This is a genomic window from Roseovarius sp. SK2 (assembly GCF_028807495.1).
Taxonomy (GTDB): Bacteria; Pseudomonadota; Alphaproteobacteria; order Rhodobacterales; family Rhodobacteraceae; genus Roseovarius; species Roseovarius confluentis.
Genome location: NZ_JARAMK010000001.1, coordinates 339,240 through 394,758, shown reverse-complemented (window position 1 = coordinate 394,758; position 55,519 = coordinate 339,240). Strand labels below are relative to the sequence as shown.

The 55,519-nt window shown below is 65.4% G+C and carries 53 protein-coding genes and 1 pseudogene (2 of these 54 only partly in view); 22 read left to right on the top strand and 32 right to left on the bottom strand.

Annotated features, from left to right (window positions below):
- The 4 genes from PVV74_RS01910 to PVV74_RS01895 form a co-directional block, all read right to left on the bottom strand.
- Window positions 1–964, bottom strand: partial view of a glycosyltransferase family 2 protein gene (locus tag PVV74_RS01910; protein ID WP_274592038.1) — the 5' portion only. 8 nt of this gene lie to the left of the window's left edge; 964 of the gene's 972 nt are visible here — the first part of the coding sequence; it begins with the start codon at window positions 962–964; its stop codon lies beyond the left edge, outside the window.
- Window positions 965–1,042: 78 nt separating this feature from the next.
- Entirely contained in the window at window positions 1,043–1,660 is a 618-nt protein-coding gene (locus PVV74_RS01905) for a hypothetical protein (protein ID WP_274592037.1), read from the bottom strand.
- Window positions 1,657–2,409 carry a hypothetical protein gene (locus PVV74_RS01900; protein ID WP_274592036.1) on the bottom strand — a complete coding sequence of 251 codons (753 nt, stop codon included), beginning with the start codon at window positions 2,407–2,409 and terminating at the stop codon, window positions 1,657–1,659. Before PVV74_RS01900 ends, PVV74_RS01905 begins: the two co-directional genes overlap by 4 nt.
- 27 nt (window positions 2,410–2,436) lie before the next feature.
- The gene (locus tag PVV74_RS01895) at window positions 2,437–4,044 is read right to left on the bottom strand and encodes a peptide chain release factor 3 (RefSeq protein WP_274592035.1); all 1,608 of its coding nucleotides are present in this window, start codon (window positions 4,042–4,044) and stop codon (window positions 2,437–2,439) included.
- A gap of 223 nt (window positions 4,045–4,267) precedes the next feature.
- Between PVV74_RS01895 and PVV74_RS01890 the strand changes: the two genes are divergently transcribed.
- The gene (locus PVV74_RS01890) at window positions 4,268–4,642 is read left to right on the top strand and encodes a nuclear transport factor 2 family protein (RefSeq protein WP_103761501.1); all 375 of its coding nucleotides are present in this window, start codon (window positions 4,268–4,270) and stop codon (window positions 4,640–4,642) included.
- 6 nt (window positions 4,643–4,648) lie between these two features.
- On the opposite strand, the gene PVV74_RS01885 is transcribed toward PVV74_RS01890, so the two are convergent.
- Window positions 4,649–5,665, bottom strand: a complete 1,017-nt coding sequence (locus tag PVV74_RS01885) for a Hint domain-containing protein (RefSeq protein ID WP_274592034.1) — start codon at window positions 5,663–5,665, stop codon at window positions 4,649–4,651.
- A gap of 173 nt (window positions 5,666–5,838) precedes the next feature.
- Here PVV74_RS01885 and PVV74_RS01880 point away from each other — a divergent pair, with 173 nt between their 5' ends.
- From PVV74_RS01880 to PVV74_RS01855, 6 genes are all read left to right on the top strand, one after another.
- On the top strand, window positions 5,839–6,618 hold the full coding sequence (locus PVV74_RS01880; protein WP_274592033.1) for an SDR family oxidoreductase: 780 nt from the start codon (window positions 5,839–5,841) through the stop codon (window positions 6,616–6,618).
- Window positions 6,619–6,728: 110 nt separating this feature from the next.
- Complete coding sequence (locus PVV74_RS01875) at window positions 6,729–8,099, top strand: sodium:solute symporter family transporter (protein WP_274592032.1); 1,371 nt, start codon at window positions 6,729–6,731, stop codon at window positions 8,097–8,099.
- A 176-nt stretch (window positions 8,100–8,275) separates the two neighbouring features.
- Window positions 8,276–8,506 (top strand): twin-arginine translocase TatA/TatE family subunit, encoded by a 231-nt coding sequence (locus PVV74_RS01870; protein WP_103761497.1) that lies wholly within the window; start codon window positions 8,276–8,278, stop codon window positions 8,504–8,506.
- 9 nt (window positions 8,507–8,515) lie between these two features.
- On the top strand, window positions 8,516–9,148 hold the full coding sequence (gene tatB, locus PVV74_RS01865) for a Sec-independent protein translocase protein TatB (RefSeq protein WP_274592031.1): 633 nt from the start codon (window positions 8,516–8,518) through the stop codon (window positions 9,146–9,148).
- Entirely contained in the window at window positions 9,145–10,158 is a 1,014-nt protein-coding gene (gene tatC / locus PVV74_RS01860) for a twin-arginine translocase subunit TatC (protein ID WP_103761495.1), read from the top strand. The genes tatB and tatC overlap by 4 nt, the downstream gene beginning before the upstream one ends.
- Complete coding sequence (locus PVV74_RS01855; RefSeq protein ID WP_274592030.1) at window positions 10,155–10,994, top strand: ATP-binding protein; 840 nt, start codon at window positions 10,155–10,157, stop codon at window positions 10,992–10,994. Before tatC ends, PVV74_RS01855 begins: the two co-directional genes overlap by 4 nt.
- A 175-nt stretch (window positions 10,995–11,169) precedes the next feature.
- Here PVV74_RS01855 and PVV74_RS01850 read toward each other — a convergent pair whose 3' ends face one another.
- The 5 genes from PVV74_RS01850 to PVV74_RS01830 all read right to left on the bottom strand — a co-directional run bounded on the left by PVV74_RS01850 (window position 11,170) and on the right by PVV74_RS01830 (window position 15,242).
- On the bottom strand, window positions 11,170–12,330 hold the full coding sequence (locus PVV74_RS01850) for a peptidoglycan DD-metalloendopeptidase family protein (RefSeq protein ID WP_274592029.1): 1,161 nt from the start codon (window positions 12,328–12,330) through the stop codon (window positions 11,170–11,172).
- 91 nt (window positions 12,331–12,421) lie between these two features.
- On the bottom strand, window positions 12,422–13,075 hold the full coding sequence (locus PVV74_RS01845; RefSeq protein ID WP_103761882.1) for a protein-L-isoaspartate(D-aspartate) O-methyltransferase: 654 nt from the start codon (window positions 13,073–13,075) through the stop codon (window positions 12,422–12,424).
- Window positions 13,076–13,080: 5 nt separating this feature from the next.
- Window positions 13,081–13,863, bottom strand: a complete 783-nt coding sequence (gene surE / locus PVV74_RS01840; protein WP_103761492.1) for a 5'/3'-nucleotidase SurE — start codon at window positions 13,861–13,863, stop codon at window positions 13,081–13,083.
- A gap of 349 nt (window positions 13,864–14,212) precedes the next feature.
- Window positions 14,213–14,338: a hypothetical protein gene (locus PVV74_RS01835; protein ID WP_274592028.1), complete on the bottom strand. Its 126-nt coding sequence runs from the start codon at window positions 14,336–14,338 to the stop codon at window positions 14,213–14,215.
- Window positions 14,339–14,588: 250 nt separating this feature from the next.
- The gene (locus PVV74_RS01830) at window positions 14,589–15,242 is read right to left on the bottom strand and encodes an SDR family NAD(P)-dependent oxidoreductase (protein WP_103761491.1); all 654 of its coding nucleotides are present in this window, start codon (window positions 15,240–15,242) and stop codon (window positions 14,589–14,591) included.
- A gap of 200 nt (window positions 15,243–15,442) precedes the next feature.
- Between PVV74_RS01830 and PVV74_RS01825 the strand changes: the two genes are divergently transcribed.
- A complete protein-coding gene (locus tag PVV74_RS01825) occupies window positions 15,443–16,012 on the top strand; it encodes a biotin transporter BioY (protein ID WP_103761490.1) in 570 nt (189 codons plus the stop codon).
- Window positions 16,013–16,146: 134 nt separating this feature from the next.
- On the opposite strand, the gene PVV74_RS01820 is transcribed toward PVV74_RS01825, so the two are convergent.
- The 15 genes from PVV74_RS01820 to PVV74_RS01750 all read right to left on the bottom strand — a co-directional run bounded on the left by PVV74_RS01820 (window position 16,147) and on the right by PVV74_RS01750 (window position 29,971).
- Window positions 16,147–16,605 (bottom strand): DUF1284 domain-containing protein, encoded by a 459-nt coding sequence (locus PVV74_RS01820; RefSeq protein ID WP_274592027.1) that lies wholly within the window; start codon window positions 16,603–16,605, stop codon window positions 16,147–16,149.
- A 3-nt stretch (window positions 16,606–16,608) separates the two neighbouring features.
- Entirely contained in the window at window positions 16,609–16,872 is a 264-nt protein-coding gene (locus PVV74_RS01815; protein ID WP_103761488.1) for a hypothetical protein, read from the bottom strand.
- A gap of 153 nt (window positions 16,873–17,025) precedes the next feature.
- Window positions 17,026–18,504 (bottom strand): amidophosphoribosyltransferase, encoded by a 1,479-nt coding sequence (gene purF, locus PVV74_RS01810; protein ID WP_103761487.1) that lies wholly within the window; start codon window positions 18,502–18,504, stop codon window positions 17,026–17,028.
- 218 nt (window positions 18,505–18,722) lie between these two features.
- Window positions 18,723–19,169 carry a DMT family transporter gene (locus tag PVV74_RS01805; protein WP_245890370.1) on the bottom strand — a complete coding sequence of 149 codons (447 nt, stop codon included), beginning with the start codon at window positions 19,167–19,169 and terminating at the stop codon, window positions 18,723–18,725.
- Window positions 19,170–19,176: 7 nt separating this feature from the next.
- Complete coding sequence (locus PVV74_RS01800; RefSeq protein ID WP_274592026.1) at window positions 19,177–19,773, bottom strand: CvpA family protein; 597 nt, start codon at window positions 19,771–19,773, stop codon at window positions 19,177–19,179.
- A gap of 33 nt (window positions 19,774–19,806) precedes the next feature.
- Window positions 19,807–21,171 (bottom strand): DNA repair protein RadA, encoded by a 1,365-nt coding sequence (gene radA, locus PVV74_RS01795; protein WP_103761485.1) that lies wholly within the window; start codon window positions 21,169–21,171, stop codon window positions 19,807–19,809.
- Window positions 21,172–21,237: 66 nt separating this feature from the next.
- Window positions 21,238–22,002 carry a DNA repair protein gene (locus PVV74_RS01790; protein WP_103761484.1) on the bottom strand — a complete coding sequence of 255 codons (765 nt, stop codon included), beginning with the start codon at window positions 22,000–22,002 and terminating at the stop codon, window positions 21,238–21,240.
- A gap of 113 nt (window positions 22,003–22,115) precedes the next feature.
- Window positions 22,116–22,589: a paraquat-inducible protein A gene (locus tag PVV74_RS01785; protein WP_274592025.1), complete on the bottom strand. Its 474-nt coding sequence runs from the start codon at window positions 22,587–22,589 to the stop codon at window positions 22,116–22,118.
- 164 nt (window positions 22,590–22,753) lie between these two features.
- A complete protein-coding gene (locus tag PVV74_RS01780; RefSeq protein WP_274592024.1) occupies window positions 22,754–23,500 on the bottom strand; it encodes an ABC transporter ATP-binding protein in 747 nt (248 codons plus the stop codon).
- A complete protein-coding gene (locus tag PVV74_RS01775) occupies window positions 23,497–24,282 on the bottom strand; it encodes an MlaE family ABC transporter permease (protein ID WP_211286102.1) in 786 nt (261 codons plus the stop codon). The genes PVV74_RS01780 and PVV74_RS01775 overlap by 4 nt, the downstream gene beginning before the upstream one ends.
- The gene (alr, locus tag PVV74_RS01770) at window positions 24,279–25,319 is read right to left on the bottom strand and encodes an alanine racemase (protein WP_274592023.1); all 1,041 of its coding nucleotides are present in this window, start codon (window positions 25,317–25,319) and stop codon (window positions 24,279–24,281) included. The genes PVV74_RS01775 and alr overlap by 4 nt, the downstream gene beginning before the upstream one ends.
- 61 nt (window positions 25,320–25,380) lie before the next feature.
- A complete protein-coding gene (locus PVV74_RS01765) occupies window positions 25,381–26,883 on the bottom strand; it encodes a replicative DNA helicase (protein WP_103761480.1) in 1,503 nt (500 codons plus the stop codon).
- A gap of 291 nt (window positions 26,884–27,174) precedes the next feature.
- The gene (locus PVV74_RS01760; RefSeq protein WP_103761479.1) at window positions 27,175–27,849 is read right to left on the bottom strand and encodes an orotate phosphoribosyltransferase; all 675 of its coding nucleotides are present in this window, start codon (window positions 27,847–27,849) and stop codon (window positions 27,175–27,177) included.
- 64 nt (window positions 27,850–27,913) lie between these two features.
- The gene (gene pyrC / locus PVV74_RS01755) at window positions 27,914–28,951 is read right to left on the bottom strand and encodes a dihydroorotase (protein WP_274592022.1); all 1,038 of its coding nucleotides are present in this window, start codon (window positions 28,949–28,951) and stop codon (window positions 27,914–27,916) included.
- 54 nt (window positions 28,952–29,005) lie between these two features.
- Window positions 29,006–29,971: a phosphoadenosine phosphosulfate reductase gene (locus tag PVV74_RS01750; protein WP_274592021.1), complete on the bottom strand. Its 966-nt coding sequence runs from the start codon at window positions 29,969–29,971 to the stop codon at window positions 29,006–29,008.
- Between the two features lie 190 nt (window positions 29,972–30,161).
- Here PVV74_RS01750 and PVV74_RS01745 point away from each other — a divergent pair, with 190 nt between their 5' ends.
- The 5 genes from PVV74_RS01745 to PVV74_RS01725 all read left to right on the top strand — a co-directional run bounded on the left by PVV74_RS01745 (window position 30,162) and on the right by PVV74_RS01725 (window position 36,988).
- The gene (locus tag PVV74_RS01745) at window positions 30,162–31,070 is read left to right on the top strand and encodes an AAA family ATPase (RefSeq protein ID WP_274592020.1); all 909 of its coding nucleotides are present in this window, start codon (window positions 30,162–30,164) and stop codon (window positions 31,068–31,070) included.
- A 91-nt stretch (window positions 31,071–31,161) separates the two neighbouring features.
- Window positions 31,162–32,415 carry a vWA domain-containing protein gene (locus tag PVV74_RS01740; RefSeq protein WP_425061875.1) on the top strand — a complete coding sequence of 418 codons (1,254 nt, stop codon included), beginning with the start codon at window positions 31,162–31,164 and terminating at the stop codon, window positions 32,413–32,415.
- A gap of 124 nt (window positions 32,416–32,539) precedes the next feature.
- Entirely contained in the window at window positions 32,540–34,867 is a 2,328-nt protein-coding gene (locus tag PVV74_RS01735; RefSeq protein WP_274592018.1) for an OmpA family protein, read from the top strand.
- A 160-nt stretch (window positions 34,868–35,027) separates the two neighbouring features.
- Window positions 35,028–35,996 carry an XdhC family protein gene (locus tag PVV74_RS01730; RefSeq protein WP_274592017.1) on the top strand — a complete coding sequence of 323 codons (969 nt, stop codon included), beginning with the start codon at window positions 35,028–35,030 and terminating at the stop codon, window positions 35,994–35,996.
- A complete protein-coding gene (locus tag PVV74_RS01725) occupies window positions 35,993–36,988 on the top strand; it encodes a molybdopterin-binding protein (RefSeq protein WP_274592016.1) in 996 nt (331 codons plus the stop codon). Before PVV74_RS01730 ends, PVV74_RS01725 begins: the two co-directional genes overlap by 4 nt.
- A gap of 39 nt (window positions 36,989–37,027) precedes the next feature.
- Here the strand turns inward: PVV74_RS01725 and PVV74_RS01720 are convergent, their stop codons facing one another.
- Both PVV74_RS01720 and PVV74_RS01715 read right to left on the bottom strand, forming a co-directional pair.
- The gene (locus tag PVV74_RS01720) at window positions 37,028–37,459 is read right to left on the bottom strand and encodes an SRPBCC family protein (protein WP_274592015.1); all 432 of its coding nucleotides are present in this window, start codon (window positions 37,457–37,459) and stop codon (window positions 37,028–37,030) included.
- Window positions 37,456–37,797 carry an ArsR/SmtB family transcription factor gene (locus tag PVV74_RS01715; protein WP_103761471.1) on the bottom strand — a complete coding sequence of 114 codons (342 nt, stop codon included), beginning with the start codon at window positions 37,795–37,797 and terminating at the stop codon, window positions 37,456–37,458. The genes PVV74_RS01720 and PVV74_RS01715 overlap by 4 nt, the downstream gene beginning before the upstream one ends.
- A gap of 201 nt (window positions 37,798–37,998) precedes the next feature.
- Here PVV74_RS01715 and PVV74_RS01710 point away from each other — a divergent pair, with 201 nt between their 5' ends.
- From PVV74_RS01710 to PVV74_RS01680, 7 genes are all read left to right on the top strand, one after another.
- Entirely contained in the window at window positions 37,999–38,484 is a 486-nt protein-coding gene (locus tag PVV74_RS01710; RefSeq protein WP_274592014.1) for a (2Fe-2S)-binding protein, read from the top strand.
- A gap of 48 nt (window positions 38,485–38,532) precedes the next feature.
- On the top strand, window positions 38,533–40,896 hold the full coding sequence (locus PVV74_RS01705; protein ID WP_274592013.1) for a xanthine dehydrogenase family protein molybdopterin-binding subunit: 2,364 nt from the start codon (window positions 38,533–38,535) through the stop codon (window positions 40,894–40,896).
- A gap of 11 nt (window positions 40,897–40,907) precedes the next feature.
- Window positions 40,908–41,696 (top strand): FAD binding domain-containing protein, encoded by a 789-nt coding sequence (locus PVV74_RS01700; RefSeq protein ID WP_103761468.1) that lies wholly within the window; start codon window positions 40,908–40,910, stop codon window positions 41,694–41,696.
- 206 nt (window positions 41,697–41,902) lie between these two features.
- On the top strand, window positions 41,903–43,537 hold the full coding sequence (locus tag PVV74_RS01695) for a hypothetical protein (protein ID WP_274592012.1): 1,635 nt from the start codon (window positions 41,903–41,905) through the stop codon (window positions 43,535–43,537).
- Between the two features lie 306 nt (window positions 43,538–43,843).
- Complete coding sequence (locus PVV74_RS01690; protein ID WP_103761466.1) at window positions 43,844–44,428, top strand: HNH endonuclease; 585 nt, start codon at window positions 43,844–43,846, stop codon at window positions 44,426–44,428.
- Window positions 44,429–44,501: 73 nt separating this feature from the next.
- Entirely contained in the window at window positions 44,502–45,260 is a 759-nt protein-coding gene (locus PVV74_RS01685; protein WP_274592011.1) for a nitrilase-related carbon-nitrogen hydrolase, read from the top strand.
- Between the two features lie 10 nt (window positions 45,261–45,270).
- Window positions 45,271–46,422, top strand: coding sequence for a M24 family metallopeptidase (locus PVV74_RS01680; protein WP_274592010.1), 1,152 nt, complete (start codon window positions 45,271–45,273; stop codon window positions 46,420–46,422).
- Window positions 46,423–46,454: 32 nt separating this feature from the next.
- Here the strand turns inward: PVV74_RS01680 and PVV74_RS01675 are convergent, their stop codons facing one another.
- The gene (locus PVV74_RS01675; protein WP_274592009.1) at window positions 46,455–47,732 is read right to left on the bottom strand and encodes a DEAD/DEAH box helicase; all 1,278 of its coding nucleotides are present in this window, start codon (window positions 47,730–47,732) and stop codon (window positions 46,455–46,457) included.
- A gap of 454 nt (window positions 47,733–48,186) precedes the next feature.
- Here PVV74_RS01675 and PVV74_RS01670 point away from each other — a divergent pair, with 454 nt between their 5' ends.
- The gene (locus PVV74_RS01670; protein ID WP_274592008.1) at window positions 48,187–48,675 is read left to right on the top strand and encodes a hypothetical protein; all 489 of its coding nucleotides are present in this window, start codon (window positions 48,187–48,189) and stop codon (window positions 48,673–48,675) included.
- A gap of 139 nt (window positions 48,676–48,814) precedes the next feature.
- Here the strand turns inward: PVV74_RS01670 and PVV74_RS01665 are convergent, their stop codons facing one another.
- The 4 genes and pseudogenes from PVV74_RS01665 to bcp all read right to left on the bottom strand — a co-directional run bounded on the left by PVV74_RS01665 (window position 48,815) and on the right by bcp (window position 52,189).
- A complete protein-coding gene (locus tag PVV74_RS01665; RefSeq protein WP_103761463.1) occupies window positions 48,815–49,357 on the bottom strand; it encodes a bactofilin family protein in 543 nt (180 codons plus the stop codon).
- Complete coding sequence (locus tag PVV74_RS01660) at window positions 49,347–50,669, bottom strand: M23 family metallopeptidase (RefSeq protein ID WP_274592007.1); 1,323 nt, start codon at window positions 50,667–50,669, stop codon at window positions 49,347–49,349. Before PVV74_RS01660 ends, PVV74_RS01665 begins: the two co-directional genes overlap by 11 nt.
- Before the next feature lie 238 nt (window positions 50,670–50,907).
- A pseudogene (locus PVV74_RS01655) lies at window positions 50,908–51,707 on the bottom strand (ferritin-like domain-containing protein).
- 20 nt (window positions 51,708–51,727) lie between these two features.
- The gene (gene bcp / locus PVV74_RS01650) at window positions 51,728–52,189 is read right to left on the bottom strand and encodes a thioredoxin-dependent thiol peroxidase (protein ID WP_274592006.1); all 462 of its coding nucleotides are present in this window, start codon (window positions 52,187–52,189) and stop codon (window positions 51,728–51,730) included.
- A gap of 106 nt (window positions 52,190–52,295) precedes the next feature.
- On the opposite strand from bcp, the gene PVV74_RS01645 reads away from it, so the two are divergent.
- Window positions 52,296–55,519 carry the 5' portion of a YhdP family protein gene (locus PVV74_RS01645; RefSeq protein WP_274592005.1) on the top strand. 169 nt of this gene lie beyond the right edge of the window, so the window shows 3,224 of its 3,393 coding nt (coding positions 1–3,224); it begins with the start codon at window positions 52,296–52,298; its stop codon lies beyond the right edge, outside the window.

Genomic DNA, 55,519 nt, shown 5'->3' with positions numbered 1-55,519 from the left:
AATTCGGGAAATGCCGGGCGCGTTTGGCGTCCAGATCGAGGGAGACCGCGTGCAGATGGCCATGCGCGTCGAGCCGGGTGCGCAGGTCCGGCGTGGCCACACAGACCTCGGTGAAGAAGGCGCGCAGGGCGTCTTCGCCGCCCTCGGACTCGAGCATCGAGAACAGCTGGTGCATCGTCAGGGCCGTTTCCGAGTGCCGGGCGTTGGCTTTGAGGTCGGGCCGGTAGGAGCCTCGGGTGAGCCGGTAGCGGAACCGCGCCTGCCAGTCGTCCCAGGTGGGGGCATGAAGATGCACGAGGCGACAGTCGTGGAGGTCGAAGAGGTTGGAATCGCGTGTCTTTCCGACGAACGCGTTATGGATACGGACGCTGACATCGGGCTGCCCGGTGCGCACGAATATCTTCCCGGCGACGTGGCTGAGAAAGCCGCCATTCAGATGCTCGCCGTAGCAGGGGTAAAGCCTGGCGGTCTGTTCGCGGCGGATCCGCAGCATCGGATCGAAGCCCTTGCACCAGATTGTACCGGGCGGCGGCGGGTCGGCGGGATCGGGCTGCATTGCCTCGATCGGGCGCACGCGGGCAGACAGGATGCCGGGCGGGATCGCAGCCAGTTGGGCGGCAAGTGGCGACAGGGGCTGCAAGAATTCATCGACGTCGACATGCAGGAGCCAGTCGACCTGCGGATCGCGTGTATAGCAATGCGTGGCGTTGAGCGACTGGCGGTGCTGGTGCGCGTCCGGCCGCCCCTTGTCGCGGCGGCGGCGTTTCCAGTAATTGGCATCCGTCAGGATCACGCGGCATTTGGGGTGCCGCTTGAGCGCCGAGCGGGCCTGCGCCGTGTCCTCGTCCAGGTAGACAAACACCCGGTGGGCGCCCAGGTCGAGGTAGTGCGCGGCAAAATTCAGGATGTCCTGGGCGGGCGCCCTGATTGTGGCGACCACGCCCCATGTGGGGTCACTGCTCATGGCCTGAGCATGTGACAGGGGCGGTGTGCGCGCAAGAGGTCGGTACCTCTGGCAGGGATATTTGAGGCCAGGAGAAGGTCAGGGGTGCGTTTGCGTGGCCGAGTGGTGCGGTGAAGGGCGGTACCCGGCGGCCAGTGTGGCGACGGTCGAGGCAGGTGTGAGCACGGTCGCGGGTCTCGTGGTGCGGGGCAGGGCGGCGGTGTAGCCGCCGGGGGTGTAGCGCAGGAGGCGGTCGCCCCATACCAGATGCGGCGCGTCGTCGTGCAGGATGAAGGCGCCATCGGGCAGCGTTTCGAGGGCTGCCGTGTGGCGGACCCGCGCGCGCGTGCGCGTGACGCGATCGCGGTGCATCAGGCGGTCGATCTCGGCCAGCGTCGCGGTGCCGTTGGCGGCGTGGAAAAGCGAAACGAAGCGTTTAAACTCCGGGCGACGGCATTCGCCGCAGGGGCGGTGACCGGCGGCGAGCGCCGTGGGCTCGTCGAGGAAGAAAAGTTCGGTGTAGGCTCCGGGCTGCATCAGGGCACGGCGGCGGCCCTTGAAGCTCAGCTGACAGGTGACCCAGTGAGCGTGCCGCCAGCGCGCCTTGCCCAGTCGTTGATCGGCGTCGTGCAGGATGCCCCGGTTTCCCATGAGGGTGCCGCGTTCCGGCGTGGCCGCGATCTCGCCCGTGGGCAGGACTCGGTTCTGCAGGGTCACGGTTGCTTCCTGGCACGACGCTCTGCCCGTGCCGTCTTCATTCGCTGGACGCGGGAGAAGACGGTACGCGTGTCGGTGACGACAAACCGCAGCATCGCGCGGGCAAGAGGGGCGATGGTCGCGTCGGCCTCGGACAGCAGCCAGAGCCGGGCGAGCATGTTCTTGTCGAGGTCGCCAGACTTGAAGGAATAGCGGGTGACACCGAAAGGCATGCTGTGGTGCTTTTCACCGGGCCGAAGGCTGAAGAGCTTTCGCCCGGAGAGCCCGCTGTAGCTGCGTTCGCTCTCGTAGAGCTTGATCGTGTCGAAGAGCACCGAAAGCCCCATCCCGCAGGCGCGTTGGTCGCCGGTCCGGCCATGATCCGCAAAGGTGGTGGCGGAGGACACCATCCAGCGCACGGGCATGTCCTTGACCAGGCGTGCACCATGCTCGGACCACAGGCGGAAAAACAGGGTCAGGGCCTCATCCGGCGGATCACGCCGGCGCAGCACCGCGATGAGGATCGCGTTCAGCACATGCGCCTCGCTGTAGCCGGCCAGTTGAACGCTGAAATCCTCGTGCTTTTCGTGGATGTCGCGCGTTTTCCGGCGCGGTGGCACGGGGCCGGGGGAAACCGTCGCGAGGAAGAAGCGCGAGAGGTCCGCATCGATTGGCGGCAGCAGGTCTTGCCAATTGGTGAATTGGGTGCGCTTGCCCTCGAACCGCTTTACGAGAGAGGCAAATCCGCCGGGGTATACCTGGTCATCCATTGCGCCAGAATGATGCGAAGAGGCCCGTCACACCATCATTTCCTTGGTCGCCGACAGATTGACGTCCGGGTAGTCGCGTTCGATGCGGTCGATGTCCCATTGCAGGCGGGTGAGGTAGACCGTGTCGCCGTCGTTATCGAGCGCGATGTGCTGCTTGTTGGCGTTGACGAATTTCTCGACCGCCTCTTTCGGGCCGTGGACCCAGCGGGCGGAGGTGAACTGCGACGGCTCGAAGCGGACGGGCAGACCGTATTCCAGCTCGATCCTGCTGCCCAGAACCTCGAACTGCAATTGCCCCACGACGCCGACGATGAAGCCCGCGCCCATGGTCGGCTTGAACACCTTGGCGGCGCCTTCCTCGGCGAATTGCATGAGGGCCTTTTCAAGGTGCTTGGCCTTCATCGGATCGCCTGCGCGGCAGTTTTGCAGCAGTTCCGGCGCGAAGGACGGGATGCCGGTGACGCGCAGGGCCTCGCCCTCGGTCAGGGTGTCGCCGATGCGCAGCTGGCCGTGGTTGGGGATGCCGATGATGTCGCCGGCCCAAGCCTCTTCGGCCAGTTCGCGGTCGGAGGCGAGAAAGAGCACGGGCGCGGAAACCGTCATGGGTTTCTTGGAGCGCACATGGGTGAGCTTCATGCCGCGCTTGAAATGACCCGAGGCCATGCGCACGAAGGCGACGCGGTCGCGGTGCTTGGGGTCCATATTGGCCTGCACCTTGAAGACGAAGCCGGAAACCTTTGATTCCTCTGGTGAAATCTGGCGCGGTTCGGCCGATTGGGGTTGCGGCTCGGGGCCGTAAGTGCCGATGCCGTCCATCAATTCCTTGACGCCGAAGGAGTTGATGGCGGAGCCGAACCAGATCGGGGTCATATGGCCTTCGAGTACCGATTGCGGGTTGAGATCCGGCAGCAATTCGCGGGCCATTTCAACGTCTTCGCGCAGTTTCTCGACCAGATGCGCGGGGACGTGGTCCTCCAGCTTGGGGTCGTCCAGGCCGTCGATCTTGATGCTTTCCGCCACCTTGTTGCGGTCGGCGCGGTCCATCAGTTCCAGCCGGTTGCGCAGCATGTCGTAGCAGCCGATGAAATCGCGGCCGACGCCGATGGGCCAAGAGGCCGGGGTCACGTCGATCGCCAGCATCTCCTGTATTTCGTCAATGATCTCAAAGGTATCGCGGCTTTCGCGGTCCATCTTGTTGCAGAAGGTCAGGATCGGCAGGTCGCGCAGTCGGCAGACCTCGAACAGCTTCTGCGTCTGGCTTTCCACGCCCTTGGCACCGTCGATCACCATGACGGCGGCGTCGACCGCGGTGAGGGTGCGATAGGTATCCTCGGAGAAGTCCGAGTGGCCGGGCGTGTCAACAAGGTTGAAGCGGAAGTCGTTGAAATCGAACGACATTGCGGAGGCCGAGACGGAAATTCCCCGGTCTTTCTCCATCTGCATGTAGTCCGAGCGGGTACGCCGTGCCTCGCCCTTGGCGCGGACCTGACCGGCCATCTGGATGGCGCCGCCGTAAAGCAGGAACTTCTCGGTCAGGGTGGTCTTGCCGGCATCGGGGTGGCTGATGATGGCAAAGGTGCGCCGCCGCGCGATTTCGGGCGGCAGATCGGGGCGATTTGGGACGGTATCCAACATGAGCGACGCTATAGAGGCGGCGCGGGGCGGGTGCAAGATTCGGGCGTCGGTATCGCGTCGGTATTCGAGTGGCATCGCGTCGGTGTCATCTTGGTGTGCCAGGGTGATGCTGTCAGGATGTGGCCAGAGACCGCCTGCGGCATCGAAACGCCAGTGGACCGGAACGCTGCGGCGTGGCAGCATTGGAACATTACGTGAACGTCAGAAATGGGAGTTTCGACAGATGGGCATGATGGAGATTGCAAATGAACTGGTCGCCGGGTGCCGCGAGGGCCGGGCGAAGGAAAACCTGGGCCGGCTTTACGCCGCCGACGCGGTGTCGGTTGAGGCCGTCGACATGGGGCAGGGCCGAGAGACGCACGGGCTGGACGGGATCCGGGCAAAACACGAGTGGTGGGAAGGCGCGATGGAGATGCTGGAGGCCGAGGTCGCCGGACCGATGTGGCACGGCGACGACCGGTTCGCGGTGATCTTCCGCTCGAAGGTCAAGGAGACGGAGACCGGCAAGGTGTCGGACATGGAGGAGGTCGGCATTTACACCGTGGCGGATGGCAAGATCGTGCGCGAGGAGTTCTTTTACACCTACTCGGAGGTGTGAGGCGGATCAGCGCGTCGAGGCGTCCTTGAGTAGCCGGGCCATGTCGGGCTGGATGTCGGCCTCGTTCACCTCGAATTCCAGGTGGGCGCGGTTGCCGTGCCCGCCCAGGGGCAGGGCGCGGGCGAGTTCGTCGTTGAGATCCTGCGGCAGGACGGCGCGGGTGCGCGGGTCGACCAGCAGGGTCTCGGCGGCGATGCCTTCGGCATAGATGATCTGGTGGGTGTCGAAGAGCAGCTGGTAGTATTCGACGAAGCCGCCATCCTCTTGCACCACGGTGTCGCCGTTCACCAGGTGGCGGGCGCGGATCAGCACCTCGGACCGGCCGGCGCCGAGCGCGTCGGAGCGTTGATAGACGAACAATCGGTGATCGGGGCTGACCAGCAGGTCGCCGGTGTTGTTCATGGCGCCCGCGCGGATGCGGATGGGGGAGAACTCGCCCACGGCGCGCACGGTGGACTGACCGATCCAGCGCACTGGCTGGGGGCCGTCGTCGCGGGTGAGGACGCGGTCGCCGATCTTGAGATCCTCGATCGCGGTCTGGGCGCCGGAGGCCATGGTGATATGCGTGCCCTTGGAAAACGAAACGCAGGCCACTTCCGCGAATTTCTGGCGGGCGTTGACGGTGTCGATGCCCACGAGGCTGTAGCCGGTGCGCGGTTTCAGCTGGGCCAGCGGGTGAGCATAGACCTGGGCCACGTCGCCGGCGGCGTCGACCTCGACCAGGATCAGGATCTCGGAGGTCTGGCCGTTGGCGGACATCATTGTCAGGCAGCTGTCGAGATGGACGGTGGCGCCGGGTGTGCCAAGGCGGGAGCCGTCCATGACGGTGAGCGCATTGCCGTCGCCGGGGGCCAGCGACATGCGGTGCAGGCGGGCGCCGACGCGCAGGTCATAGGTGTCGTCGAGGTCGAGTTCGTGCGCGAAGGAAATGGAATCGCCCAGGTTGGCCCCGTTGATGACCGTGAAATCCGCCGCCCGAAGGACGGGGATGGCGTAGGCCGGACGCTCTGGGCCCTTGGTCATGGTGTTCCTTTGTCCTGTTGCGGTCCGTTGGCGGACCTGCGCTGCCCTGCTTGGGTGGCGTAGCGTAGGATTATGGCGTCATGTGGTCAACATGGCGACGCGAACAGGGGATTTGCTGGTCCTTTGGCGGGAGGCAGTGCTAACTGGGGTCGAAAATATCGGGAGTTTGTATCATGGACCTTGGAATAAAAGGTAAACGCGCGTTGGTCTGCGCGTCGTCGAAAGGGTTGGGGCTGGGCTGTGCCCGGGCGCTGGCCGAGGCGGGCGTGGACCTGGTGATGAACGCCCGCGGGGAAGAGGCGCTGGAGGTGTCGGCGCAGGCCATTCGCGACGAGTTCGGCGTAAAGGTGACCACCGTGGCCTGTGACGTGACCACGCCGGAAGGGCAGAAGAAGGTGATAAGCGCCGCGGAAGGCGTTGATATCCTTGTGACAAACGCAGGTGGCCCGCCACCGGGAAAGTGGACGGATTGGGACCGGGAGGATTTCATCAAGGCGCTGGATGCCAACATGCTGACGCCCATCGCGTTCATCAAGGCGTTGGTGCCGGGGATGATGGAGCGCGGCTGGGGCCGGGTCGTGAACATCACCTCGCAAAGCGTGAAGGCGCCGATCCCGGTGCTGGGGCTGAGCAATTCGGCGCGTGCGGGGCTGACCGGGTACGTTGCGGGCACGGCGCGGCAGGTTGCGGGAAAAGGTGTGAATATCAATAACCTGCAGCCTGGCATTCATGCAACGGACCGGGCTGATTCGCTGGACAAGGGCGTGAGCGAGGCGCAGTTGATCAGCATCGACGAAGCCCGTGCGCAGCGGGCGGCGACGATCCCGGCCGGGCGCTATGGCACGGCCGAGGAATTCGGCGCAACCTGCGCGTTCCTGTGCAGCCAGCACGCTGGGTTCATCGTGGGGCAGAACATCCTGCTGGATGGCGGTGCGATCAACGCCACGATGTAATAGCCGCGCACACGGGCGATCACGTTCGCGTCGGGATGCGCGAAGAGTCTGGCGCGGGTGCAGGGGCGCTGCTATCGGTTCGAGACTTGGACCGAAGAGGAGCGGCGCCCATGCAAACCACTGCCATCATTGCCATTTTCGGGCTCGTTCTGGTGGCGAGCCTATTGGTAACCCCGCGCCGCGCGACGGTCGAAGGGTTCTTCGGGGGCGCAAGCGTGGCCGGGCGGGCGCCGACGCTGTGGGTGCTGGTGCTGAGCCAGGTGACGACGTGGATCTTTGCCCGGTCGCTGATGAACTCGGCCATTTTGGGGTATTTCTACGGGATCTGGGGCGTGCTGGCCTATGCGGCCTACTATGGCTCGTTCCTGACCGGCGGCTTCGTCGTGGCGCGCCTGCGGCGCGAGGGGGCCGGCTCGGTGCAGGACTGGTTGCGCGGGCGGTTCGGCGGCACGGGCACGACGCTTTACAACATCGTCATCGCACTGCGGCTGTTGTCGGAGGTGTTCGCAAACTTGCTGGTCGTCGGCCTGATCTTTGCCGCGGCCCTGCCGGAGGTCGGCATGGCGCGCGAGGCGTCGATCCTGCTGGTGGCGGGGCTGGGCCTGGCCTACAGCGCCTGGGGCGGGTTGAGCGCGGCGCTGCGCACGGACGTGGTGCAGATGCTTGTTTTCATAGTGGTTTTCGGCGTGGCCTTCGTGGCGTTGGTAGCTGCACCGGGGTTCGATATCGGCGCGGTGCTGACGTCCGAGGGCGCGAGCGGGGCGTGGAATGGGCAGGTGTTGCTGCTGGTCGCGTTCCTGCAGGTGTTTTCCTACCCGGTGCATGACCCGGTGATGATGGATCGCGGATTCCTTGCCGATGAGAAAACGACTCGCGCGTCGTTCCTGCACGCCTTCTGGATCTCGTTTCTCTGCATCGTGGGCTTCGGTTTTTTCGGGATCGAGGCGGCGCTGCGGGGCGCGGAATACGAAGGTGAACTGCTGGGGACTTGGGCGCGGATGTTCCCGGTCTGGGTCTATGTGGCGCTGCTGGTGTCGCTGCTGGTCAGTGCGCTGTCGACGCTCGATTCCGCGCTGGCCAGTGCGGCGCGGTTGATGGTGTACGAGCTGGGGCTTGCGCCGCGCACGCTGGCCGGCGGGCGCATGGCGATGGTGGGCTTCATGCTGGCAGGGGCCGCGCTGACGCTGTGGGACAATCAGAGCCTCTTTGACGCGGTGGCGGTCAGCGGCACCGCGAGCCTGTTCCTGACGCCCGTTCTGCTGGCGGGACTGGTGATGGGGCGGCGGGTGCCTGTCTGGGCCTTCTCGGTCAGTTTCGCGGCGGCGATGGCAGGAGCGATGACCTATTTCGCAAGGGGCGCGGTGTTCGCGCCGACGCCGCTGGCGGAGTGGCACAAGTACGAACAGTTGCTGGCGATCTGCGTGGTCGTGCTGTTGGTCGGATGTGCCACGGTCTTCGCTTCGGCGCGGCGGGCGGGCTAGGCGTCAATTTTTGCGCAAAAATTGAGCCAGAAGATTCGAATTTTCTGGCTCTGCTGTGGAAAAACCCGGACTCTGCGGCGGATTGGTTCTTCCAACCGGCGGCGCAACCGCTTAGATACGGTTGACGTACATCCTGCGGGACCTCAGAAACGGGGCCGGGATAAGGGAGACATATCATGCTGAACAACATCGGCCTTCCGGGGCTCTTGCTGATTGCGGTGGTCGTGCTGGTCCTTTTCGGACGCGGCAAGATCTCGTCGCTGATGGGTGAGGTGGGCAAGGGCATCACCTCGTTCAAGAAGGGCGTCGCGGAAGGAAACAAGGAAGTCGAGGACGCCAGCAACGACGCTGCGGATTCGGCCCGGGACGTCACGCCCGAAGACGGCAAAGAAAAAGACAAGGTTTAACGCTTCAGAATGTTCGACCTGGGCTGGACCGAGCTCATGGTGATCGGCATCGTCGCGCTGATCGTCGTGGGGCCAAAGGATTTGCCGGGCATGTTCCGGACCGTGGGACGGTTCGTGGGCAAGGCCAAGCAGATGGCACGCGAATTCAGCCGGGCGATGAACGACGCGGCGGATGAGGCGGGCGTCAACGAGGTGTCCAAGTCCCTGAAATCGGCCACGAACCCGATGGGCGCGGCGATGGACGAGGTCAAGAAATCGACCGACAGCTTCACCGCCAAGACCATGGCCGGGCCCGAGCCCAAGCGGGCCGAGTTCGACGACGACCGCAAGGCGATGGTCGACAAGATCTCGAAGCGTTCGGCCGAGATGGCCGAGGAACGCAAGGCGGCGGAAGAAGCGGCCAAGGCCAAGGCCGAGGACGACACTGCGAAGCCGACGCCTGCGGCGGCGAAGACGGACAGCACGGCCAAGGCAGCGCAGCCCAAGAAGGCGCCGGTGAAAAAGGCAGCGCCGAAATCCGGGGCCAAACCCGCGCCCAAGAAGGCGGCGCCGAAAAAGGCGGCTGCAAGCAAGGCGCCGGCGAAAAAACCGGCTGCGAAGAAACCGGCTGCGAAGAAGCCCGCCTCGGATAAACCTGCATGAGCGCCACCGACGACGACGACATCGAGATGAGCTCGGCCCCGCTGATCGAGCATCTAGCGGAGTTGCGCACGCGGCTTATCCGCTCTGTGCTGGCGTTCCTGGTGGGGATCATCCTGGCTTTCGCGGTGGCCGAGCCGATCCTGCAATTCCTGCTTGGCCCGATCGAGGCGACGCTGCGGACGCTGGGCGACCCGTCGCCGACGCTGCAATACACCAGCCCGCAGGAATACCTGTTCACGCTTTTCCGTATCTCGATGGTGTTCGGCTTCATGCTGGCGTTTCCGGTGATCGCGGCGCAGATGTGGCGGTTCGTGGCGCCGGGGCTGTACCGGAACGAGAAGGCGGCGTTTTTGCCCTTCATCATCGCCTCGCCGATCATGTTCCTGCTGGGCGCGGCCTTCGCGCATTTCGTGGTGACGCCGCTGGCGATGAACTTTTTCCTAGGGTTCGCGGATGTCAGTTCGATCTTTGCCAACCTGTTGACCGGATCGGTTAGCGAGGTGGAGACGGTGGCCGACCCGAACCTGCCCGTGGTGCCCGAAAACCTGGGCGCGGTCGTGCCCGAGACGGATAACGGTCTGCGCATCACCTTCTTCGGGAAGGTGAACGAGAGCCTTGATATCACGCTGAAATTCATCATGGCCTTTGGCATCTGTTTCCAGTTGCCGGTGCTTCTGACCCTGATGGGCAAGGCCGGGCTGGTGAGCGCCGAAGGGCTGGGCGCGGTGCGCAAATACGCGATGGTCGGCATCCTGCTCCTGGCCGCCCTCGTGACGCCGCCGGACGTGGTGACGCAGCTGATCCTGTTCACCGTGGTTTACGGACTTTATGAGATTTCCATCTTCCTTGTGCGCCGGGTTGAGAAGACCCGTGAAGAGAAGCTGCGCGCCGAGGGCGTATGGTTCGAGGATGACGACGAGGTCGATCCGATGGAGGCCGAGTTCGACGCAGATGACGAGGACGACGCGGGCGACCTCGACGATCTGGATGAAGACCGGAGCAAGACATGACCGCAGACCCGATGGAACGGATCGCCGCCGCGCTGGAGCGGATGCGCCCGGCACCGATGGAGGCGCCGGATTTCGACGCCGCAGATGCCTTTGTCTGGCATGTGGAGCCCGACCGGCTGCACCCCGTGCCGGACGTGAACCGGGTGGATATGGACCTGCTGGTGGGGATCAACCGCTCGCGCGACACGCTTCTGGACAACACGCGCCATTTCGCCAAGGGGCTGCCGGCCAACAATGCGCTCTTGTGGGGCGCGCGGGGGATGGGCAAATCGAGCCTGGTGAAGGCGGTGCATGCCGCCGTGCGAGCCGAGGGGCCGGACCTGAAGATCGTGGAATTGCAGCGCGAGGACCTGCCCAGCGTGGGGCGGTTGTTGAACATCCTGCGGCAGAGCGACGCGCGGTTCATCCTGTTCTGCGACGACCTGAGCTTTGGCCATGATGACCAGCATTACAAGTCGCTGAAAGCGGTTCTGGATGGCGGGATCGAGGGGCGGCCCGAGAACGTGGTGTTCTATGCCACGTCGAACCGCCGCCACCTGATGCCGCGCGACATGATCGAGAACGAGCGGTCGAGCGCGATCAGCCCCAGCGAGGCCACGGAAGAAAAGGTGTCGCTGTCGGACCGGTTCGGGCTGTGGCTGGGGTTCCACCCCTGCGACCAGGACGAGTACCTGTCGATGATCCGGGGCTATTGCGACGCCTACGGGGTCGAGATCGACGACGCCACGCTGCGGGCCGATGCCATCGAGTGGCAGGCGACGCGCGGGTCGCGCTCGGGCCGGGTGGCGTGGCAGTATTTCACTGATCTGGCCGGACGGCGGGGCGTGAGCCTGTAGGGTTTACCTGAGTATTTTTGGAACTGTGAAACGGGCCGGAAGCTGTGCCTGTTTTGATCGGTTTCGCGGTGGTGGGGTGGAACCCCACCCTACGGTGGGGTCCTGTTGTTGCGAGCCGCGCAATAATATCTCGGAAATTATTGCTCTACCCGAGGCGCGACCGGGCGTAATGCGCCTATTGCAGGTAGGGCAGCGGATCGACGCTTTCGAAGCCTTCGCGCACCTCGAAATGGAGGGCTGCGGAGCCGTCGGTGCGGATTGAAGCCAGCTGGCCGCCGCGGGAGATGCTGTCCCCCTTGGATACCCTTACCTTATCGACGTTGGAATAGACCGTCAGCAGGTTCTGGTCGTGCTTGACCACGATGATCGGCACGCCGTTGGTGTCCTTGGTGATGGCCGCCACGGTGCCGGACCGGGCGGCGCGGACGGGCGTGCCGGCCGGTGCCGCGATGTCGATGCCGTCATTCTTGCCCTTGGAATACTCGCGGATGATGTCGCCCTTCACCGGATAGCTCATGCGGGCATTGCTGCTGGCGCTGGCGGTGTTGCCGCCTAGGTCGGGGGCGGCGGTGCTTTCCACGGGCTTGGCGGCAGCAACGGTCTTTTCCTCGGGCAGGGGCTGGGCCGCCGAGGGCGGCGTGGGGGTGGGGCTGCCCTGGCCGGGAGAGGTGGTTTCCAGAGCCGTGGTCTGGACCTGCGCGGGCTTGGCGTCGGGCACGGCCACGGGGATCAGCAGGTACTGGCCTTCGCGGACAGCGAAATCGGTGCCGAGGCCGTTCCAGTCGGCCAGGCTGCGCACGGAAACGTCGTAGAGCCGCGCGATGGTGAAGGCGGTCTCGCCGCGCTGGACCTGGTGGCGGACGGGCTCGACGCCGGACTGGCCACGGTCGAGGGTGCGGTTGGAACTGGTGCGGCCCGAGCTTGCATTCTCGATCGCGTTCCCGGCCACCGAGGCGATGTCGACGCCGGGGCGCGGCGTGAGCGGGCCACCGGCGGGTTCGGCAACGCGGCCGGGCAGGGCGATGATTTCGCCGTCGCGCAGGGTGTCGCCCGGTTGAATGCCGTTGTAGCGGGACAACTCGCCCACGTCGACGCCGATGCGGCGCGCGAGGCTTTGCAGCGTGTCGCCACGGCGGGCCACGGCCACCTGGTAATTCGGGTAGGAGATGATGCCGCGACTGTCGGGGGTTGGCCGGTTTGCGCTGGCGTTGCGCGCGGCCTCGGCGGTGCCCGGGCCGCCGTCGCGCATGTCGATGTCGAAATTGTCGCATCCGGCCACGGCCAGCAGCGCCACGGCGCAAACGAGGGGTCGCATGGGGGTCTTGAAGTGGCTCATCTCGATCTTGTCCTCATCTCGGTCCCCTTGTTGCCCGGGGATCAAAGCGGTGACCGGGGCGGTCCCGGCCTTGTGGTTCTGTCCTGTCCTGTCAGTCCCGGCCCAACCCTTCGAGCAGGGGCACGAAACGCACCGGGCGCAGTTCGTCGTAATCAAAGCCGGTCTCGGACCTTGTGACCCGGATCAGGCTTTGTACCGCGTCGGACTGCCCCACGGGTACCACCATGATACCCCCGATTTTCAACTGCGCCAAGAGCGGCCCGGGCGGATCCTCCGCCGCGGCCGTCACCAAGATGCGGTCGAAGGGGGCCTGTTCGGGCAGGCCGAAGCTGCCATCGGCGGTCAGGGCGGTGATGTTGGTCAGGTCCAGCGCCTGGAATATGGTGCTGGCGTCGGCCACCAGCGCCTTGTGCCGGTCGATGGTATAGACGCGGCGGGCAATCTGGCTGAGGATCGCGGCCTGGTAGCCGGAGCCGGTGCCGACCTCCAGCACCTTGTCGCGGGGCGTGACCTTGAGCGCCTGCGTCATCAGGCCGACGACGGAGGGCTGCGATATGGTCTGGCCGCAGGCGATCGGCAGCGGCATGTCCTCGTACGCGCGGGTGGCGAAATGGCCGCGCACGAAGGCGCCGCGGTCGATCTTTTCCATCGCCAACAGGACGCGCTTGTCGGTCACCCCGCGCGAGCGCAGCGCGAAGAGAAACTGCATCTTGCGTTCGGCGATATCGTCGGCATCCTCGGTCATCAGCGTCATTCGATCGCCTTGAGCGCGTCGAGGGCGTCATGGGCGGTGAGGTCGGCGCGCATGGGCGTGACCGAGATGTAGCCCTTGAGGTTCCAGTCGGCATCGGTGCCGTCGGCGGTGGGCTCGCCCTGCGGTGCGCCGGTGACCCACAGGAAACGGCGCCCGGACGGCGAGGTGGTAGGCTGCACGCCGAAGCCCATGTCGCGGCGAAAGCCCTGGCGGCAGGCGCGGACGCCCTGCACCTCGGCGCCGGGGATGGGCGGGAAGTTCACGTTGTAGAAGATGCCGTAATCGTCCTGCGTCCAGACGCCCTTGTCCAGAAGGGTGCGCAGGGTGGCAAGGCCATGCTGGCGGCTTGATTCGAACTTGTCGTCGAGATCGCGGTTGCGGGGGCCGTAATACTGGCTGAGGGCGACGGCGGGAAAGCCTTGCAGCGCCGCCTCCATGGCGGCGCCGACGGTGCCGGAATAGACCGCGTTCTCGGCCGCGTTGTTGCCGCGGTTCACGCCCGACAGGATCAGGTCGGGGGGCGCGTCCTTCATCACGTCATGCACGGCGGCCAGCACGCAGTCGGCGGGCGAGCCTTGTGCGGCAAAGCGGCGCTCGTCCATCTGGCTGACCATCATCGGGGTGGTGTAGGAAATGCAGTGCCCGACGCCCGATTGCTCGAACGCCGGTGCCACGGTCCAGACCTCGCCCGAGGGGCCGGCAAGGTCGGTCGCGATCTCTTCCAGAACGGCGAGGCCGGGGGCCGAGATACCGTCGTCATTGGTGATGAGAATGCGCAAGGGGCTGCTCCTGCCGGTGTGTCGGATTGGCGGCGTTTCGCCTTGTGTAGCGGGGCTGTGGTCAGGGAGCAAGCGCTGCAGGCTGTGCGGGATATGGGCTGTACGGGGCCGCGTCCGGAGGGCAACAGAACGTCCGGGCGTGGCATCAGGTGGCGGGTGTTGGAGGGAGTATTTTTGGCAAGAAAAAGCCGGGGCGGGGCGGATGCAACTGTAAATACATTCGACCGGAAAAAGCCTGCAATTACCGGGACGCCACGCATCCTGACGCGCGTGTTCCAAGGCTTAATCGGATCGAATGTTGTGTCTATGCCTTCGCCGCGTCAGGACTGTGAGAGGCAGGCCGCCGACCTCAGTAGCTGAGCTCTGCGGCGAAAAGGCTGGCGATCTCGTCGCGTGTGATCCGCGACGATGCTTCTTCGGCCGGTGCTTCAGCCTGTCGGCTGCGTTTTGTCAGAACACTGATAAGAATGCGCATCCGTGGTTTCCTGTCTTTCTGCGCCCCCGCGAACGAACAGACGGAACGGGCTGGCGGAAAGTTTCAGGGAAACGCAGTAATTTCCGCAAGAAACAGGCAAGTCGTGGTTTTTATGATGTATCTGTTTGGGGCGCAATGGGTCTGCCGCCCGTGCTACAGGGCTATCTGGCGTGTTTGCGCACCGGTTTTCCAAGGAGACAGGCCCGTGTGCCGGCACTTGCCGGATGGGCGCGACCAAGCCTGTCGGGTGCTACAGGATCTCGGGCAGTAGCCGCGCGGCCACGTCGGGGGCGGTGGGCAGGGCGTCGCGGTCCTCGCCGGGGAAGAACCGGGCACGGGTCGCGGTGGCGATGGGGCCGGGGTCGAGCACCTGCACCTTCGGCCCGAGTTTGACGGTCTCGGCCTGCCAACTGCGGGCCAGCGCGATCTGGGCGGCCTTGGTGGCGCCATAGGTGCCGAAGAATTTCTGTCCGGCACGGGGGTCGTCGAAGAAGACGGCGCGGCCGGTCTCGCCCAGAAGCGGGCTGACAAAGCCGATCAGGCGGGCGACAGCGTCGACATTGGTGTTGAGCGAATTGCGCCAGTCCTTGGCGTCGATCTGGTGCGTGGGCGTCATCGGGGCGGCGTGAACGGCCGTGTGCACCCAGAGGTCGAGCGCGCCCCAGCGGTCGTAGATCGACCGGCAGAGCTGGGCCATGGCGGCCTCGGTGTTGATGTCCATGGGCGCCAGCGTCGCGTCGCCGCCCTGCGCCTTTATGCGGTCGTCGAGCTCTTCCAGCGCGCCGGTGGTGCGGGCCACGGCGACGATGTGGTGGGTCGGGGCAAGCGCCTGGGCGAGGGCCGCGCCGAGGCCGCGGGAGGCGCCGGTCACCAGGGCCAGTTTGCGAGAGGGTGCGTTTTCCATGCCCTGCCAAATCTCATCCCGGCCGGGCAATATCAAGTGTAAAGCGTCGGGCCGACGCCTGGCGTCGGGGATGGTGCCGCGGGCGCGCGCCCAGCCTTTCGTCGATGTGTCATAGGGAGAGCCGGGCGTTATAATGTCTTGACACTTGGTGCCGCGGCGCCAAGAAAGGCGGGTGAAACGAGACAGGAAAGGACAGCGCCATGGCGGATACCGTTTTGAGCAAGGCCGTAATCGGCCACGAAGGTCTGACGAAAAAACTGGGGCTGGTGATCGGCGGATCGCTGTTCATCGCGATGGCCGCGCAGGTGAGCATCCCGTTCTTCCCGGTACCGATGACATTGCAGACGCTGGCGATCCTGATCGTCGGGCTGACCTTCGGCTCGCAGCTGGGGCTGGCGACGCTGGTCACCTACCTGGGTTATGGCGCGATGGGCCTGCCGGTCTTTGCCAACGGTGCCTCGGTTGCGGCGCTGATGGGGCCGACGGCTGGTTTCCTTTTTGGCTTTGCAGCGATGGCGTTCCTGGCCGGTCTGGCCGTGGAAAAGGGTCTGGCGCGGGGTGTCGTGTCGACTGCGGTGATCGCCATGGCGATCTCGGCGCTTCTGTATGTGCCCGGGCTGGCATGGCCGGCAATGGTGATGGGCACGACGATGCCCGACCTTTGGGCCGGCTGGATGGCGCCGTTCCTGCTGGGTGACGCGGTCAAGGCCGTGATCGCGGCGATGGTCGTCTGGGGCGGCTGGAAGGCGTTGCAGGCACGCAAGGGCTAAGACCCGACGGACAAGAGTTTGCTAGCGCCGTCCCGGATCGGGGCGGCGCTTTGCGTTTGGGCGGGGCAGAATTTGCGCAAATTCTGTGCCGGAAAATGCGTATTTTCCGGGGTGTTTCCTGAGTAGAAAACGGCTCAGGCGCTTTCGTGAAGCTTTTTCAGAGCGGCTTCGCACAGCCCGAGGTCGAGCCATTGGCAGCCTGCGCAGAGCTGCGTCAGGGCGCCGGGCAGGACGTTTGCCTTGATACGCTGCTTGGCTTCGCCCCACGTGAGGCAAGTGCCCACGGAAAGGCCGAGCGCGCCGGCGTGGCGGGTGTCGAGCGTGGCGATCTTGGCTTGCGAGGTGCAGAGCGTGCCGCGCCGCTTGGGGCAGGGCGCGCAGATGTCGTCGGTGGCGCCGACGACCTCGATCGCCACGTCATTGCCGCCGGGCGCGCGCAGGCGGTCGTCGACGATGCGGGCCATGTTGGCGGTGAACGCGTCGGAATAGCCCTTGCCCTGGAATCCCAGCGAGCAGAGAAAATGATGCGGGCGGTAGCGAAGCGGCGTATCGGCCATGTCGGGCGTGTGCCCTGTCGGACCGGGTGCGGTCAAGCCTCAGCCGCGCGGCATTTCCAGCGTCGTGGTGTTGGTGCCGCGCATGAGCACGAGCCTGCCCTCCTCGATGGCGATCACCTTGGCGTTGCCGATCGTGGTGCCCTTGGTGACGGTCGCGATCTTGCCCGAGGCGGTGCGGATGAGCGCGCGGTCGCCATCGGGTTTCATGAAGGTTCCGAGCAGCGCGAGGCGCCCCGAGGGGAGCGCGTTCTTGTCGGTCGCCGTCTCGAGTGTTTCGCGGGGTGTGTCGGTCTCGGATGCCATTTCTTGCCTGCTTGCGTTGCACGGGTGAACGCGCAGGCCCTAAGGGCGACTCGGGGCAATGAAAACCCAGGTTTTCAAGCATCGGCGGAATGGCGCTGCGTTGCAGCATCAGACTGGCGGAGGGACGCTTACAAGCCGGTGCAGGCGGCCTCGTTATTCCGCCGCCTTCAGTTCGAAGCCCTTTTCGATCTGGTCGGAAGGTTCCACCGGGTAGTCGCCCGAGAAGCAGGCGTCGCAATATTGCGGACAGCCTGTGTCGCGGCCCTTGGCCTCGCCCACGGCGCGGTAGAGACCGTCAAGCGAGATGAACTTGAGGCTGTCCACGGCGAGGTGGTCGCGCATCTCGTCCTCGGACATGGTGGCGGCCAGCAATTTCTCGCGGTTGGGGGTGTCGACACCGTAGAAGCAGGGCCAGGCCGTGGGGGGCGACGCGATGCGGAAATGCACCTCGGCCGCGCCGGCGTCGAGGATCATCTCCTTGATCTTGCGCGAGGTGGTGCCGCGCACCACGCTGTCGTCGACGAGGATCACGCGCTTGCCCTCGATCAGGGCGCGGTTGACGTTGAGCTTGAGCCGGACGCCCATGTTGCGGATCTGCTCTGTCGGCTCAATGAAGGTGCGGCCCATGTACTGATTGCGGATGATGCCCATGGCGTAGGGGATGCCGCTTTCCTGGCTATAGCCGATGGCGGCGGGGGTGCCGGAATCGGGCACCGGGCAGACGAGATCGGCGTCGACCGGGCTTTCCTTGGCCAGCTCCACGCCGATCTGGCGGCGGGTTTCATAGACCGATCGGCCACCGATGATGGAATCGGGGCGCGAGAAATAGACATGCTCGAAGATGCAGAAGCGCGAGCGGCGCGGGCGGAAGGGGCGGTGGCTTTCGACGCCGTTCTCGTTGATGACGACCATCTCGCCCGGTTCAATTTCGCGCACGAAACGGGCGCCGATGATGTCGAGCGCACAGGTTTCGGAACTGAGCACCCAGCCGTCGCCGACTTGGCCGAGGACCAGCGGGCGGACGCCCAGCGGGTCGCGCACGCCGATGAGCTTGGTGCGGGTCATGGCGACGATGGAAAACGCGCCCTCGACGCGGCGCAGGGCGTCTTCCATGCGTTCTGGAATATTGCGTTGCAGCGAGCGGGCCATCAGGTGGATGATGCACTCGGTGTCGGAATTCGACTGGAAGATCGAGCCGCGCTCGATCAGTTCGCGCCGCAGCGCGTTCGCGTTGGTGATGTTGCCGTTATGGGCAATCGCCGCGCCACCCATGGCGAATTCACCGAAGAAAGGCTGCACGTCGCGGATCACCGGGTTCTTGCCGCCCGCGGTGGAATACCGGACGTGCCCGATCGAAAGCGGGCCGGGCAAGGTTTCCATCAGGCTTTGCCGGGTGAAGTTGTCGCGCACGTAGCCGAATCGACGGGCGGAGTTGAAGCCTTCCTCGGCATCGTGGCTGACGATGCCGCCGGCCTCCTGGCCGCGGTGCTGCAGGGCGTGCAGGCCGAGGGCGACGAAATTGGCGGCGTCGGTGACGCCGATCACCCCGAAGACGCCGCACTCCTCGCGCAGTTTGTCCTCGTCGCCGGTGTCGCGCACCGCGTCGAAGTCGAAAGGATGGGCAGGGGGCATTTGCTTGTCGGACAAGGGGCAGCTCCGAATCCGTGGACGCTTGAGCCTCTAGATAGTGGCTCGCGGGGGATATGTCACGAAACTATCATGTAAAATCTGATGTCGTGACGTGACGTGTTGATTGGGCGACGGTTTTTCGGGGCGATGGCCTGATCCCGGCCGGGCAATTTTGAGTATTTGAAGAACGATGAAAGGGCGCCGCACGGGATTGGGGGGCGTCAATACCGCGACAGGATCGCACCGGCGGCGACCAGAAGGGCCGCGACCACGCGTTGCAGCGACACGTCGCGCGGGGCGAGGCCGAAGGCGCCGAAATAGTCCAGCAGCAGGGCTGCGACCATCTGGCCGAGGATCAGGGCCGTCGTGGTTGTCAGCACGCCCAGAAGGGGCACGGCCCAAAGCGCCGCCCAAACGTAGACGGCGCCGAGCGCACCGCCGATCAGCAGGACTTTCGGCACCGAGGGGATGCGGGCCAGACCGGGACCTTCGCCGGAGAGGAGCGTGATCACGAGCAGGATGAAAAAGCCCACGCCGAAGGAGATGGTCGCCGCCGCCAGCGTGCTGTCGATGCTTTTGCTGAGCGCCGCGTTGATGGGCGCCTGCATCGCGATGAAGGAGCCGCAGACGGCGATCAGGATCGCCGCGAAGAGGGGGGCGGAAGGCAAGCGGCGCCTATTGCCCGGTCTCGGTGGGCTGCGGGTCGACGGGATCCGCCGGGGCGTCGCAGGCGCTGACCAGGTCCTCGTATTTCTGGGTGATCCAGCCGAGCGCCTGTTCGGGGTTGCCGTCCTCGACCTTGGAGGTGAGTTGGGCAAAGACGCGGGCCGAGCGGCTGTCGTCGATCATCTCGATGTCCTGGCTGGTGACGACCGTTTCGTAGACGAAATAGGCGATGGCCACCAGGAGGATGCCGCGCGCCACGCCGAAGAGGAACCCGAAGCCCTGGTCGATGCCGCCCAGGGCAGAGCGTTGCACGACAGAGGAGAAGAGCGGGGTGATGAGCGAGGTCACGATGAGGGTGACGGCGAAGATCGCCGCCGCGGCGGCCAGCATGGAGAGCGCACAGGTGTCGGCGAGGAAATCGCCCACCACGGGGACTTCCTTGACCAGCGGTTCGACCTGCGGTGCGAAGAGGAAAGCGAGGATGGCGGCGACGATCCAGCCGGCGATGGCCAGAAGCTCGCGCACGATGCCGCGCGAATACGCGAGGAGTGCCGACAGCACGATGATCAGCGCGACGATCCCGTCGATGATGGTGAAGCCTTCCATGAGCGCGTCCTGTTTTACCTTTGGTTGGGCGCGCTACCCGGCGCCGAAAATCTCACCTACGAAGCTGGTCAGGTCGCTGATCTGGTTGAGCGACAGACCCCCCGTTCCGCCGGTCTTGCCCCCGGCGGGAATGATTGCGGAGCTAAAACCAAGTTTTGCGGCTTCTTTCAACCTGTTTTCTGTCTGGGACACCGGGCGGAGGGCGCCGGACAGAGAGATTTCGCCGAAAAGGACACAGTCGGCGGGCAAAGCGGTGTCTTCGCGCGCGCTGAGAAGGGCCGCGGCGACGGCAAGGTCGGCGGCGGGTTCGGAAATGCGGATGCCGCCGGCGACGTTGAGATAGACATCGAGCCCCGCGAAGGGCACGGCGCAGCGGGCCTCGAGCACGGCGAGGATCATGGCGAGGCGGGCGCCGTCCCAGCCCACCACGGCGCGGCGCGGCTGGGAATGGGGCGTGGGGGCGACGAGCGCCTGCATTTCCACCAGCACGGGGCGGGTGCCCTCGATGCCGGCGAAGACGACCGAGCCGGGCGACGGGTCGCCGCGGCCCGACAAAAAGAGCGCGGAGGGGTTGGGGACCTCGGCGAGGCCTGAGCCGGTCATCTCGAACACGCCGATCTCGTCGGCGGGGCCAAAGCGGTTCTTGACCGCGCGCAGGATGCGGAACTGGTGGCCGCGCTCGCCTTCGAAATAAAGCACCGAATCGACCATGTGTTCGACGACGCGCGGGCCGGCGATCTGGCCTTCCTTTGTGACGTGGCCCACCAGGATGACGGAACAGCCCTTGCGCTTGGCGAAGGTGACAAGCTCGTGCGCGGCGGCGCGGACCTGTGCGACCGAGCCGGGCGCGCTGTCGACATTGTCGGCCCACATGGTCTGGATCGAATCGATGATGACCAGCTGGGGCGTGTCGCGATCGAGCGTGGTGATGATGTCGCGCAGGGCGGTGGCGGTGGCCAGTTTCACTGGCGCGTCGCCAAGGCCGAGGCGCTGGGCACGCATGCGGACCTGGGCGCTGGCCTCTTCGCCCGAAACATAGACGGTTTGCAGGCCGGCCTGGGCGAAACGAGCGGCGGCCTGCAGCAGCAGCGTGGACTTGCCGATGCCGGGATCGCCGCCCACCAGCGTGGCCGAGCCGGGCACGAGACCGCCGCCGAGGACGCGGTCAAGCTCTGCGATGCCGGAATGGGTGCGCGGCGGGGGCGCTTCGGCGGTGGAGAGGTCACTGAGCGCGATGGCGTTGCCGCGTTTGGCGCCGAGCGACTTGGAGGCCGGGCCGGCGGACAGGGGGGCCTCTTCGATGATCGTGTTCCATTCGCCGCAGGCGTCGCAGCGGCCGGACCACTTGGAGTGGACGGCGCCGCAGGCTGTGCAGGTGAAGGAGGCGGTTTTTCCCATGGCGGGGTCATGCCCCAAGCGCGGGGCGCGGTCAAACGCCTTCGCGTTGCGGCACTCGCGCGGCGGTTACTCGGCGGCGCGCTGGGGCAGGCCGACCACGGTGCCGTCCAGGCCGGAGACCTCCTCGTAGCCCAGTTCGGGCAGGATCGGGCGCAGGTCGTCGCGCAGGCGTTCAAGCTGGCTGACCGCGACGCTTTCCTCCATATCGACATCCTGGGCCCATTGCTTGAGCCGGACGCCGACGGCCTTGGCGTGGTCGAGACGCTTGTTGAACTGCTCGACCTCCTGCTGGCGCTGCTTGAGGAAGGCGCGGGCGCGGTCGACCTTGTCGTCGGAATAGACCTCGGCCAAGTCGCGGCTGATGTAGGACATCTGGGCCGCGACCTCCATGATCTGCGGCTCCAGCGATTCCAGGTCGGGATGCTCGCGCATGTAGGCGAGGCGTTCTCGTACGGCGTCGAACTCGGACTGGATCCGGAACATGCCGGCCCGGTCGGCGGCATGGGCGGCGGAATAGGCCTGCGTGACGTCATGCATGTTCATGTGAAAGCGGCGGTGCGAGTTTTCCAGCGCCATGACGCGGGCGTTGGTGGGCAGGTAAAAGCACAGGAGGACGGCGAGAACGGTCAGGCCGATCTGTGCAATTTGTCCGGCGTTTTCATAGATCTGCCCGCCGAAGCTGACCTGAAACTCGAGCCAGGGCAGAATGCCGAACGCGGCGAGGATTGTCGCTAGGGCCAGTGCAAGCGCAGCCAGGGCGAAAACGGCCACGGCAAGGCGGTTGAGAAAGACTTGGGCGATTAAAAAAATCGAACGAATGGTGTCGGTCATCACTTCCCCCAGAAAGTGTTGCCAATGCAATATCGGCAAGTTTACGCCGATTTTTGCAAATCGCCTACTGAAATTTTCGGGAAATCAGGACAGGCATGGACCTGCAACGGCCTTTATTCATCGGGCAACGCCCTGGAATTCGTATTGGTTCCCGCACGCTTAGCACCTTTTTCGGTGAAATGTCCGATGGCGATGGAGGCGAGGATGCAGGCTGTGAAGAGGTAAAGCCCCCAGGCGGTCTCGATCCGGCCGACCCCGATGCCCTTGGTCAGCGTGATGTAGAGGGCCACGAGAAAGACGTCGGCCATGGCGAGTTTGCCGAGGATCTGCAGCGCCGGCAGGGTCTTGCGGCGCAGGAGGCCGAAATGGATGAGCGCGAGGCCGATGGTTTTCACGTAGGGCGCGAAAAGGGCGAAGAAGGTGACCATGAGGGCCAGGAACACGTCGCTGTCCCAGAGCGATTGCAGCCCGGTGATGACGGAGATCTCCGAGAGGCCGAAGAGCGGGAGGAGACCGGCGCGCATCAGGGGGGCGAACCAGGCGACGGGGAAGAGGACCAGAAGGGTCAGGTTGAGGTATTTGAGCATGAATGGCCTTTAGCTGGAATGATCCAGAGCTAAGAGGGCCGGGTCGCTATGGCAAGCGTGGGGAAGGGGGAAAACGGGATGGAGTGCGACGAGCCGGGCGACGATGCAGTAATAGTCTTGAGAAGACTTTTGCCAAAACTTTTCTGAAAAGTTTTGGCGGGCAGTCAGCGCACAGATTCGATCGGCCCTTCGGCGGAGCCGGTGATGAACTGTTCAAGATAGGGGTCGCCGGAATTGTCCATGTTGGCGACCGGGCCGGTCCAGCGGATCTTGCCGCCGTGGAGCATGGCCACGTTGTCGGCGATGGCGCGCACCGATGTCATGTCGTGGGTGATGGTCATGGCGGTCGCGCCCATCTCGACCACGATTTCGCGGATCAGCTCGTTGATGACACCCGACATGATCGGGTCGAGGCCGGTGGTGGGCTCGTCGAAGAAGATGATCTCGGGCTCGGCGCAGATGGCGCGGGCCAATCCGACGCGTTTCTGCATGCCGCCAGAGAGTTCGGCGGGGTACTTGTCGGCCTGCTCGGGGGTGAGGCCGACGCGGCGCAGTTTTTCGATGGCGATCTCGCGCGCCTCCGCCCAGGGGCGCTTGAGCGAGCCGCGCAAAAGGCGGAAGGCGACGTTCTGCCAGACGGGCAGCGAGTCGAAGAGCGCGCCGCCCTGGAAGAGCATGCCGAAGCGGGCGAGGAAGGCATCCCGGTCGCCCTTGGTGACGTCCTGGCCGTCGAGGGTGATGAGGCCGCTGTCATGCTGGATGAGGCCGAGGATGCATTTCAGGACCACGGATTTGCCCGTGCCCGAGCCGCCGATGATGACCATCGACGTGCCCTTGGGGATCGACAGGTTCACGCCGCGCAGGACGTGGTTGTCGCCGAAGGACTTATGAACATCCGAAAGCTCGATCATACCGAGAAGAACACCCCCGTCAGCAGGAAGTTGGCGGCGAGGATGAGGATGGCGGCGGCCTGGACCGAGCCCTTTGTGGCGCGGCCGACGCCCTGCGCGCCGCGGCCCGAGTTCATGCCGTAGTAGCAGCCCATGACGGCGGCAATGACGCCGAAAACCGCGCCCTTGACGAGGGACGAGACGATATCGAGCGGTTCGAGGAAATCCACGGTGTTCTGGATATAGGTGGCGGCGTTGAAGCCGAGGTTCTGCACGCCCACGGTGTAGCCGCCCAGGATGCCGATGATGTCGCCCACGCCGACCAGCAGCGGGACGGTGACGAGGGCGGCCAGCACGCGGGGGCCGACCAGGTATTTCATCGGGTGGGTCGATAGGGTGACGAGCGCGTCGATCTGCTCGGTCACCTTCATGGTGGCGATTTCGGCGGCGATCGAGGACGTGACGCGGGCGGCGATCATCAGGCCGACCAAGACGGGGCCCAGTTCGCGCACCATGCCGATGGCGACGATCTGGGGCACCACGGCCTCGGCGTTGAAACGCGCGCCGCCGGAGTAGATCTGCAAGGCCAGCGCGCCGCCGGTGAAGATGGCCGTGAGGCCCACCACGGGCAGCGACAGCCAGCCCACCTGCATCAGCGCGTTGAACACCTCTCGCGGGTAGTAGGGCGGGCGCAGGATGTGGCTGAAGGTCGAGAGGGCGAAGAGCGTGATCCGCCCCAGCATCGCCAGCGCCGCCAGCGTGTTGCGCCCGAGCGCGGCGAGGGGCGACAGGACCAGGCTCATCCGCCGGTATAGAGCCGGTCGTAGCGCGCGCCCATCGCGGTCAGGATCTCGTAGCCGATGGTGCCGGCGTTGTCGGCGAGGTCGTCGACAGTCTGCTCCGCGCCCAGGATGCGGAGCCACTTGGGATCAAAGCCGAGATCGGTGATGTCGACCGAGATCGAGTCCATCGAGATACGGCCCGCCACCGGGCAGGGCGTGTCGTCGGCGTAAAGCACGGTCTTGGGGCCCATGATGCGGTGAATGCCGTCGCCATAGCCCGCGGACACGGTGGCGATGCGGGTTTCGCGCGTGGCCGTGAAGGTGTTGCCGTAGCCCACGGTCTCGCCCGGTTCCAGGTGGCGGGTCTGGATCACCGGCAAGTCGAGCGTGACGACAGGCTGCGCATCGGCAAAGGGCAGGCCGCCGTAAAGGCCAATGCCCGGACGGGTCATGTCGAAGTGGAAGTCCGGCCCCATCAGCACGCCGCCGGTGGCACCGAGGCAGCGCGGCACGCCGGTGCCGTCGGTCATCTCCCTGAAGCAGGCAAGCTGTTGCGCGTTCATCGGGTGGTCGGGCTCGTCCGCGCAGGCAAGGTGCGATATCAGCAGCACCGGGTTCGCGGCCAGTACCGTGTCGCGCACGGCGGCCCATTCGGCGGGCTCCATCCCCAGCCGGTTCATGCCGGAATCGAGCTGGATGCCGAAGGGGTGGCCGGGCAGCGCCTCGAGATGGCGGATCAACTGATCGGTGGTGTTCAGCATGGGCGTGAGGCCCAGGTCCGAGATCATGTCGGTGTCGCCGGCCATGTGGCCGGAAAAGACGTGGATGTCGGGTTTCGGGCCGAGCGCCTGGCGCAGTTCTACGCCTTCCTTGGGTATGGCGACGAAGAAGGTGTTGGCCCCCGCGCGGGCCAGGGCGCGGGCGACGCGGGCCATGCCGAGACCGTAGCCGTCGGCCTTGACCACGGCGGCGGTTTCCACGGCGGTCTGCGCGTCGAGCGCGCGCCAGTTGCCTGTCAGCGCGTCGAGGTCGATGGTAAGCTTGCCGGAACTACTCATGGGCTGTGGTTTTGACTGGATGGGCCGGGGGGTCAAGCCCTAAGGCGGACCAAGCGCCGGCTCAGAATTCGGTGCCGTCCTGCTGCCACGGTTTGGCGAGGTTGCCGAAGCGGGTGAACTGGCCTTCGAAGCTGAGTTCGACGGTGCCGATGGGGCCGTGACGCTGTTTGCCGATGACGACCTCGGCGCGGCCGTGCAGGCGCTCCATGCGTTCCTGCCAGGCGGCGATCTCTTCCAGCTTGTCGTCGGAGGGTTTCTCGCGCTCGGCGTAGTATTCCTCGCGGAAGACGAACATCACGACGTCGGCGTCCTGTTCGATCGAGCCGGATTCGCGCAGGTCGGAAAGCTGCGGGCGCTTGTCCTCGCGGGATTCGACCTGGCGCGAGAGCTGCGACAGGGCGATCACGGGGATGTCGAGTTCCTTGGCGATGGCCTTGAGGCCTTGCGTGATCTCGGAGACCTCGTTCACACGGCTGTCCTTTGCGGACGCGGGGCGGACAAGCTGAAGGTAGTCGACGATCAGCACGTCCAGCCCGTGCGTCCGCTTCAGCCGACGGGCCCGCGCGGCCAGCTGGGAGATGGGCAGGGCGGGCGTGTCGTCGATGTAGAGAGGGCAGGATTCGAGGGTCTTGGCGGCCTCGACGAAGCGGCGGAATTCGGTTTCCGTCATGTCGCCGCGGCGGATCTGTTCGGATGGCACCTCGGCGGCCTCGGACAGGACACGGGCGGCCAGCTGTTCGGCGCTCATTTCCAGCGAGTAGAAGCCCACGACGCCGCCCTCGACCGCGCCTTCGGAGCCGTCGGGCAGCGTGCCGCGATTGTAGGCCTTGGCGATGTTGAAGGCGATGTTGGTGGCCAGCGAGGTTTTCCCCATCGAGGGGCGCCCGGCGAGAATGAGAAGGTCCGACTTGTGCAGGCCGCCCAGTTTCTTGTCCATGTCGACAAGCCCGGTGGAGATGCCGGCAAGGCCGCCGTCGCGCTGATAGGCGGCGTTCGCGACATTAACAGCGTCGGTTACGGCCCTGAGAAAGCTTTGAAATCCGGTTTCGGACTGGCCTTGTTCGCTGAGCTTATAGAGCTTTTGTTCGGCCTCGACGATCTGGTCGCGGGGTTCGAGATCGACCTCGGCGCGCTGGGCCTTGCCGGCGATGTCGTTGCCAAGACCGATCAGCTCGCGGCGGATGGCCATGTCATAGATCATCTGGGCGTAGTCGCGGGCGGCGAAGGCCGAGATGGCGGCACCGGCGAGGCGGGCGAGATAGGCGGGGCCGCCCAGTTCCTTCAGACCCTCATCGTCTTCGAGGAAGGTCTTCAGCGTGACCGGCGAGGCGAGGTTGCCCTTGGCGATGCGGGCGGCGGCGGTCTCGTAGATGCGAGCGTGGACCGGATCGTAGAAATGCTGCGGGCCGATCAGGTTGGCGACACGGTCGTAAATGTCGTTGTTGGTCAGGATCGCGCCCAGAAGCTGCTGTTCGGCCTCGGTGGAATGCGGCAGGGCTTCCGGTGTCTGCGCATCCGGGGCGGCCGGTGTGCCGGACGCATTGAAGGTCGCAACTTCGCTCATTTTATCCCCCGTACTGCTCTGATCCCGGGTTGCGGTGCGGTGTCGCTGCCGTGCCTGTCCCCGTAGGCTGGTCTCTTAGCGAGCGGGCCTGCGCGGTGGCAACTGGTATGTTTATGTGGATACGCTGTGGATATCCAGACCCTACAATATATTGCCCCCAGGCAAGGCGTTGCGTCAAGATATCGTTCGGCTCGTGTGACGGAGGCGAGTTACCGTTGCGTCAGCACAACGATAAAAAATTTTCACAAACCGGCGTCTGCGGCGGCCGCACAGGGGCGACTCAGGCGTGCGTCAGCTTCGGGCGGCCTGCCAGGCGCGGGGATCGTCGAGGAACGATTCGACGCCGTCGAGCGTGGCGGCGTCAAAGCTGCCCTGGGCGCGCGCCTCGGCCAGCACGTCGCGCCAGGTGCAGAGGTAATGCAGCGCCACGCCGTGGTCGCCCAGCGTCTGTTCAGTTTCGGGGAAGATGCCGTAATAGAAGATGACGGCGGTGTGCCCGCAGGTGGCACCGGTGTCGCGGATGGCGTCGACGAAGCTGAGCTTGGAGCCGCCATCGGTGGTCAGATCCTCGACCAGGAGCACGCGATCGCTATCGGTCATCGCGCCCTCGATCCGGGCGTTGCGGCCATAGCCCTTGGGCTTTTTGCGCACGTAGGTCATGGGCAGGGCCATGCGTTCCGCCACCAGCGCGGCGAAGGGGATGCCGGCGGTCTCTCCCCCGGCGATGTTGGTGAAGGCCTCGAAGCCCGCATTGCGCATCACGGTGATGGTCAGGAAATCCATCAGGGTGGAGCGGATGCGCGGGAAGGAGATGAGCTTGCGGCAATCGATATAGGTGGGGCTGGGCAGGCCCGACGCTAGCGTGAAGGGCTCATCGGCATTGAAGTGCACGGCCTCGATCTCCAGCAGCATCCGGGCGGTTAGGCGGGCGATCTCGGCTTGGTCGGGATAGGTCGAGGGGATCATGCGGTTGGTCCTTGGTGGAAAGCGCCGGAGCCTCCGGCGGGGTTATTTGGGGCCAGAGGAAGGATCAGGTGACGCGCCAATGCAGCGGCATTTGCGCATCGAACAGGGTGACGGGGCCGTCTCCGGTGTCGATCTTGGGCGGATAGGCGACAGGGTCGCCCTTGGTCAGCGTGATCGTGTCGGTGCTGACGGGCAGGCCGTAGAAGGCGGGGCCGTGTTCGGATGTAAAACCGGCGAGGCGATCCAGCGCGCCTTCCTGTTCGAACACCTCGGCGAGGATCGAGAGCGTGTTGGTGGCGGTGAAGCAGCCCGCGCAGCCGCAGGCCGATTCCTTGTTCGGGTCGGTGTGCGGGGCGCTGTCGGTTCCAAGGAAGAAGCGAGCGTCGCCCGAGGTGGCGGCGGCGCGCAGGGCGAGGCGGTGTTCCTCGCGCTTGGCGACGGGCAGGCAGTAATAATGCGGTTTGATGCCGCCTACGAGGATGTGGTTGCGGTTGATCACGAGGTGATGCGTGGTGATGGTGGCGCCGAGGTTTTCGGCGTTCGATTTGACGTAGTCCACGCCTTGCTGCGTGGTGATGTGTTCCATGACGATGCGCAGGCCGGGCGTGGCGCGGCGGAGCGGATCGAGCACGCGGTCGATGAACACCGCCTCGCGGTCGAAGATGTCGATGTCGGCGTCGGTCACCTCGCCATGTACGCAGAGTGGCATGCCGATCTCGGCCATCTTTTCCAGCACCGGGCGCACGCGGTCGAAATCGCGCACGCCGGAAGCGGAGTTGGTGGTGGCACCGGCCGGGTAGAGCTTGACCGACGTCACAAGGCCCGAGGCGTGGGCGGCGGCGGCATCCTCGGGATCGGTTTCCTCGGTCAGGTAGAGGGTCATCAGCGGCGTGAAATCCATGCCGGCGGGCAGCGCATTCATGATCCGGTCGCGGTAGGCGGCGGCGTCGGCCCCGGTGACCACGGGCGGCACGAGGTTGGGCATGATGATGGCGCGCCCGAAATGGCGTGCCGTCTCGGGCAGAACGGCCCGCAGCACCGCGCCGTCGCGCAGGTGCAGGTGCCAGTCGTCGGGGCGGGGGATGGTCAGGGTCCGGCTCATGGCCCGAGGGCTTACAACAGCCCGCGCGGCTGCGCCAGTGGCTCAGACGGTGGATCAGTCGATTTCGCGCGGCGGCATCGGCATGCCCTGTTCCTCGGCTTTGTCGTAGGCGGCGCGGACAGCGCGTCGGAAGCGCGGCCCGGGCGTGGTGCGCATTACGTGCTGGGCCAGGCGGGCGGTCAGGTAGTGACGGCCGTCATCTTCGAGCCGGGTCACCAGCGCCTTGAGATAGGGGACATCCGTGTGCCGCGCCCGGTAGAGCCGGGCGAGGCTGGCGGTGTCGAGCTTGCCGGCGCTGAGTTGGGCGATGAAGCGCAGGAGGATGTTCATGCGCATCAGACCGCGATCGAGGCGCGGCCCCATGTACCGCATCCGGTAGCGGCTGACGTTGCTGCGGGCGAAGAGGGCCGCATGCATCGCGTCTTCCTCGATGTCGGGGTCGTAGAGGATCACGGCGCGGTCAGCGGCGTCCAGCATGTCGGGTGCATAGCCGTAACGGGACGTGAAATCGAGCTTGCGGCTACGGCGGAACCGTTCGTCCCACTCGCTCATGCGTGGGTCGAGCGTGGCCTGGGGCTGAATCGCCAGCACGCGGGCGCCGGGGGCCGCCACGGAAAACGCGGCGGCGGCATAGCCGGCAGGGCCGGCCCCGTAGAAGATCACCTGGTCGAACTCTTCGAAGAAGCCGTCGTCGATCAGCCGGTCGAAAAAGCCGAAGACGCGGCCCTCGCGGAACCAGCTGTCGGTCTGGCTGGCCAGGCAGAGGTGCGACCAGCCAAGCGCGCGGCCCAGTTGCCACCCCAGCGGCTGGGCCTCGGGTGACGTCACGCGCAGGGCGGGGAAGGCCTCGAAGGTGACCAGTAGCGTCGGCGTGTGCTCGATGAAGATGGCGGCATGGGCATCACCCAGGCGCTCGACATAGCCGTCGGCATCGGCGGCGTCGTCCAGCTTGTCCAGCCAGTCTTCCCAGTCCAGCCCGGACAGGGATGTATCCAGCGCCTTGGGATAATCTGCGCTCATGCTCGGACCTCGAAGCTCGGAGTTTCCCCGCTTGGCACGGGTTATTGGAATGTATGCTAGGGGGCAATAAGGGCAAAACTTTGGAAAATTAATGGGGTTTGTGCGGGGCGGCGGCGTGCCGCGCCCGGGGGGCTGGGCCTTGACGACGCGCGGATGCCGTGCAGTTCTGCATGGGCAAGGGAGGCCGTGCATGAGTGAACTGACATCCATCGACGACGTGGAGGCGATGCTGGCCGGGCAGGATTATGTCTGCGGGCGCAGCCTTGCGACGGTTGTTTTCCTGGGACTGCGCCTGGGCCGGCCACTGTTCCTGGAAGGCGAGGCGGGCGTCGGCAAGACCGAGATCGCCAAGGCGCTGGCGGCGGGGCTGGGGCGCAGGCTGATCCGGCTGCAGTGCTACGAGGGGCTGGATGCGTCCAGTGCTGTCTACGAGTGGAATTTCGCCGAGCAGATGATCGCTATTCGCGCCGCCGAGGCCAGTGGCGGCGTGGACCGCGAGCGGCTGACAGACGAGTTGTTCACCGAGGATTTCCTGATCGAACGCCCTCTTTTGCAGGCGATGCGCCCGCAGGAGGGCGGGGCGCCGGTGCTGCTGATCGACGAACTCGACCGCACCGACGCGCCTTTCGAGGCGTTCCTGCTGGAGGCGCTGAGCGATTTCCAGGTGACGATCCCGGAACTGGGCACGATCCGCGCGCCCGAGCCGCCCATCGTGGTGCTGACCTCGAACCGCACGCGCGAGGTGCATGACGCGCTGAAGCGGCGCTGTCTCTATCATTGGGTCGACTATCCCAGTTTCGATCGCGAGATCGAGATTTTGCAGGCCCGCGCCCCTGAGGCGGCGGAAATGCTGAGCCGCGAGGTGGTGGCGTTTGTCCAGAAACTGCGCACGGAAGACCTGTTCAAGAAACCCGGCGTGGCCGAGACGATCGACTGGGCGAAGTGCCTGGTGGCGCTGGACGTGATGTCGCTGAGCCCCGAGGTGATCGCCGACACGCTGGGCGCGATTCTGAAATACCAGGACGACATCCAGAAAATGCAGGGGTCCGAGGCCAAGCGTATCCTCGACGAGGCCAAGGCAGGGTTGGAGCCGGCATGAGTCTTCCTCTGGCCGGAAATATCCCGGGGGTTTGGGGGCTGCCCCCCAATTTGACGAGTGTTTGGGGGCTGGCCCCCAACCGGGACGGTTGATGGAATACCCCGACCTCGACCTGCCGGAGCATCCCAAGCTCGGCCACAACATCACCCATTTTGCCCGCGCGCTGCGCAAGGCCGGGGTGCCGGTGGGGCCGGGGCGGGTGATCGACGCCATTCGCGCGGTCGAAGCGGCGGGGTTCACCTCGCGATCCGATTTCTTCTACACGCTGCGCGCCTGTTTCGTGTCGCGCCCCGAGCACCGGGCGGTCTTTGCCCAGGTCTTCCGCCTTTACTGGCGCGACCCGCGCTACATGGAGCACATGATGGCGATGATGCTGCCCGCCATCCGCGGCGTGCAGGAGGACCGCAGCGCGCAGGCGGCCGAGAAGCGCGCGGCCGAGGCGCTCTTGGACGGTATAGAGCCCGAGATGCCCGAGGCGGACAGCCAGGAGGCCGACGAGGAAACGCAGATCGATATCGACGCGTCCCTGACCATGAGCCGCGAGGAACGGCTGCGGACCCTGGACTTCGAACAGATGAGCACCGCCGAGATCGCCCAGGCCAAGCGGATGCTGGCCAGGCTGAGCCTGCCGGTGAAACCCTTCGCGTCGCGCCGAGGGATACCTGCCACGACCGGCACGCGGATCGACGCGCGCAAGACCCTGCGCGCGGCCATGCGGAAGGGGGGCGAGATGCGGCGCATCCACGTGCGAAAGCCGCGTCCGCGCTGGCCCAACCTGGTGGTGCTGTGCGATATTTCCGGCTCGATGAGCCAGTACAGCCGGATGGTTCTGCATTTCCTTCATGCCGTGGCGAACGAGAAAGGCGCGGGCTGGGCGGCGGTGCATGCCTTCACCTTCGGGACACGGTTGACCAACATCACGCGCCATTTGGCGTCGCGTGACGTGGATGCCGCGCTGGCCGCGGCCGGGGCCGAGGCGCAGGACTGGGAGGGTGGCACGCGGATCGCGGCCTGCCTGCACGCGTTCAACCGCGACTGGTCGCGGCGGGTGACCGGGCAGGGGGCGGTCGTCCTGCTGATCACCGACGGGCTGGACCGTGACGACAGCTTTGACCTGGGCCGCGAGATGCAACGTCTGCACCTGTCGTCGCGACGCCTGATCTGGCTGAACCCGCTGTTGCGCTGGGACGGTTTCGCCCCGCGCGCCACCGGCATCCGGGCCATGCTGCCCCATGTGGACGCGTTTCGGGCCGGTCATTCCATCGCGACGCTGGAAGATCTGGCGGCTGCGATCAGTGCGCCGCACGATAGCGGCGAGAAGGCACGGTTGATGGCGCTTCTCTGAATCCTGCGAACCGGCGGGGTTCCGCCGATGCCGCACCCTCCTTATCGGAACACTCTGGCATGCCGGGCGTTGGGCCGTGACGCCGCACGAGTTCGCGGTATCCGTATCTAGGGAGAGAAGAGATATGCGCCGACTGACGCTGACATCCACCACCGCCGCCATCGCGCTTGCGATCGGCCAGACCGCGCCGCTTCCGCTTGCGGCTCAGACCGCCGCAGGCGACTTGCCCACTTGTTCGGGAAGCTCCGAGTTGCCCTGCGCCGTGCCGGGCCTCGACGTCGTGGTAGAAAACGAAGTTGATCGCCAGACGCTGGCCCTCTGCGGGGCGATCGAAGCCAGTGGCTCTCAGGGCACGGAGGCGTGCAGCGACGCACAGATCAACGAAGTCGTGGCAGACTTGTCTCCAATCGGAGCGGCTGCGGGATCGGAGATGGACGCCGCATCGGAGCAGGCCGAAGAAACGATGCAAACCGCGCAGGCGGATGTCGAGGAAGTCCAACCGAACGTCAATGCAGAAGCAGAAGCAGAAGCCGAGGCCGCCGCCGAAGCCGAAGCCCAGGCCGCCGCAGAAGCCGAAGCCGCGGCCCAAGCTGCCGAACAGCAAGCCGCAGAGCAGCAGGCAGCTGAAGCCGAAGCCCAGGCCGAGGCGGAAGCCCAGGCCGCCGCCGAGGCAGAAGCGCAGGCCGCTGAGGAGCAGGCTGCTGCCGAGGCCGCCGAAGAACAGGCCGCCGAAGAACAGGCCGCTGCCGAGGCCGAAGCGCAGGCTGCGGACGAAGAGGCCGCGCAAGCCGAGGCTGCGCAGCAGCAACAGGACGAAGAGGCCGCCGCCGCGGCTGAGGCCGAGAGCCAGACCGAGGCGCCCGCTGCGTCGGACACTGCCACCGAAGAGACAGAGGAACTGGAGCAGGCGCTCGAGGCCGAGCAGGCCGAGACGGATGCGAACGCTCAGGCCGAAGTTGAGGCCGAGACGCAGGACGCCCCCGCGAGTGCAGAGACCGAACAGGCCGAGAGCGATGCGCCTGCCGACACGGCCCAGACCGAAGAAGATGAGCTGCAGCAGGCGCTTGAGGCGGAAGGGGCCGAGGCGGAATCGCAGGACGCCCCCGCGACCGCGGAGACCGAACAGGCCGAGAGCGATGCGCCGGCCGACACGGCCCAGACCGAAGAAGATGAGCTGCAGCAGGCGCTCGAAGCCGAACAGGCCGAGGGTGAGGCTGAACCCAACGCCCAGCAGACCGGCGAAGCAACCGATTCCGCGACAGACGAACAGCCGACGGAACAGGCCACGACCGATTTGCCTGAACCGCAGATCGATGAAGACCCGGAAGCGCAGGCCCAGGCACAGGCCGAAGCCGCCGCCCAGGTCGAGGAGCAGGCCGCAGCCGCCGCTGCTGCCAACGACGATGCCGAGGCCGTCAGTAGCGAAGAGGTGACGCTTACCGAGGAGAACACGCGCTCGTCCGACGAGGAATTCGAGACGACCGTTGGCGGCGATGCGCAAAACGCGACCAACACCGAGACGGCCCCGGCCGCCGGAACGCCGCGGACCAGCGATGACCGCGACGAGAACCTGCGCGATATCCTGACCGCCGCCGCGGCGATCGGGCTTGGTGCCTATGCGATCGGGCAGGTGACCGACGATGGCGGCACCGTGGTCTCGAACAGCGGTGACCGCGTCGTGGTGGAAAACAACGGTCGGTATCGCATCATCAAGGATGACGACGCGCTTCTGCGCCGTCCGGGTAGCGATGTGCGCGTGCAGACCTTCGACGACGGCTCGACCCGCAACACCGTGACGGCACAGGACGGCACGCAGACCATCACCATCCGCTCCGCAGATGGCCGTGTGCTGCGCCGGACGCAGGTTTATCCCAACGGGGACCAGGTGGTGCTGTTTGACGATACGCGCCAGGTCGAGGCGGTGAACGTGCAGCAATTGGCCGACACCCGTGCACAGGAGTACGACTACACCAACGCGTCGGAAGACGAGCTGCGTACGGCCATCCTGGCCACCCGGGACGCGCCTGCGACACGCCGCTATTCGCTGAACCAGGTGCGGTTCGTGGATGCGGTGCGGCACCAGGTGCCGGTGATCGCGCTTGATACGGTCAACTTCGAGACCGGCAGCGCGGTGATCCGCCCCGAAGAGGCCAGGGACCTTTCGGTGCTCGGCAACGCGATGCGCGACGCCATCGCCGAAGACCCGCGCCAGGTGTTCCTGATCGAAGGTCACACCGACACGGTCGGTCCGGCCAGCAACAACCTGGCGCTGTCCGACCGCCGCGCGGAATCGGTGGCGCTGGCCCTGACCGAGTATTTCGACGTGCCCCCGGCGAACATGATCGTGCAGGGGTATGGCGAAGCGGACCTGAAAATCCGCCAGGCCGGTGACATCCGCGAGAACCGCCGCGCCGCGGTCCGCAATATCACCGGACTGCTGAACGACAGCTGACGTTTGCACTGATCAAACGGAGTGGCCCCTCGCCGATTGGCGGGGGGCTTTTTCGTTGCGGGAGGTGCAGGTCCAGGATTCTTCGTACGAAGAATCTTGGGGCTCGACCGCAGCCGAAATTGCGTTTGTGAAAGCCGGGCACCCGGCCCATATTGGGGCCATGACCTACCGGTTCGACACGATCCCCGAGACAGCACTGGCCTGGCACGAGGCCGGCAAAGGCGCGGCGCTGGCCACCGTGGTGGAAACCTGGGGCAGTGCGCCCCGGCGCGTGGGAAGCCAGTTGGCGATTTCCGGCGCAGGCGAGATCGAGGGATCGGTCTCGGGCGGCTGTGTCGAGGGCGCGGTGGTGGCCGAAGCGCTGGATGCCATCGAGGACGGCACGCCCGTGATGCTGGAATACGGGGTCAGCGACGGCGACGCCTTTGCCGTGGGGCTGGCCTGTGGCGGCACGATCCGGGTCCTGGTAGAGCCGGTGGGCACGGTGATGCCGGTGGAACTTCTGAAGGACCTGGTGCTGGCGCGCGAGGCGCGGGTGCCGGTGGCTTATATCACCGGCATGGAGGCCGAGCGCAGGCTGGTGCGCGAGGGGTACGCAGACCGCTTTCGCGCCGACCGATCGGGGTTCGAGGAGGATGGGACGACCTTCGTGGCGATCCACAATCCGCCGTTGCGGATGATCATCGTCGGCGCCGTGCATATCGCCCAGGCGCTGGTGCCGATGGCGCGGGTGGCGGGATACGACCCGCTGCTGATCGACCCGCGCGAAAGTTTCGGCAGCGAGGCGCGCTTTCCCGGCGAGGTGATCCTGCACGATTGGCCAGACGAGGCGGTGGCCGCCTACGGGCTGGACAGCCGGACGGCCTTGGTGCTGCTGACCCACGATCCCAAGCTTGACGATCCGGCGCTGGAAGCGGCGTTGGCGTCGGATGTTTTCTATATCGGCGCGCTGGGTTCGACCCGGACCCATGCCAAGCGGGTGGCGCGGTTGGAGGAGAAAGGCTTCGGGCCTGACCAGATCGCGCGCATTCACGGGCCGGTGGGGCTGGATATCGGCGCGGCGGGACCGTCCGAGATTGCCGTGGCGATCCTGGCCGAGGTGACGCAAGTGCTCAGGAAAGGCGGATGAAGTTCGGACCGGTCGCGCTGGCGGAGGCGGCGTGCGCGATCCTGGCGCATAGCGAGCATTTGCCGGACGGTCGCCTGCGCAAGGGGCAGGTTCTGACCGAAGCGGATATCGCACGTTTGCGCGCGGCGGGTTTTACCGAGGTAGTGGTCGCCACGCTGGACCCGGAGGACCTGCACGAGGATGCCGCCGCCGCGCGGTTGGCCGAGGCGGTTCTGGACGGCGCCACGGGAATGTCCCTCAGCCGGGCGTTCACGGGTCGGGTCAACCTGGTGGCCGAGGCGCCCGGCGTGGTCGCGGTGGATGCCGCCAAGGTCACGGCGGCCAACATGCTGGATCCGATGATCACGCTGGCCACGGTTGCGCCGTGGTTCCAGACCCATCCCGGCGGGATGGTGGCGACGGTCAAGATCATCTCTTACGGGGTGGCGGCAGAGGCGCTGGCCCGCGCGGCGGAGGCGGCGCGCGGCGCGATCCGGCTGCACCCTCCGCAATACGAGAGCGCCAGCCTTATCGTGAGCGACACGGCGGACGGTCCTGGCCTGCGCGGGGTCGAGGCGATCCGCACGCGGCTTGCGGCCCTTGGAATGCGCCTGAAACAGACGCTGAGTTGCCCGCATGAGGCGCCTGCTCTGGCCGAGGCAATGTCGTCGGCGACGGGGGAGGTGGTGCTGATCCTGACCGGGTCGGCAACATCGGATCCGCGCGACACCGGACCCGAGGCGTTGCGGCGCGCGGGCGGTACGGTGGAACGGTTCGGCATCCCGGTCGACCCGGGGAACCTGCTGTTCACAGGGCGGCTGGGCGCGAGACCCGTGATCGGGTTGCCCAACAGCGCGCGCTCGCCGGTTCTGCACGGGGCGGACTGGGTGCTGGCGCGGGTCGCCTGCGGGGTGCCGATCGGTGCGGCGGATTTCGCGGCGATGGGCGTCGGCGGCCTGCTGAAGGAAATCCCGACGCGTCCGCAGCCGCGCCAGCGGAAACAGGCCGGGTAGGGACGCCGGGCAGGGGCAGGGCCCGCCCGGCGCCCGGGTTCAGCCGTCCAGTTGCGACAGCTTTTCGAGGATGCCGGTCCAGCCCCAGCGATGGCCTTCGCGCTGCTCTTCGCTGACGAAGCGGACCTGGGTCAGTTGCACGCGCGTGCCGCCCGGACCGGGGGTGAAGGTGATGGTGACCTCGCTGTCATCGCGTGACGCGTGGCTTTCCCAGGTGAAGACCAGCCGGTTGGGCCGGTCAATTTCCTTGTAGGTGCCGGTGTGGGGCAGGTCCTTGTCGCCGTTGCGCATGATGATCTCGAACCGTCCGCCCTCGACCGCGTCCGAGGACGCGCGGGGCACCACGGTCTCGCCGGGGCAGATGAAGCGTTTCATGGTGTCGGGGTCGAGCCAGGCATCGAAAAGGCGCTCGGGCGTGGCGTCGATCACGCGTTCGACGGTGAGGGTGAGGTCATTTTCGGTGGCAGTCATGGGTCGGTCTCCTGTGTGAGCAGATGGTCGAGCGCCTCCAGCCGGAGGGCCCAGATCGAACGCAAGTCACGGAACCAGCGGTCGACATGGGCAAGTTCCTCGACCCGCAATTCGATCATGTGCTCGCGCCATTCGGTGCGGCGCGTGACCAGCCCCGCGCCTTCGAGTACCTTGATGTGCTTGGAGACGGAATTGAGGCTTATGTCGAACCGTGCGGCGATGTCGGTCACCCGAAGCGGTCCATGCTGCGCCAGAAGCGTCAGGATGGCGCGGCGGGTGGGGTCGCCTGCGGCCTTGAGGATGTCGGTCAGTCGTTGCTGTGAGTCTTGTTCATCCATATGGGTGAATAACATCGTGCGGGATATTAGTCAACCATTTGGGTGAACGATAGGGCGGCGTCTTCTGCCGCCCGAGCCGATCCGCGAGCGCGCAAGTAAGACGAAGGCAGGGGGGTGGCGCGACAGAAAGTGCCTTCTCAAGTCTGGGGCAGCGTGTTTAACTCGGACCCAGCCAATTAGAAAAGCCAATGGGAGGAGCCGATGGCACAGGTCAAGATGACCGTGAACGGCAAGCCTGCGTCCGGCGAGGTGGAAGGACGCACGCTACTTGTCGATTTTATCCGTGATACGCTGGGCCTGACCGGCACGCATGTGGGCTGTGACACAAGCCAGTGCGGCGCCTGCGTGGTGCATGTGGACGGCAAGGCCGTGAAGGCCTGCTCGATGTTCGCGGCCGAGGCCGAGGGGACGGAAGTGACCACGATCGAGGGTATGTCCGCGGAGGACGGCACCATGACCCCGGTCCAGAAGGCGTTCCAGGAATTCCACGGGCTGCAATGCGGATTCTGCACGCCGGGCATGGTGATGTCGGCGGAGGCGATGCTGAAGGACAACCCGAGCCCGACCGAGGCGGAGGTGCGCGAGTACCTCAAGGGCAATATCTGCCGCTGCACCGGGTATCACAACATCGTCAAGGCGATCCTGGCGGCGTCGGGACAAGACGTCAGCAATATCGCGGCCGAGTAAGGCGTAGGGTGCGTGCGTGCACGCACCGTTTTCAGGGAGGACTAACACATGCCCAAAGATGGTGGCATCGGCGCCAGTTCCAAGCGGCGCGAGGACGTACGGTTCCTGACGGGGGCCGGAAATTATACCGACGACATCAACCTGCGCGGACAGGCCTATGTGCATTTCCTGCGCTCGGACGTGGCGCATGGCACGCTGGACAACGTGGACACCAGCGCCGCCGAGGGCATGCCCGGGGTGCTCAAGGTCTTCACCGGCGCGGATTTCGCCGAGGTGGGGGGCATTCCCTGCGGCTGGCAGGTGACGGACCGGCATGGCGAGCCCATGCAGGAGCCGCCGCACCCGGTGCTGGCACAAGGCAAGGTGCGCCATGTGGGCGACCCCATTGCCGCCGTGGTGGCCGAGACGCGCGAACAGGCGCGGGACGCGGCCGAGGCGATCGAGGTGGACATCAGTGATCTGCCGGCCGTCATGGACATGAAGGAGGCGCTGAAGGATGGCGCCACCAAGGTACATGACGATCTGACGAGCAACCTGTGCTACGACTGGGGCTTCGTCGAGGAGAACAAGGGCGCGGTGGACGAGGCGATCAAGAACGCCGCGCATGTCACGACGCTGGAGCTGGTGAACAACCGGCTGGTCCCGAACGCGATGGAGCCGCGCGTGGCGGTGGGCGATTACAGCCGTGGCACCGATGACAGCACGCTTTACACCACGTCGCAGAACCCGCACGTGATCCGCCTGCTGATGGGCGCGTTCGTGCTGGGTATCCCCGAGCACAAGCTGCGGGTCGTGGCGCCGGATGTGGGCGGCGGGTTCGGCTCGAAGATCTATCACTACGCCGAGGAAGCCTTCTGCACCTTCGCCGCGAAGAAGCTGAACCGGCCGGTGAAGTGGACCTGCTCGCGATCCGAGGCGTTCATCAGTGACGCCCATGGCCGGGACCACGTGACCAAGATCGAACTGGCGCTGGATGCGGACAACAACTTTACAGCCGTGCGCACGGAAACCTATGCCAACATGGGGGCGTATTTGTCGACCTTCGCGCCGTCGATCCCGACTTGGCTGCACGGCACGCTGATGGCGGGCAACTACAAGACGCCCAATATCTATGTGAACGTGAAGGCGGTCTTTACCAACACCGTGCCTGTCGATGCCTATCGCGGCGCAGGTCGGCCCGAGGCGACGTATCAGCTGGAGCGTGTCATCGACAAGGCGGCGCGGGAGCTGGGCGTGGACCCGATCGAGTTGCGGCGGCAGAACTTTGTCACCGAGTTCCCCTATGCGACGCCTGTGGCCGTGGAATATGACACTGGCGATTACAACGCCTGCATGGACAAGCTGCTGGAAATGATCGACATGTCCGGCTTTGACAAGCGGCTGGCGGACAGCAAGGCCAAGGGCAAGCTGCGCGGGCTTGGCGTGAACTGCTATATCGAGGCCTGCGGCATCGCGCCGTCGAACCTGGTGGGGCAGTTGGGCGCGCGTGCGGGGCTCTATGAATCGGCCACCGTGCGGGTGAACGCCACCGGCGGGATCACCGTCATGACCGGCAGCCACAGCCATGGGCAGGGGCATGAAACCTCGTTCGCCCAAGTTGTCGCGGACATGATCGGGATCGACGAGTCGATGATCGAGATCGAACATGGCGACACCGCGAATACGCCGATGGGCATGGGCACCTACGGCTCGCGGTCCATCGCCGTGGGCGGCAGTGCCATGGTCAAGGCGACGGAAAAGATCATCGCCAAGGCCCGCAAGATCGCGGCGCACCTGATGGAGGCCTCTGAGGCCGATATCGAGCTGAAGGACGGCCAATTCAGCGTCGCGGGCACGGACAAATCCGTGGCCTGGGGCGACGTGACGCTGGCGGCCTACGTGCCGCACAATTACCCGCTGGAAGAGATCGAGCCCGGACTGGAGGAGACCGCGTTCTACGACCCGGCGAACTTCACCTACCCGTCGGGCGCCTATGCCTGCGAGGTGGAGGTCGACCCCGAGACCGGCAAGGTCACCATCGAGAGCTTTGCCGCTGCCGACGATTTCGGCAATGTCATCAACCCGATGATCGTTTCGGGGCAAGTGCATGGCGGGCTGGCGCAGGGGATCGGGCAGGCGCTGCTGGAGCAGACCTCCTACGATGCCGACGGCCAGCTGCTGAGCGCGTCCTACATGGATTACGCAATGCCGCGCGCCGATGACGTGCCGTTCTACGATGTCGACCATTCCTGCCAGACGCCCTGCACGCACAACCCGCTGGGTGTGAAGGGCTGTGGCGAGGCCGGGGCGATCGGCAGCCCGCCTTCGGTGGTCAATGCCGTGGTGGATGCGCTGCAACGCGCGGGTCATGACGTGACGCATATCGACATGCCGCTGACGCCCTCGCGCGTCTGGCAGGCGATGCAAGGGTAAGGAGAGAGACAATGTACGCATTCGAAATCGAACGCCCGAGCACCGTGGCAGATGCGGTCGCCCTGCTGAAGCAGAGCGACGAGAACCAGGCGCTGGGGGGCGGGCAGACCCTGATCCCCACGCTGAAGCAACGGCTGGCCGCGCCCGAGGTGCTGGTCTGCCTGAGCGGGATCGACGAGATCAAGGGTGTCTGCACCGATGATGACGGCCGCATCTGCATCGGCGGGGGCACGACCCACGGCGAGGTTGCGGCGGGATCGGGCGCGTATCCGGCGTTGGTCTGGATGGCCGAGAATATCGGCGACCCGGCGGTGCGCAATCGCGGCACGATCGGCGGGAGCCTCGCCAACAACGACCCGTCGGCGTGCTATCCGGCGGCGGTGCTGGCCTCGGGCGCGACGGTGGTGACCAACGAGCGCGAGATCGCGGCCGATGATTTCTTCGACGGCATGTTCGCGACCGCGCTGAACGAGGGCGAGATCATCACCGAGGTCAAGTTCCCGGTGCCGGAGAAAGCCAATTATCAGAAGTTCGAACAACCCGCGTCGCGCTTTGCGCTGGTGGGTGTCTTCGTGGCGAAGTTCGCCGATGGCGTGCGCGTGGCCGTCACCGGCGCGTCGGAAGAAGGCGTGTTCCGCTGGACAGAGGCAGAGGAGGCGCTGAACGGCAACTTCTCGGCCTCCGCGCTGGACGGGCTGTCGGTGCCGGCGGACGGGATGATCTCGGACCTGCACGGCTCGGGTGCCTATCGCGCGCATCTGGTCGCGGTGATGACCCGCCGGGCGGTCGAGGCGGCCTGAGCGCCTTTTAGATCTGGCGCAATGCTATAGCAGCCCGACCTGCCCTTGGCTGGTCGGGCTTTTTTCGGCGTGCCATGTTGGTAAGACGCCGCCGTTCGAGAACAGGCGTTTCGTGCGTTCGACCGCAACTGCTCGCGCAAGAGATGTGCGACACGGAGATGTTCCGAAGTTGTGATAATCTCGGGTCTTCAATTGGGAGACTCATCATGTCGGATTATTTTGATTTAGGCGCCTACTCGCGCCCCGTGACATCGGTTCCCGTTGCCCAGACCTGGTTTGATCGTGGCCTTGTCTGGTTGTTTGCCTATAACCACGAGGAAGCCATTGTCTGCTTTGAGAAGGCGATCGAGGCGGACCCGGAGTGCGCGCTGGCGCATTGGGGCATCGCCTATTGCATCGGGCCCAACTACAATAAGGCTTGGGAGGTCTTCACGCCCGAGGAAAAGGCGCCCGCGCTGGAGCGCGCCCACGCCGCGCTGAAGGCGGGGTTGGCGCTAAGGTATGCAAGGCCGCTGGAACGTGCGCTGCTAGAGGCGCTGGCGTCGCGCTATCCGACCGACCCTGAGATTGAGGATTACCAGCCGTTCAACGACGGGTTCGCCGAGGCGATGCGCCCGGTCTACGATGCGCACAAAGACGACCTCGATGTGGCGTGCTTCTTCGCGGAAGCGCTGATGAACCGCACGCCCTGGCAGCTTTGGGATTTCCAGAGCGGCGTGCCCAACCCCGAGGGCTCGACCGTCGAGGCGATGGCGGTGCTGGAGCGCGCCTTTGCCGAGACGCCCGGCGCGTGGGACCATCCGGGCCTATTGCACATGTACATTCACCTGATGGAGATGTCGCCGCATCCCGAAAAGGCGCTGCGCCATGGGGACCGGCTGACCGATCTCGTGCCCGATGCGGGGCACCTCGTGCATATGGGCACCCATATCGACGTGCTATGCGGCGACTACCAGAACGTGCTGACGCGCAACCTTGCCGCGGCAGAGGTGGACGAGCGGTTCAAGGACTATGCGGGGGCGGCGAATTTCTACGCGCTGTACCGCATCCACAACCTGCATTTTGCCGCCTACGGCGCGATGTTCCTGGGCCAGAAGGCGGCAGCGGTGATTGCGGCGGCGCGCCTGCGTGGCGAGGTGCCGGACGAGGTGGTCAGGTCATACCCTGATATTTTCGAGACCTTCGTGGCCGCCGCCCCGCATGTCTATATCCGTTTCGGAATGTGGGAAGAGATCCTGGAGCTGGAACAGCCCGAGGATACAGAGCTATACGTGACCACGAACGCGCTGATTTACTACGCTAAGGCAGTGGCCCTGGCCAATCTGGGTCGACATGCGGAGGCCGAGCAAACGATGGCGGACTTCAAGGCGGCCTATGCGCTGGTGCCCGACACGCGGATGCTTTTCAACAACACCGCGCGCGATGTGCTGGCCGTGGGCGAGGCGATGATGCAGGGCGAGGTTGCATTCAAATCCGGCCGGCGGGAAGAGGGGCTGGAGCACCTGCGCCGTGCGGTCGCGCTGGATGATGGACTGGAATATGAAGAGCCGTGGTCGTGGCCACAGCCGTCGCGGCACGCGCTGGGCGCGCTTCTGATGGAAGCGGGCAAACTCGAGGAGGCCGAGGCGATTTATCGGGCCGATCTGGGGCTTGATGGACAATTGCCGCGTCCGAGCCAGCACCCGCGCAATGTCTGGGCGTTGCACGGGCTTCACGAATGCCTGCACCGCCGAGGTGAGATGGTGGAAGTGTCGCATGTGAAGCTGCTGCTGGACCAAGCGGTCGCACGAGCGGATATTCCAATTCGCGCAAGTTGTCTGTGCCGCAAGGCCGCGGCCTAACAGGCAGGGGCGAAACATCCTCGGCACATACCCTACGCGCCGCGCGGGGGCTGTGTTGATGCCCTGCCAACCCGGCTGAATGCGTTCGGGCTGTTGGCAGGGCCTACACAGTTCCTTGGCTTATCGTACCCTTGTGGATAAGTGTCACATCCCCGTCACGGAATCGCGCTACGCAAATCGCAAGATGTACCGCCAAATCCAGCACTTGCCAGAGGCGTAACACGATATATAGTGAACTCAATCAAGGGGTGGCTGTCACGCCCCGTACCACAGCATGAGGCGATACGAGCGGGGGTAAGTTAGGCCATGGACGCAGACTTCAGGACGGAATTCGTAAGGGCGCCCTCGGCGCTGAAACATCATCCGGCACTGGTTCTGAATGCCGACTATCGCCCGCTGTCCTATTACCCCTTGTCGCTGTGGCCCTGGCAGGACGCGGTGAAGGCCGTGTTCCTTGACCGGGTGGATATCGTGGCCGAGTACGAAGACACGGTGCGAAGTCCCTCGACCGAGATCAGGATACCCTCGGTCATCGTTCTCAAAGATTATGTCAAACCTCAAAAGCGCGTGGCCTTCACGCGCTTTAATTTGTTTCTGCGGGACGAATTCCAGTGTCAGTACTGCGGAGCGAAGGGGGATCTGACATTCGACCACGTGGTGCCGCGCGCCAAGGGCGGGATCACGTCCTGGGAAAACGTCGTGGCGGCGTGTTCGCCCTGCAACCTGCGCAAGGGCTCCAGAAGCCTGCGGCGCTCGGGGCTGAACCTGCGCAAGCCGCCGCGCGCACCGGCGGCGGAACAGCTGCGCAACCTCGGTCGCAAGTTCCCGCCCAACCACCTGCATGAAAGCTGGATCGACTTCCTTTACTGGGATGCCGAGCTGGAAGCCTAGGGCGCTCTTCTAAAAGATTGACCTGAAACCGATCTGCGTGTTGGCTTTGCCGGACGATACCGGGGAGGGGCACATGCGTCTTGGGATTTATCAATGCGATGCGGGCGGTCTGTCGACAAGTGCGCGGCTGCGCGCGCTGGAGTTGCGGCTGGCGGAGCGCGAGGTCGACCTGATGGTCTGTCCGGAGCTGTTCCTGTCGGGCTACATGGGGGCCGATCACGCGGCGCTGGCCGAACCTGCGACGGGTCCGTTCTTTCAGGATGTGGCAGAGATTGCGAAGCGGCACGAGACGGCCGTGTGTTATGGCTATCCGGAAGTGGCGGATGGTGTCATCTACAACGCCGCGCGGCTGGTCGGTGCCGATGGCGCGGCGCTGGCCAACCACCGCAAGCGGTTGCCGTCGCCGGGCAGTTTCGAGGAAGAGACATTTGCCAACGGGGACAGCCTCACGCTGGTCGATCACGGCGGAATGCGGATCGCGATCATCATCTGCTACGAGGTCGAACTGCCCGAAAGCCTGCGCAAGGCGGCGCAGCACGGGGCCGAACTGGCGCTGGTGCCGACGGCGCTGGTCGATCAATGGGGCGTGGTGGCCGAGAAACTGGTGCCGACGCGGGCCTTCGAGAACGGGCTGTGGCTGGCCTATGCCAACCACGCGGGCGAGGAGGGCGGCGCGCGCTACCTCGGCGGCAGCCGGATCGTTGCGCCGGACGGCGTGGAGGAAGCCGTGGCCGGGGCCGAGGAGACCGTGATTGCCGCCAATGTCGACCCGGAGCGTGTGGTGACGGCGCGCAACCGGCTGCCTTACCTGCGCGATGCGGTCAAACTTTGAAGCTGCTGACATGACAGGGCCTGCATTCGACGACGGCGAGTTGGCGGGCCGCGTGGCACGGTCCTGTGCGGTTCTGAAAGCGCAGGGGCTGGACGGGCTGCTGATCTCGGTACCCGAGAGCATCTACTGGCTGACCGGCCTGGATCATTGGGGGTTCTTTGCGGCACATGTCCTGGTACTGAACGCGGATGGCGAAATGGCGCTCGTCTGCCGCGCCATGGAGGGGATCACGGTCGCCAACCAGGTGCGGAACGCGCGGTTCTATGGCCATGCGGACAACGAGGAATTGTCGGACCACGTGCTGCGGGCGATGGGCGATCTGGGTCTCAAGGGCGGGCGCGTCGGGATCGAGAAACGCAGCCTGTTCCTGACGCCGCGCCACGCGGGACGGATTATGCAGGGCGATGCGGACTGGAGCGACGGCTCGGGCCTGATTGACGACCTGCGGCTGGTGAAATCGCCCGTCGAGATGGCCTATACCCGCAAGGCGGCGCGGGCGGCGGACCTTGGCACGCTGGCCGCGATCGAGGCGGTCACGGATGGCGCAAGCGATTACGAGGTGGCGGCGGAATACCACCGCGCGGCGATCCTGGCCGAAAGCGAGTATCCCGGTTTCGGGCCGTTCTTTCGGCCCACGTCTCGGCTGGGCGAAGAGCACACGACGTGGCGCGGCGATGTTTTTCGTACGGGCGACGCGGTTTTCATGGAGACCTGTGGCGCCTATCGCAAATACCAGGCGCCGATGGGGCGGTTGGTCTATGTCGGCGCGGCGCCGGAAGGCGTGGAGCGGTCCGTCGAGTTGGCCATTGATGGCATGAAGGCGATCTGTGCCGCGCTGAAGCCGGGCGGCGTGGCGGGCGACGCCTATGCCGCGTGGCGCGAGGTGGCGGCGGTCGCGGGGCTGGCCGACTATAACCGACACCATTGCGGCTATCTGGTTGGGATCGGCTTTCCGCCAAGTTGGACCGGCGGGTCGATGGTGACCAGCCTCTTTCCCGGCTCCGAGCGCAGGCTGGAGGTGGGCATGGTCTTTCATGCCCACTCCTGGTTCACCAATACGGACGTCGTGGACTACTTCATATCCAACACGGTGATGCTGACAGAGGCGGGCGCCGAGGTTCTGACCGACCAGACGCCGGAGACGTTGATCGTGAGGGGCTAGGCCGGGGTTGCCCCCGGCCCATGCTATGCGCCTCAGGCCGCGCGGTTGCGGCGGCGCTGGCGGCGGGGTTTTTGCGCCGAAGAGGGGGCCTGACCTTGGCCGCCACCCTGGGCGGGCTTGCCGCCACGACGACGGTTGGACCCGTTGCCGCGTTTCTTTGGGCCGCGGCCCGGCTCGAAAGCAGGCGCTGTGCCGCTGGCGACGGGAACGGTGATCTTCATCACCTTCTCGATGTCGCGCAACAGGTCCGCTTCTTCGGGCGCGCAGAGCGAAATGGCCTCGCCTTCGCGGCCCGCCCGCGCTGTGCGGCCGATGCGGTGGACGTAATTGTCGGCCACTTCGGGCAGGTCGTAGTTGACCACGTAGGCGACGCCCGGAATGTCGATGCCGCGTGCCGCCACGTCGGTCGCCACGAGGATGTTGGTGGTGCCGTCGCGGAAGGCCTTGAGCGCGCGGTCGCGCTGGCCCTGGCTCTTGTTGCCGTGGATCGAGGCGGCGTTGAAGCCGTCGGACACCAGCCCCTTCATCAGCCGTTCCGCGCCGTGCTTGGTACGCGAGAAGACGAGGGTCAGGGCGTGCGGGTCGTCGGCCAGGAGTTCACGCAGCTTGGCGGACTTGTCGTTCTTGGCCACGTGGTGCACCGACTGGGTGATCTTGTCGGCGGCCTTGCCCGGGGGCGAGACCTGCACCCGGCGGGGGTTGGTCAGGTAGGCGGCGGAGATCTCCTCCATCTGCTTGGGCATGGTGGCCGAGAACAGCATGGTCTGGCGCGGGCTGCCGAGATGCGGCGCGATCTTGCGCAGGGCGTGGATGAAGCCCATGTCGAGCATCTGGTCGGCCTCGTCCAGCACGAGGTGACGCGCGGTGGACAGGTCGAGCGCGCGGCGCTCCATCAGGTCGATAAGGCGGCCCGGCGTGGCGACGAGGATGTCGGTGCCGCGCGACAGAAGGCTGATCTGCTTGCCGATGGACTGACCGCCGACGACGGTGACGACGCGCAGCTTGGTGCCTTTCGTGAGACCGCGCAGCGACTCGGCGATCTGGTTCACCAGCTCGCGCGTCGGGGCGAGGATGAGGGCCTTGACGGTCTTCTCGGCCGGTTTGCCGGGCGCATCGAGCAGGTGCTGGATAAGCGGCAGGCCGAACGCCAGCGTCTTGCCGGTGCCGGTCTGGGCGAGGCCCATGACGTCGTGGCCTTCGAGGGCCAGGGGAATGGCCTTGTTCTGGATGGGCGTCGGCTCTGTCAGGCCGGCGGTCTTGAGGGCGGTGTTGAGTTCGGGCGCGAGGCCCAGCATGTCGAAATCGTACAAGTCGTATCCTTTGCGGGCCACGCGGCGTCGTGCCGGTGACCAAGAGACATGGCCCGCACGGGATGCGCGGGCGCAAGGGTTGCGCGAACACTTTAAGAAGGAGCGGGCGGATCCCGCGCCATCTGGCGCCGCATCAGAAACCCTGCGTGATGGGGGAACTGGAAAATCAGGCTGGTTGCTGGTTCGGGCGGTTCACCCGGCTCACGCGCAATCGCAGCGATGAGCGACAGATGGGGGATCGGGGGCTAAGTGTCAAGCAATACCTAAAGCGTTTCGCCTTACCCTGATCCATCAGCGAAAGGCGAAACGCTTTAGAATTTTCGGAATTGCGGCAGTGGGTGATGCGTGGCGGGCGCGGCGAAGTCGGGTGCGAGCCCGTTTCTACCCCCTACACGGCCAGTTTCGTCGTCTACAGTCTTCGTTTGTGATATAAACTGGTCCAAGGATGGTATGAATGCGGAAAACAAAATTCGTTCTTGCTTTCTTCGTGGCCATGCTTGCGCAGCAAGCTGATAGTTTTGGAAAGCGATCAGAACGAGATCAGGCAAGAGAACAGCACGTCTCTCAAGACGGCGCAATGTACGCCACATTCAAAACTCCGACGGGCCAAAGCATCGCATCGAATAATCGGATTTCAGGGAAGTGGTACCATGCGATAAGTTGCCCTGCTTGGTCCGGTCGCTACATCTACCACATACGCCAATACCCTGGCGGGGCACTTCAGGGGTTTTCTGTTGGGATAAGCTTTGGGGCGAAGGGACGCTCGAGCGAGATAATCGCAGGGAAAGCATTGGATGGAAAGTTTGAGTTCATGGAGCGTGAGGATGCGACCTTCATTGCGGTTTACAATGGTATGGTCGTGGAAGACGGCGCGAAACTGTCAGGCACCTATATCAACTCAAGATCAGGGGTACCATGCCACTTTGTAATGAAACGGTTCTAAGGGCGGAAGAACTTTCATTTCATTAGAGGCAAGGATCAATCAGATATCCGCTTCGTCCCGCGTAGCAGACATTGAGTGGCCAATGAAAAAGGCGCCGCGGGATGCCCCCGGGCGCCTTTCTATTGGGTGCGCATCGCGATCAGCTCTTGGCCGGTTCGTTCGCGGGGGCAGGCGCCGGCGAGGCCGCTTGCTGGGCCGGGGCGGCTTGTTTCTTTCCGCCGGCGTTGAGCGGGTCGTCCTGACGTTGCACCGAACCCTCGAAATGGGCGCCGGATTCGATGGCGATGGTTTTGTGGATGATGTCGCCTTCGACGCGGGCGGTCGAGGTCAGGCGCACTTTCAGGCCACGCACACGGCCGACGATGCGGCCATTGATCACGACGTCATCGGCGATGATTTCGCCCTTGATCGTGGCGCTTTCGCCGATGGTCAGCAGGTGAGCGCGAATGTCGCCCTCGACAGTGCCTTCGACTTGCACGTCGCCGGTGGTCTTGAGGTTTCCTGTGACGTGAAGATCGGGCGACAGGACCGAAGCGGGGGGCTTGGCCTTGGGGGCCGCGGCCTTGAACTCGCCACTGCTGGGTTTCTCGGTGGTGTCCTTGCGCGGTTCGGCCGGCGCGGCGGGTTTGGCCGCAGAATCCGGCTTTGGCGCGGGGTCGTTGATTTTGCTCTTAGAAAACATCTCTTGCAGCCTTGATGTAGATCATGGGGTTGACGGCCTTGCCGCCGACACGGACCTCGTAGTGTAGATGGGTGCCGGTGGAACGTCCAGTGCTCCCCATATCACCAATTCGATCCCCGCGCGAGACCCTTTGGCCCTTCCGCACGTGCAGCTTGGACATGTGGGCGTAGCGCGTCTCGATTCCGAACTCGTGCTGGATCTTCACAAGGCGGCCATATCCCGACTGCCAGCCGGCGTGAACGACCACGCCATCGGCGGTGGAAAAGATCGGAGTACCATGCGGCGCGGCGAAATCGGTGCCGGAATGCATCCGGCCCCAGCGCATGCCGAAGCCAGACGTGAAGCGGAAGGACGACCTGACCGGCATCGCGAAGGGCGCCTTCTGGGCGGCGATGCGATACAGGTTCAGCTTGTCCATGCCCTGAAGGATGCCGTTCGCGCGGCGGGTATCAGCCGAAGGGTCTTCGCCCCGGGTCGAGAAGTTGAGCGGCATCAGGGGGCCGCCCTGGCCGGAATATCCCGAGCGCACGGTGTCCAGGAGCCGATCGGGGTTCATGCCGGCGGCGGTGAACATCTTGTCCAGCGGCTCGACCGAAATCGTCATAGCCTCTTCCAGTTGGCGGAAAATCTGGTCGTTCTGGTCCTGCATCAGCTGGATCTGGGTGGCCATCTCGTCGGCCCGCAAAAGCGCATCCTGCGCGTCGGCGGTGACCTGGTCGCGCTCTTGCGCGGTGGCGGCAAGCTGGGACGACAGGAACTCTACCATCGGGTCCTCGCCCGCGCTGCCCGATTGGCCGGGTAGGGGCGTGTCGCCGGAATTGTCGATTGCTTCGGCAAGCTGTGCGGCCTCGTTGCGGGCGCTGTCACGATCTTTCATGGTGCGGCGCAGGGTCGACTGGATCACCTCGATCCCGGTCTCAAGCTCGCGCCGGCGGGTTTCGGAGGTCAGGAGTTCGGTCTGCATCACCGAAATCTGTTCCAGCGCCGAGTTGAAGCGGTTCTGGGCCGCCAGCGCCTCGTCGGCGCGCTTGTCGCGTTCGTCTTCCAGCGCGTTCAGCCGGGCTTCATAGGTGCGCTGGTCGCGCTTGGCCTGCTCGCGGAAATTGCCCGATCCGATCGAGTCCATCACCAAAACGGCGGTGGCGATGATTGCCCAGGCCACGATGGCAGAGGCGCCGGTGAAGGCGATAAGCTGTGTCGCGGGCCGCAGCCGGATGAAGCGGGTGTCTGTGTCGGACCGCAGGAAAACGCGGCGTTCCGGAAAGTGTTTTTCCAGGATGTGGTTCAGCTTGATCAAAAATCGTCTGCGCAAGATTGAGTCCGTCCCTTTCAACCTCTCCCAATGTCGATGCTCAAACCTGTGCCGCGTTCTGGGGTGCGACAGTGTCCATTCTAGGCCGGATGGTCCGGTGGCATCGTCCGGGGTTGGGTACACAGGCCTTCACTATTGGGCAAGGATTTTGACCGCCCATCGCGGGCCGATCGGCGATTTGGCCCGGAACTGGCAGAAAATTGCCGATTCTTAAGGGCTTGATGGCATGAATGCGCTATCAAGCCCCGGTTTTGCGCTCTGCCAAGGGCCAGTAAAAGTCGGGGGAAGGCCCGCTTCGGCGCGTTTTTCCTCGTTGAAGGGCGGCTTCAGGCCCCCGTGGAAATAGCGGCGGACAAGGTCGTGGAAGGCGTCCTTGGGGTCCATCTCGTGCCGGCCGCAGAGGAAGTGAAACCACTTGGAGCCATAGGCGACGTGCCCCACTTCCTCGGCGTAGATCACCTTCAGCGCCTCGACCGTCCGGTCCTCGCCGGCGGTCTCGAACAGGTCGATCATGCCCGGCGTCACGTCGAGACCGCGCGCCTCGAGCACCATGGGCACGACGGCGAGGCGGCCCATGAAATCCTCTGCAGTATCCTCGGCGGCGCGCCACATGCCGGCATGGGCGTCGAGTGCGCCGTAGTGGCTGCCCTTCGCCTCCAGGCAGTCACATACCAGGTTGAAATGCTTGGATTCCTCGTCAGCCGATTTTACCCAGTCGTCGTAGAATCCGAGCGGCATCTTCGTGTCGGTGAAGCGCGCGATGATGTCCCAGTGCAGGTCGACGGCATTGAGTTCGATATGGGCCACCGCGTGAAGAATCGCCAGCCGGCCAGGCGCGGTGCCCGGGCGGCGGCGCGGCACGTCGCGCGGGTCCAGCAGGCGGGGCAAGTCGGGACGCGCGGGCCTTGGCGGCGGCGTGGCGTGACCCACCGGCAAATCCTGTCCGGCCGCGCGGGCGGCGAACCAGGTTTCAGCATGGCGTCGCGACAGCGCGGTCTTTTCGCGCCCGTCGGCGGTGGACAGCACCGCGACGGCCATTGCGGCAAGGCTTTGGGATGTCAAAGCGCGCGCACCGCGTCCAGCACCTCCTCGGCGTGGCCGTCGACCTTCACCTTGGGCCAGATCCGGGCGATCATGCCGTCCTGGTCGATCAGCACGGTCGTGCGCTCGATCCCCATGAAGGTCTTGCCGTACATCTTTTTTTCCTTCCAGACGCCGTATTCCTCGCACACATGCGTATCAGCGTCAGACAGAAGGGGAATGCCCAGCTCATGCTTGTCGCGGAACTTGTCGTGCTTGGCCACGGTATCCTTGGAAATGCCGAAGATCTTTGCGCCGACCGCGTCGAACTCTTCAACGAGGCCGGTGAAGGCAATGGCCTCCTTGGTGCAGCCGGGCGTGTCGTCCTTGGGGTAGAAATACAGGACCACCGGCGCAGGGCGCTGATCGGACAGGGTGACAAGGTCGCCGCCGTCGCGCGGCAGGGCAAAATCGGGGGCCGGTTGACCGGTCTCGAGCATGCGAATTCTCCAATGAGTAAAAAGTGAGTTTCAAATTAACGCGTGAGCGGCAAGAATAAAGACGTGGGAGCAGGCAAAAGCGCGGTCAACGCGCGGCAACGGGAAAATGAGCGACACAACGCAGAAGAAACCACGTGGCAAACGCCTCAAACGGTTCGGTCTCTGGAGTGCCGGACTGATCCTTGTGCTGTGCCTGGGCCTGAGCGTTGCGGTCATGGCGATGATCGGCACGCGGGTGTCGGCGCCGGAATGGGTGCGCGAGCGCGTGACGCGCGAAGTCAACGCGGCCGTCGATGGCATATCGCTGCATTTCGGCGACATGGCCGTGGTGGTCGAGGAAGGCTGGGTGCCGCGCCTGTCGTTGCAGGATGTGATGGTACGCGACGAGACCGGCCTGCCCATTGCCAGCCTGTCGGACGTGCAGGGCACGGTCGATCTGCAGGCCCTACTGCAGGGCCAGTTGCAGCCGAGTGCCGTGCATCTGTCGGGGGCGCAGCTTACCTTTCGCCGCGATGACAGAGGCGAAGTGGGCATGACGCTGGGTGATGCCGCTGCGGCTGAACGGGAACCGGTGACCGTGGCCGGACTGGCCGAACGGCTGGACGACGTCCTGAACCGCCCGGCCTTTCACAAGCTGGCGCGGATCGAGGCCACGAACGTCTCGCTGCGCTACGAGGACGAGCGCACCGAGCGGGCTTGGACCGCCGATGGCGGCCGGCTGGATGTCACGCGCGAAGGCGACGACATCCGCCTGCGTGGGGATTTCGCCCTGATCGGCGCACGGGATTACGCCACCACGCTGGCGTTGAACTATACCGGCCGACTGGGCAACGCCGAGTCCGAGGTCGGCCTGAGTTTCGAGGACATGCCGGCACGAGACGTGGCGGGGCAGTCGCCCGCGCTGGCCTGGCTCGACGCGATAGACGCGCCGATTTCCGGCGCGTTGCGGGCGTCGGTGGACGCGGAGGGCAAGCTTGGCCCGCTCAGCGCCACGCTGCAGATCGGCGCGGGCGCGGTGAAGCCGAACGCCGCGACCGCGCCCATCGCGTTTTCTTCGGTGCGCAGTTACTTCACCTATGATCCGGCCGAGCACAGGATCCGGTTCAACGAACTGTCCATCGACAGCAAGTGGGTCAAGACCAGCGCCACGGGCCATGCCTACCTGGTTGGCATGGAAAACGGCTGGCCCAGCGAAATCCTGCTGCAGGTCGGTCTGGACGAGGTGGAGGCCAACCCGATGGACCTGTACGCCGAGGCGATCTCGCTGAATGCCGCGCGGATGGACATGCGCCTGCAACTGGATCCGTTCGTGCTGACGCTTGGTGAACTGAGTCTCAGCGATCAGGACGGTGTTCTGCGTTTCAATGGCGAGGCGCGGGCCGAGCCCGACGGCTGGGATGTGACGCTGGACGGTCACATGGACCGGATCGACCCGGACCGCCTGATGCAGCTTTGGCCCGAGCGGCTGGAGGAAAAGACCCGCGATTGGATCACCAAGAACGTCCGCGCGGCTGAACTGAAGAACATTCAGCTTGCCCTGCGCTCGCTGCCCAAGCGCAGCCCGGATTTTTTCCTGGGTTTCGATTTCGAGAAGTTCAGCACTCAGTTCATCAAGAATTTCCCGGTGATCGAGAACGCGCATGGGCACGCGTCGCTGATGGACAACCGTTTCGTGGTGTCGGCGCTGGGGGGATATGTGACCGCGCCACAGGGCGGCCGGGTCGATATCACCGGTACCAGTTTCGACATCCCCGACGTGGCGGTGAAACGGACGCCCGCGCAGGTCAATCTGCGCACGCGCAGCACGATCACCGCCGCCTTGTCGCTGCTGGACGAGCCGCCGCTGGAGTTCCTGACCAAGGCGGGGCGCGAGGTCACATTGGCCGACGGTATGGCGGAGCTGCAGGGTGTGCTCGACCTGCGCCTGCTGGACAAGCTGACGGTCGAGGACGTGGAGTTCGACATCGCCGGCACGGTGCGCGATGTGCGCAGCGAGGTGCTGGTGCCCGGACGGGTGCTGTCCGCATCGGCGCTGGAGGTGGCGCTGGCCGACGACATGCTGAGTGTCGCGGGCGCGGGACGCATCGGGCAGGTGCCGTTCGACGGGCGATTCGAGACCGACATCAGCCCGGGCGCGAACACCAGCACCGTGCGCGGCTGGATCGAACTGTCGGAGCGGTTCGCCGAGGAGTTCGGCATCGGCCTGCCACCGGGCAGCGTGACGGGTGCGGGCCGGGCCGATATGGAGATCGACTTTGAAAAGGGCGCGCCAGGGGTGTTCCGGCTAAGCTCGACGCTGGCCGGGGTCGGATTGCGCGTGCCGCAGCTTGACTGGGCGGTATCGCAGGGCGGCACTGGTCGGCTGGAGGCATCGGGGCGGCTGGGGGAGCCGCCCTCTATCGACCGGCTGGAGATTTCGGCCGCGGGGCTGAACGCCCGAGGTGCCGTCACCTTGCGCGACAGCGGACAGCTTGACCGGGCCTCGTTTTCGCAGGTTCAGGTCGGGAACTGGCTGAGCGCCCCGGTGGAACTGGTCGGGCGCGGGGCGGGCGTGACCCCGGCGGTGCGCGTGCTGGGCGGCTCCGTGGACCTGCGCCAGACTTCGCTGGGCGGCGATGGCGGTGGCGGACAGCAGCGGGCGCGGCGCGGCGGTCCGGTGTCGCTGGCGCTGGACCGGTTGCAGATTTCGGACGGGATCGCTCTGACGGATTTCCGCGCCGAGCTGGACATGTCGCGCGGCGCGGATGGCAGTTTCACCGGCAGGGTCAATGGCCTGGCGCAGATCACCGGGCGGGTCATCCCGCAAGGTGGGCGCAGCGCCTTTCGTATCCAGGCCGAAGATGCGGCAGGCGTGCTGGTATCGGCGGGGCTGATCAAGGGCGCTCGCAACGGCAAGCTGGACGTGACGCTGGTGCCGGGCAAGGGGCCGGGCATCTACGAGGGCAAGCTGACGGCCAAGGGCGCGATGCGCCTCAAGGACGCGCCGTCGATGGCGGCCCTGCTGAACGCGCTGACGGTGGTGGGCTTGCTCGAGCAGCTGGGCGGAGACGGCATCCATTTCGAGCTGCTCGAAGCGCGGTTCCAGCTTTCGCCCGATCGCGTCACCCTGTATTCGAGCAGCGCGGTGGGCGCGGCAATGGGCATCACGATGGACGGGTATTACTTCTTGGAAAGCGGGCAGATGGACATGCAGGGCGTGATTTCCCCGGTCTACGTGGTGAATGCCGTGGGCGGGCTCTTTACCCGGCGGGGCGAGGGGCTGTTCGGCTTCAACTACACGCTCAAGGGGCCGGCCCGCAGCCCGCGGGTCAGCGTGAACCCGCTGTCGGC

What these genes read in the sequence shown, in the direction of transcription:
- PVV74_RS01830 (WP_103761491.1), bottom strand. Translation starts at nt 15,242, where the DNA reads ATGGAAAACGCACCCTCTCGCAAACTGGCCCTGGTGACCGGCGCCTCC.
- PVV74_RS01900 (WP_274592036.1), bottom strand. Translation starts at nt 2,409, where the DNA reads ATGGATGACCAGGTATACCCCGGCGGATTTGCCTCTCTCGTAAAGCGG.
- PVV74_RS01700 (WP_103761468.1), top strand. Translation starts at nt 40,908, where the DNA reads ATGTACGCATTCGAAATCGAACGCCCGAGCACCGTGGCAGATGCGGTC.
- PVV74_RS01855 (WP_274592030.1), top strand. Translation starts at nt 10,155, where the DNA reads ATGACCGCAGACCCGATGGAACGGATCGCCGCCGCGCTGGAGCGGATG.
- PVV74_RS01870 (WP_103761497.1), top strand. Translation starts at nt 8,276, where the DNA reads ATGCTGAACAACATCGGCCTTCCGGGGCTCTTGCTGATTGCGGTGGTC.
- PVV74_RS01825 (WP_103761490.1), top strand. Translation starts at nt 15,443, where the DNA reads ATGGCGGATACCGTTTTGAGCAAGGCCGTAATCGGCCACGAAGGTCTG.
- PVV74_RS01720 (WP_274592015.1), bottom strand. Translation starts at nt 37,459, where the DNA reads ATGACTGCCACCGAAAATGACCTCACCCTCACCGTCGAACGCGTGATC.
- purF (WP_103761487.1), bottom strand. Translation starts at nt 18,504, where the DNA reads ATGCCCCCTGCCCATCCTTTCGACTTCGACGCGGTGCGCGACACCGGC.
- PVV74_RS01750 (WP_274592021.1), bottom strand. Translation starts at nt 29,971, where the DNA reads ATGAGCGCAGATTATCCCAAGGCGCTGGATACATCCCTGTCCGGGCTG.
- PVV74_RS01725 (WP_274592016.1), top strand. Translation starts at nt 35,993, where the DNA reads ATGAAGTTCGGACCGGTCGCGCTGGCGGAGGCGGCGTGCGCGATCCTG.
- PVV74_RS01895 (WP_274592035.1), bottom strand. Translation starts at nt 4,044, where the DNA reads ATGTTGGATACCGTCCCAAATCGCCCCGATCTGCCGCCCGAAATCGCG.
- PVV74_RS01670 (WP_274592008.1), top strand. Translation starts at nt 48,187, where the DNA reads ATGCGGAAAACAAAATTCGTTCTTGCTTTCTTCGTGGCCATGCTTGCG.
- PVV74_RS01745 (WP_274592020.1), top strand. Translation starts at nt 30,162, where the DNA reads ATGAGTGAACTGACATCCATCGACGACGTGGAGGCGATGCTGGCCGGG.
- PVV74_RS01690 (WP_103761466.1), top strand. Translation starts at nt 43,844, where the DNA reads ATGGACGCAGACTTCAGGACGGAATTCGTAAGGGCGCCCTCGGCGCTG.
- PVV74_RS01815 (WP_103761488.1), bottom strand. Translation starts at nt 16,872, where the DNA reads ATGGCATCCGAGACCGACACACCCCGCGAAACACTCGAGACGGCGACC.
- PVV74_RS01760 (WP_103761479.1), bottom strand. Translation starts at nt 27,849, where the DNA reads ATGATCCCCTCGACCTATCCCGACCAAGCCGAGATCGCCCGCCTAACC.
- PVV74_RS01890 (WP_103761501.1), top strand. Translation starts at nt 4,268, where the DNA reads ATGGGCATGATGGAGATTGCAAATGAACTGGTCGCCGGGTGCCGCGAG.
- PVV74_RS01800 (WP_274592026.1), bottom strand. Translation starts at nt 19,773, where the DNA reads ATGGAAGGCTTCACCATCATCGACGGGATCGTCGCGCTGATCATCGTG.
- bcp (WP_274592006.1), bottom strand. Translation starts at nt 52,189, where the DNA reads ATGCTCGAGACCGGTCAACCGGCCCCCGATTTTGCCCTGCCGCGCGAC.
- PVV74_RS01845 (WP_103761882.1), bottom strand. Translation starts at nt 13,075, where the DNA reads ATGACCGAGGATGCCGACGATATCGCCGAACGCAAGATGCAGTTTCTC.
- alr (WP_274592023.1), bottom strand. Translation starts at nt 25,319, where the DNA reads ATGAGTAGTTCCGGCAAGCTTACCATCGACCTCGACGCGCTGACAGGC.
- PVV74_RS01695 (WP_274592012.1), top strand. Translation starts at nt 41,903, where the DNA reads ATGTCGGATTATTTTGATTTAGGCGCCTACTCGCGCCCCGTGACATCG.
- PVV74_RS01835 (WP_274592028.1), bottom strand. Translation starts at nt 14,338, where the DNA reads ATGCGCATTCTTATCAGTGTTCTGACAAAACGCAGCCGACAGGCTGAA.
- tatB (WP_274592031.1), top strand. Translation starts at nt 8,516, where the DNA reads ATGTTCGACCTGGGCTGGACCGAGCTCATGGTGATCGGCATCGTCGCG.
- PVV74_RS01730 (WP_274592017.1), top strand. Translation starts at nt 35,028, where the DNA reads ATGACCTACCGGTTCGACACGATCCCCGAGACAGCACTGGCCTGGCAC.
- PVV74_RS01765 (WP_103761480.1), bottom strand. Translation starts at nt 26,883, where the DNA reads ATGAGCGAAGTTGCGACCTTCAATGCGTCCGGCACACCGGCCGCCCCG.
- PVV74_RS01685 (WP_274592011.1), top strand. Translation starts at nt 44,502, where the DNA reads ATGCGTCTTGGGATTTATCAATGCGATGCGGGCGGTCTGTCGACAAGT.
- PVV74_RS01885 (WP_274592034.1), bottom strand. Translation starts at nt 5,665, where the DNA reads ATGACCAAGGGCCCAGAGCGTCCGGCCTACGCCATCCCCGTCCTTCGG.
- PVV74_RS01880 (WP_274592033.1), top strand. Translation starts at nt 5,839, where the DNA reads ATGGACCTTGGAATAAAAGGTAAACGCGCGTTGGTCTGCGCGTCGTCG.
- PVV74_RS01790 (WP_103761484.1), bottom strand. Translation starts at nt 22,002, where the DNA reads ATGACCGACACCATTCGTTCGATTTTTTTAATCGCCCAAGTCTTTCTC.
- PVV74_RS01740 (WP_425061875.1), top strand. Translation starts at nt 31,162, where the DNA reads ATGGAATACCCCGACCTCGACCTGCCGGAGCATCCCAAGCTCGGCCAC.
- tatC (WP_103761495.1), top strand. Translation starts at nt 9,145, where the DNA reads ATGAGCGCCACCGACGACGACGACATCGAGATGAGCTCGGCCCCGCTG.
- PVV74_RS01850 (WP_274592029.1), bottom strand. Translation starts at nt 12,330, where the DNA reads ATGAGCCACTTCAAGACCCCCATGCGACCCCTCGTTTGCGCCGTGGCG.
- PVV74_RS01680 (WP_274592010.1), top strand. Translation starts at nt 45,271, where the DNA reads ATGACAGGGCCTGCATTCGACGACGGCGAGTTGGCGGGCCGCGTGGCA.
- PVV74_RS01715 (WP_103761471.1), bottom strand. Translation starts at nt 37,797, where the DNA reads ATGGATGAACAAGACTCACAGCAACGACTGACCGACATCCTCAAGGCC.
- PVV74_RS01780 (WP_274592024.1), bottom strand. Translation starts at nt 23,500, where the DNA reads ATGATCGAGCTTTCGGATGTTCATAAGTCCTTCGGCGACAACCACGTC.
- pyrC (WP_274592022.1), bottom strand. Translation starts at nt 28,951, where the DNA reads ATGAGCCGGACCCTGACCATCCCCCGCCCCGACGACTGGCACCTGCAC.
- radA (WP_103761485.1), bottom strand. Translation starts at nt 21,171, where the DNA reads ATGGGAAAAACCGCCTCCTTCACCTGCACAGCCTGCGGCGCCGTCCAC.
- PVV74_RS01665 (WP_103761463.1), bottom strand. Translation starts at nt 49,357, where the DNA reads ATGTTTTCTAAGAGCAAAATCAACGACCCCGCGCCAAAGCCGGATTCT.
- PVV74_RS01705 (WP_274592013.1), top strand. Translation starts at nt 38,533, where the DNA reads ATGCCCAAAGATGGTGGCATCGGCGCCAGTTCCAAGCGGCGCGAGGAC.
- PVV74_RS01735 (WP_274592018.1), top strand. Translation starts at nt 32,540, where the DNA reads ATGCGCCGACTGACGCTGACATCCACCACCGCCGCCATCGCGCTTGCG.
- PVV74_RS01875 (WP_274592032.1), top strand. Translation starts at nt 6,729, where the DNA reads ATGCAAACCACTGCCATCATTGCCATTTTCGGGCTCGTTCTGGTGGCG.
- PVV74_RS01710 (WP_274592014.1), top strand. Translation starts at nt 37,999, where the DNA reads ATGGCACAGGTCAAGATGACCGTGAACGGCAAGCCTGCGTCCGGCGAG.
- PVV74_RS01785 (WP_274592025.1), bottom strand. Translation starts at nt 22,589, where the DNA reads ATGCTCAAATACCTCAACCTGACCCTTCTGGTCCTCTTCCCCGTCGCC.
- PVV74_RS01775 (WP_211286102.1), bottom strand. Translation starts at nt 24,282, where the DNA reads ATGAGCCTGGTCCTGTCGCCCCTCGCCGCGCTCGGGCGCAACACGCTG.